This window comes from Nonomuraea montanisoli (genome assembly GCF_013363975.1).
GTDB lineage: Bacteria > Actinomycetota > Actinomycetes > Streptosporangiales > Streptosporangiaceae > Nonomuraea > Nonomuraea montanisoli.
The window spans coordinates 1-56,985 of sequence record NZ_JABWGN010000025.1 but is presented as its reverse complement, the minus strand read 5'-3'; the positions used below and the strand labels follow the sequence as shown (position 1 = coordinate 56,985).

Genomic DNA, 56,985 nt, shown 5'->3' with positions numbered 1-56,985 from the left:
GGGGGTCATGCAGATCGTCGCGGTGACCGACCCGCTGACGCTGGGCTTCCCGCGCCAGGCGATGATCGGCGTGAACATCGAGGGCGACCTGGAGTCGGTCGCCGACGAGCTCGCCGCCATCGACGAGATCGACTATGTCGTGCTCACCGCGGGCTCCTTCGACGTGATCGTCGAAGTGGTCTGCGAGGGCGATGGTCATCTTTTGGACATTCTTAGCAAAATCCGTGCAATTCCGGCAGTACGCGCGACGGAGTCGTTCGTCTATCTGAAACTCCGGAAGCAGACGTATTCCTGGGGCACCCGCTGACCTCAGGTCACACCGGCCCCAGGCGTGCCACCGCTCTCACCGGCGCGCCGTCGGCGCCGGGGAGCCGCAGCGGCAGCAGCCACGCCTCCACCGGGCGGCCCGCCGCCTGAGCGGCCAGCACCCGGTCGAGGCCGGTGAGGTTCTCGGCGATGACGGCGTGCGCGCCGCACAGCACCCGGTGCGCCGGGAAGTCCTCCGCGGGCCCGGCCTGACCGCTCGGGTCCACGCTGAGCGCGTCGATCCCGACCGTCCGCACGCCCCGGTCCACCAGCAGCCGCGCCGCCTCCTCCGTCAGGTACGGGTGCGCCGCGTACGCCCCGGTCCCCCAGTGCGCCGACCAGCCCGTGGCCACCAGCACGATCGGCGGGACCCCGCCGGCCGGGACCGCCGCGAACGCCTCCGCCCCGATCGCGGAGCGCGGCTCCCGGCCCCGGGCGTCCACCACGACGGCCGGGCCGGCGAAGCGCTCCAGCGGCAGCTCGTCCAGCGTGGGCAGCGCGTCGTCGATGTGGAAGGGCGCGTCCACGTGGGTGCCCGACTGGGAGCCCAGGTGCAGCGCCAGCACGTTCACGCCGTCCCGCGCCGCCGTGAGGGCCGGGCCGACCGCCACCTCGGGATCGCCGGGGTAGACCGGCATCCCGGTGGCGATCGGCACCGACAGGTCCACGAGTTCGGTGGTCATGGCGTCATCGTCACACGGGCTGCTCGGCCGTCGCCCCCACGATCGGCGGGACCGGCGTGTCCACGGCCCGCACCAGGCGCGGCCCCTCCGGGCCGTACACCTCGCGCGGCTCGGGGAACAGCGCGAGCAGCGCCAGGTAGAGCACGGCCGCCACAGCCAGGCCGAGCGGCAGCGAGACGTCCACCCCGCCGGCCAGGCCGCCCAGCGGGCCGACGAACTGGCCCGGCAGGTTGACGAACAGCAGCGCCACCGCCGCCGCGGCCAGCCAGGCCGTCATGCCGCGCCAGTTCCAGCCGTGGGTGAACCAGTAGCGGCCGCCGCGCTGGCGCCGGTTGAACACCTGGAGGGCGTCGGGGTCGTACCAGCCGCGCCGGGTGACGTACCCGAGCGTCATGATGACCATCCAGGGCGCAGTGCAGGTGATGATGAGCGTGGCGAACGTCGAGATGCTCTGCGTGAGGTTGGCGGCGAAGCGGCCGAGGAAGATGAACGCGATCGACAGGGTGCCGATGAACACCGTCGCCTGCACCCGGGAGAAGCGCGGGAAGACGCTGGAGAAGTCCAGGCCGGTCCCGTAAAGAGACGTCGTGCCCGTGGACATGCCGCCGATCAGGGCAAGCAGGCAGACCGGCACGAAGTACCAGGTCGGCGCGATGGCCAGCAGGCCGCCCACGTAGTTGGGCGCGGCCGGGTCCACGTACTGCGCGGCCCTGGCCGCGATGATCGAGGCCGTGGTCAGGCCGAACAGGAACGGCAGGATCGTGGCGACCTGCGACAGGAACGCCGCGGCCATGACCCGCGAGCGCGGCGTCGAGGCCGGGATGTAGCGCGACCAGTCGCCGAGGAACGCGCCGAACGACACCGGGTTCGACAGCACGATCAGGGCGGCGCCGATGAACGACGGCCAGAACAGCGGGTCTCCGGCCGCGAGCGTGCCCGGGTAGGACGGGTCGAAGTCGCCCGCGAACGCGATCACGCCGAGGACGAACAGCAGCGACGCCGCCGCCACCGCGATCTTGTTGACCAACAGCATGAACCGGAAGCCGTAGACGCACACGACGAGCACCAGCCCGGCGAACAGCGCGTACGCCACGCCGTAGCTGAGATCGGTGTCCGGCAGGCCGGCCAGGCGGTGCGCGCCGCCGACGAGCGCGTCGCCCGACGACCACACGGAGATGGAGAAGAACGCCACGGCGGTCAGCAGCGACAGGAACGAGCCGACGACCCGCCCGTGCACGCCGAGGTGGGCGGAGGAGGAGACGGCGTTGTTGGTGCCGTTGAGCGGCCCGAACAGCGACAGCGGCGCCAGGATCAGCGCGCCCACCAGCAGGCCGAGCAGGGTCGCGGCCAGGCCCTGCCAGAACGACAGGCCGAACAGGATGGGGAACGCGCCGAGGACGCAGGTGGCGAAGGTGTTCGCGCCGCCGAAGGCCACCCGGAACAGGTCGAGGGGGCGGGCGGTGCGGTCGGCGTCGGGGATGCGCTCGACGCCGTGGGTCTCGATCTCGGTGATGGGGGCGTTGCTGCTCATGGCTTCTCCTGCAGGGCGAGGAGGCTGACGAGGTCGTAGGCGACGTGGGAGGCGGCGACGGAGGTGATCTCGGCGTGGTCGTAGGCGGGGGCGACCTCCACGACGTCCGCGCCGACCAGGTGGCAGCCGGCCAGGCCGCGCAGGATCTCCAGCAGCTCGCGGCTGGTCAGCCCGCCCGCCTCCGGGGTGCCCGTGCCGGGGGCGTGCGCGGGGTCGAGCACGTCGATGTCCACCGAGACGTACAGGGGGCGCTCGCCGATGCGCTGCCGCAGGGCGTCGGTCACCTCGTCGACGCCCCGGCGCAGCACGTCGGCGGCGGTCACCACGCCGAACCCGAGCCGGCGGTCCTCCTCCAGGTCCTTGCGCCCGTACAGCGGGCCGCGGATGCCCACATGGCCGATCGCCTCGGTGTCGAGGATGCCCTCCTCGACGGCCCGCCTGAAGGGGGTGCCGTGCGTGTACTCGGCGCCGAAGTAGGTGTCCCACGTGTCGAGGTGGGCGTCGAAGTGCAGCAACGCCACCGGTCCGTGCCGGCGGGCCACCGCGCGCAGCAGCGGCAGGGCGATCGTGTGGTCGCCGCCGATCGTGACGAGCCGCGCGTCGATGCCGCTCGCGGCGGCCTCGATGTCCTCGATCGCCTCGCGGATGTCGAACGGGTTGGCGGCGATGTCACCGGCGTCGGCGACCTGGACGCGCTCGAACGGCGACACGTCCAGCCCCGGGTGGTACGGCCGGAGCAGCCGCGACGCCTCCCGGACGGCCGACGGGCCGAACCGCGCCCCGGGCCGGTAGGACACGCCGCTGTCGAACGGCACGCCCACCACCGCGACGTCGGCCGTGCCGACCTGGTCGAGGCGGGGCAGCCGGGCGAACGTGGCGGGCCCGGCGAAGCGCGGAACGCGGCTGGAGTCGACGGGGCCGATGGGGGCTTCGTTCATTCCCGCAGTCTTCGGCAAGGCGCTGACCTGCGGCAATTGGTCCCACGACGAAGTACTACGGTGTGTGTTGTGGCGGACCACAAGGTGACGGTGGAGGACCTGCTGCGCTCGCCCGCCCTCCAGCTCCGGCTGCTGGCCGGCGAGGCGGGGCTCGGGCGGTCGGTGTCGTGGGCGCACGTCAGTGAGCTGGAGGACCCGACGCCGTGGCTGCTCGGCGCCGAGGTGATCATGACAACGGGCGTCGGCGTGCCGCGCTCGGCCGCCGGGCAGCGCGCCTACCTGGAGCGGCTGGACGACGCCGGCGTGTCGGCCCTGGCGCTGTCGGCCCAGCTCCACGTGCCGCCGCTGCACCCGTCGCTGTTCGAGGCGGCCGAGGAGCGGGGCATGCCGATCCTGGAGGTGCCGCTGGCCGTGCCGTTCATCGCCATCGCGCAGGAGGTGGCCGCGGCCGTGCAGGAGGACGCCCGGCACCGGCTCGGCGCGCAGCTCCAGGTGTTCGGTGCGCTGCGGTGGCTGGCCGCGGAGGACCTGGACACGGCCACGCTGTTCCGCCGGCTGGAGCGGCTGTCGGGCTACGACGTGTACCTGTGCACCCCGCAGGGACGGCCGCTGCTGCCCGGCGTGCCGGCGCCTCCGGCCGGTGTGCTGCCGGAGCAGCCGGAGGCGCCGCCCACGATCCCGGGCGGTTTCGTGCTGCCGGTGCCCGCGCCGGGCGGCCCGGCGGGGTTCCTCGTGGCCTTCGAGCGGGAGGGCGCCCGGCCGGCGGGCCTGGCCGTCGTCCAGCACGTCGCCACCGTGGCCGCGCTCCAGGTCGCCATGGCCCGCCACGAGCGCGAGACGATCCGCCGCGAGGGCGCCGAGACGCTGGCCGAGCTGCTCCAGGACGTCCTCGACCCGCCCGCGGCGCGCCGCCGCCTGGCCCGGCTCGGGATGCCGATGGAGGAGGAGGCGGTGCTGCTGGTGGTGCGCGACGCGCCGGACGACGCGCTGCGGCGGGCCCTCGACGACCACGCCCACCTGCTGCTGCGGCGCGGCGGCGACCACTACGTGCTCGGGCCGCCCACGCTGGCCGAGGCCGTGGCGGGCGTGCCGGGCGCCGCGTGCGGGATGAGCCGGCCGTTCCCGCCGGGCGAGTCGCTGCGGGTGGCGCTGCGCGAGGCGGGCTGGGCGGCGGCCCGCGCCGCCGAGTCGGGCCGGCCGCTGGTGCGCTACGGCGACGACACGACGGGCCGCTGGCTGCCCGACGACCCGGCCACGCTGCACGCCCTGGTGCGGCACGTGCTGGGCGAGGTGCTGGCCTACGACGAGGCGCACGACTCGCGGCTCGTCACGTCGGTGCGCACGTGGATGGAGCGCAACCGCCGGACGGAGGAGGCGGCCGCGGCGCTGCACGTCCACCCCAACACACTGGCCTACCGGCTGCGCCGCTTCGCCGCGCTGACCGGTCGCGACCTTTCGTCGAGCGCGGCTTTCGCCGAGGTATGGCTCGCCATCCAGGCCGCCCGCCGGCTCGGCCTCCACGACCAGTGACAAAAAGTCCATTCCACAAGTGCCGGAAATATTAGGAATGCCCGCCGCATTATGTGGATTTATTTCCGCCAACAGTGCGACGTATCATCACCGCAGCGGGCGAGGAAGGATTCCTATGGCGGAACCGGCTCACGTGGTTGGCAGCGGACTTTCCGAGCTGACCGGTATGACCCTGCGCCAACTGACCGGGCTGGACGAGCCGACCCTCGACGCCGTGGTGGGGAGGGTGGTCGGGCAGGCGGGCCCGTGGGACCGGCTCTGGCAGGAGGACGCCAACCACGGCGCCGCCCGGCGCGCGCGTTGAGCCTCGCCCCGGCGGACGTCGAGCACCTCGTACGGGACCTGGCCGCGGGCGACCCCACCCCGCGGGACATGCGGATCCTGCGCGCCGTCCAGCTCACGCGCAACCAGGTGCTGATCGAGGCGGTCCGCCGCGGCGTGGCCGGGCGCGGGGACGGCGACGGCGCGTCCGCGCCCTTCCGGACGCTGACCGAGCTGCAGGAGACGGCCCCCGAGGTCATGGCGGAGCTGCTGGTGCTGCCGCAGGTGGGGTGCTGGGCGGTCGAGTCGCTGCGGCTGCTGCGCCGTCGGCAGCCGCCCGACCTGGCGTATCTCGCCGCCTTCACGGCCGGGGCGGCGATCCGCGCGGGGCGGCGGCCGGAGCTGACGCCCGGCACGTACGTCCCCGGCCTCGGCACGTACGTGGGGAACGGGTGGCGGGGCCTGCCCTGGCTGCGGGCCGAGGCGGACGGGCTGGCCCTGGCCGTCAGGCTGGAGGCCGGCGACCCGTACCTGTCCGGCTACGGCCCGCGCGGCGCGGCGGAGCCCGGGCCGTGGCGGCCGGCGATGCGCGTCGCCTGGCGGATGCTGACCGGGCGGCACCGCCTCGTCGCCGAGGCGATCGCCGCCGGTTTCACCACGCTGGTGCCGCTCGCGTCCCGGCCGGGAGGCAAGCCCGCCAGCGCCACGTCGGGATGGGCGTACGGGGCGATCGCGCTCTCCCCGCCGCCCGACGCGGTGACGCTGGCCGAGAGCCTCGTGCACGAGATCCGCCACCTCGTGCTGGGCGCGGTCGAGGACGTGGTGCCGCTCACCGACGCGAACGACCCGCGGCGCTGGTACGCCCCGTGGCGCTCGGACCCGCGCCCGCTCGGCGCGCTGCTGCAGGGCTGCTACGCCAGCATGGCGATCACCGCCTTCTGGCGCACCGAGCACGCCTGCGGGCCGCCGGAGCTGCGCGAGCGCGCCGAGACGGAGTACGCCCACCGGCGCGCGATCACCGCCGAGGCGCTGCGCCGGGCGGCGGAGTCGGGCTCCCTGACGGCCGCGGGCGAGACCCTGGTGGCGGGCCTGCGCGCCCGGCTCGAACCGTGGCTGCGCGAGCGGCTGTCGGCGTCGGCGGAGGAGCTGGCCGGGCGGCGCGGCGCCGAGCACCGCGCCCGCTGGCTGCGCGCCAACCCCGGCTACACCCTCTGAGCGCACCCGCCGTGGGGCGTCAGTCGTTCATCGGCTCGATGCCCAGGTTGACCCGGCCGTACTGGGCCGCAAGGCGCGCGTCGGGGTGGTCGGGCAGCGGCGAGCACCGGTAGCCGTCGAGCATCTCCTCCCGCAGCCGGCGCGCCGCTTCCGGGTCGCCGTCGGCGTTGCGGTCGAGCGACAGGTTGGCCATGGCCGCGAGCGTGTTGGGGTGGCCCGGCCCGTGCAGGGCGAGGCTCTGCTCCAGCACCGCCTCGCCCAGCCGCCGCGCCTCGCGCACCTCGCCCAGCGCCGCGAGGTCGCTGGCCAGGTTGTGCGTCGCGATCAGGGTGTTGATGTGCGTGTCGCCGACGACCGCCCGCAGGCCCTCCACGGCCCGCTCGTCGAGCCGCCGCGCGCCGCCCGGGTTGTTGCGCACCCGCAGCACGATGGCCAGGTTGGCGCAGGCCGCGAGCGTGTTGGGGTGGTCGACGCCGGCCACCTTCTCCAGCCCGAGCACGGTCTCCTCGCCCAGCCGCTGGGCTCCGGCGAGGTCCTCGTGCAGGCGGTGGTCGTTGATGAGGTTGGTGGCCGACTGGAGGGTCTGCCGGTGCTCCACGCCCAGGATCGACTGGTGCAGGCCCAGCGCCTTGCGGCCCTGCGCGAAGGCGTCCTCGTAGAAGCCGGCCCTGCGCAGCGCTACGCCGAAGTCGATGGCGACCAGCAGCCGGAACTGGTTCCACGGGCTGTCCCTGCGGTCGAGCACGTTGTTGATCTTTCGGATGAGGTCGAGGGAGTCCTCGTAGCGGCCCAGCCCGCGCAGGTCGCGCGACAGGCCGAACTCCGAGCTGAGCGTCGGGTGCTCGACGGGGCCGAAGATGCGCAGCCGCTCGGCGAGGCTCTCCTCGTCGTGGCGCAGCGCCTCCTCGAAGCGGCCGAGGCAGCGCAGGCTCACCGCGACGTTGCTGCGGATGCGGATCGTGTGCGGGTGGTCGGCGCGGAACTCCCGCTCGAAGATCGGCAGCAGCTCCAGGTCGTTGCGCAGCGCGTCGGCGTACCGGCCGAGCAGGCGCAGCCCCACGCCGTGCACCCGGGCGCAGCCGAGGTAGACGGGGTCCTCCTCGCCGAAGCGGGCGCGCAGGCGTTCCAGGGTGTCGATCTGCAGCCGCAGGGACTCCTCCCAGCGCCCCGAGAACCGCAGCGCGTTGCTCACCTGCACGGCCAGGGCCAGGGTCTGCTTGTCGTCGACGCCGAACCGGCCGCGCCACAGCTCCAGTGCCGGCTCGCCGAGCCGCAGGCTCTCCTGGTGGCCGCCGCGCCGGTAGAGCTGCTCCACCTGGTTGATGACGAGCCGGCGCACCCTCGGGTCGGCCGACTCGACCGCGCCCGAGGGCACCAGGTGCTGGAGGGAGCGCTGGTAGATCTGGTCGTTGCCCTCGCGCTCGGTGGAGCCGGGGTCGGAGGCGGCCAGCAGCAGGTGGGCGGCCTCCCGGAAGCGCCGCGCCGCCTCGGGGTCCTCGCGCGCCATGCGGTCCTTGGTGACCGCCTGCACGACCCGGTGGAGCTGCACCACGTTGCGCACGCCGTCGAGCTTGAGCAGGGAGTAGCGGCCGAGCTCGCGGGCGGCGCGCCGGAACGTGGTCACCGAGGAGAGCACCCTGTCGAGCGGCTCGGGCAGGCCGTGGGTGACGGCGGGCTGCACGAGCAGTTCCTCGGAGATGGGCTCGGCCGACAGGCCGGCCAGCAGCTTGAACAGCGCGTCGGCCTCGTCGGAGATGCGCGAGCGCGACACGCTCCAGGTGGTGGCGACCGACTGCGGGTACTTGATGTCGACCGCGCTGGCCAGCAGTGTGTGGGCGTTGCGCCGGAACAGGTCGAGGTACTCGGCGACGCCGGTGCCGGTCTCGTTGAGGTAGGCGGCGGCGTGCTCGGCGGCCAGCGGCAGGTTGCCGAGCTCGCGGGCCAGCTCGGCGGCGGCGTCGAGCGTGGACTCGGCCGCCGGGGACGAGTCCGGGCCGGCCAGGGCGTCGACCCGGCGGCGGAGGAAGGCGATGGTCTCCTCCGGGTCGAACTCGGTCACCTCGATGCCGTCGAGGTTCATGGCCCGCCGCCAGTGGCGGTCGCGTGAGGTGATGATGACGTGCCCGCCGCCCGCGGGCAGGTAGTTCTGGACGGCCGCGGCGCTCTCGGCGTTGTCGTAGATCAGCAGCCAGTGCCGGTAGGGCTCGCGGCCGGCCAGGGCTCCGAGCACCAGCCGGGCGGAGTAGTCGCGGTCGTCGGCGCGGAACCCGGGCAGGGCCGTCTTCCTGCCCAGCGCGACGAGCGCGTTGATGATGGTCTCCTCCTGCTCGGCCCGGATCCACCAGACGAGGTCGTACTCGGCGCTGTGCCGGTGGGCGTACTCGGCGGCGATCTCCGTCTTGCCGATGCCGCCCATGCCGTAGACCGGCTGCGGCGGCTGCCCGACCAGGGCGGTGGAGCTCTCGGCCAGGCGGGCGCGCAGCTCGGCCAGCTCCCGCTCGCGCCCGGTGAAGTAGCGGTTGCGGAAGGGGATCTCGCGGCCCCAGAGCGTGACGCGCCGCTCCGGCCGTGCCACGTCCTCCATCACGGTCACCGCCGTTCGTCGTCGTGCGCGTGGTGCGGCGCGGTCGCCGCATTCAGCGCGGGTCCATCGTATGACGGACGTCCCGCCGGGTCTCGCATAAAGCGGGCCGTTATTCTCGGGCGAAAGCGAATGTCAGACCGGTATATATCCGGCATTTTCTCTTCACCGAAGGGGACCGTTATGCCTATTGACGGAAACTCCCCTTTCATGGACCCTCAGAAGGGTTGAGCACCCCAGGCCGCCCATATCGAAAGGCGGTGGCATGTGCACTCTGGGGGCGCCGATCGCGACAACGAGGACGCCTGGAAGCTGCTCGTCGGGGACCTCGTCCACGGAGACTGCGTCCCCTTCCTCGGGGCGGGGGCGAGCGCCGAACGCCTCCCGCTCGGCGGCGAGCTGGCCCGCAAGTGGGCGTCCAAGATCGGCTACCCGTTCCCCGACTCGGGTGACCTGGCGCGCGTGATGCAGTACGCGGCGACGATGACGTACCGGGACGCCACCCGCACCAAGCGCGTGTTCGTCGAGGAGGAGTTCGCCGGGGCCGCGCCGCCCGACGGAACCGACCAATACCAGGTGCACGCCGTGCTGGCGCGTTACCCTCTACCGCTGTACGTGACCACGAACTACGACGACTTCATGTTCCTGGCGCTGCAGCGGGCGCGCAAACGTCCGGCCTGGGATCTGTGCCCCTGGTACGCCGCCTCCGCCGACGACTGGACCGGGAGTCCCTTCCGTGAACCCGACTACGTCCCGTCCCCCGACCGTCCGCTGGTCTTCCACCTGCACGGTCACCACGAGGAGCCGCGCTCGATCGTCCTGCTGGAGGACGACTACCTCGACTTCCTGGTGCGGCTCACCCAGGACGGCCGGCACACCGGAGTGTCGCCCGCGCTGTCGCCGGGCGGGCGGCCGATGACCCTGCTGCCGTCCTCCGTCCGCGCCGCGCTGCGCACCAAGGCGCTGCTGTTCGTCGGGTACGGCCTGCGCGACTGGACGTTCCACGTGCTGTTCAGGACGCTGCTGCACGGCCTCGGCGGCACGCAGTTGCGCGAGCACGTCAGCATCCAGCTCAACCCGGACGACCACCCGGTCGAGGAGCGCCGCTACCTCGAACGCCACTTCGAGAGCCGGCGCATCCGCGTGCTGTGGGAGACCCCGCGCTCGTTCAACGACAAGCTCGCCGCCGGGCTGCGGGACGGGCCGTGAACGGCGGCCCGCTCCCGGTCCAGGAGCCGTACGTGGGCCCGCGGCCCTTCCGCCGCGCCGAGGCGCCCCTGTTCTTCGGCCGGTCGCGGGAGGCGCGCCTGGTCCGGGACGCCTGGCTGTCGGAGCGGGTCGTGGTGCTCCACGGCGCCGCAGCCGTGGGGAAGACGTCGCTGCTGCACGCGGGCGTCCTGCCGCTGCTCTCCGGCGAGGCGCCGGACGCCCCGGCCGGCGGCGGCGCGCCGCGGCACACCGCGGTGCTGCCCGTGGGCCGCCTGGTCCACCAGGCGACCTGGCCGCTGGCCCGCGCGTCCGGGCCGGGAGGACACCGGTTCACGCTGCTCAGCAGCTGGACCCCGGCCGGGCGGAGTCCCGACCCCGGGCGGCCGCTCACCGCGGTGCTCGGCGACGTCGCCGACCACCGGCGGCCGTACCGGATCCTCGGGGCGATCGACCACTTCGAGGAGCTGTTCACCGTGTTCCCCGAGCGGCTGGCCGAGCGGGAGCGGCTGGTCGGCGAGCTGGCGCGGGCGCTGCGCGAACTGCCGCTGAACCTGCTGCTCGTGGTCCGCGACGACCAGCTCGCCGCGCTGAGCGGCTACGAGGGCGTGCTGTCGCCGCAGCCGTTCACGTACCTGCGGCTGGAGGGCCTGACCCCGGACGCCGCGCGGTCCGCCATGACGGGCCCGGCCGGGCGCGCCGGCCGCCGCTACGCCCCGGGCGTGGCCGAGCGGCTGGTCGAGCGGCTGCGCACGACCGTCTACACCGACCGGCTCGGCGAGTCGGTGGAGCTGGTCGGCGACCGGGTGGCGCCGTTCGAGCTGCAGCTCGCGTGCTCGGCCCTGTGGGCGGGCCTGGCCCCCGGCGAGGAGACGGTCACCGCGGAGAGCCTGGCCCGGCTCGGCGACCTCTCGGGCGTGCTGGCCGCCTACTTCGACCGGGCGGTACGGGACGTGAGCGTGGAGACGAACTGGCCGGAGGGCGCCCTCCGGGCGTGGATCCGGGCCACGTTCGTCACCGAGCGCGGCACCCGCGGCACCGCCTACCGGGGGCTCTCGCAGACCGCCGAGCTGCCCAACGCGGTCGTGGACGCGCTGGTGGCCCGGCACGTCCTCACCGAGGAGCAGCGCGCCGGCAGCCTGTGGTACCAGCTCGCCCAGGAGCGGCTGGTGGAGGCCGTGCGCGCGTCAGGCGGTCCGGGCGACGGCGTGCCGCCATCCGGTCAGGAGGCGTCACCGGCCCGCTCCTCCGCCGACTTCCGCACCGCGGCCGAGGCCGCGCTCGGCGAGGGGAACTTCGTCTCGGCCCGCCGCTTCGCCGAGGCCGCGGCCAGGCGGTCGCTGGAGCAGGGCGACGAGTGGCAGTTCGCGAACCTGCTGGCCTTCCAGGGGGAGGTGGCCCGGGTCGAGGGCGACCTGGAGTCGGCGCGCGAGACCCTGACCGCGGCCCGTTCGGAGTTCGAGAGCCAGCAGGACACCCTGGCCACGGTCCGGGTCCTCACGGCGCTCGCGGAGGTGTGCCTGTCGATGGGCAACGCCGACGAGGCCGTCGAGCTGGGACGCCAGGCGGTGTCGCGGCTGCCGGGCGACGTCCCGGCCCGCACCACTCTCGCGTACGCGCTGTGGCGGGCCGGCTCGCCGGCGAACGCCGAGGCCGTCTACAACGACGCGCTGGACCTCGACCGCGACGCCGCCCGCGCCCTGCACGGGCGCGGGCGGGTCCGGATCGCGCTGCGCGACCACGAGGGGGCCGTCGCCGACCTGCGGCGGGCCCTGGCGCTCGGGCTGCCACGGGCGGACGAGGACGACGCGCGCGCCGCCCTCGCCGAGGCCCGGCGGCGCCTCGGCGCCTGACCGTCCTCGACTGCTTCGCTCAGTCGGCGAGCTGGATCGTGGCGATCTCCCAGGGGCCCAGGGGCAGGCGGAGGGCGCCGTCCGTGACCGCGATCGGCTCGCCGGGACGGCCGCGCAGGTCGGCGTGCCGGGCACGGGTGAACGAGCCCCGCACCTCCGCCTCCACCGGCTCCGGCGAGAGCGCCACGACCCGCAGCTCCTTCCAGTCGTCGCGGACCCGGAGGGAGCTCATCACCACGCCGTCGCCCGTGACCGACAGGCCCTCGGCCGCCGGAGGCAGGGGAAGCGACGGGTCACCTGTGCCGGGCACCGGCAGCAGGTCGTGCCGGAAGACCTCCGCCGCCGGCGGCACCGCCGCCCATCCGTCCTCGTACGGCATGAGCGCCAGCGTGAGCGAGCGCGGCCCGCGCGACTGGGCGGCCGGGGTCGGGAGCTGCGGACCGGCCGGCTCGGGGCGCAGGGCGTGGCGGTTGCGCGACAGGTAGCCGATGGAGCGCAGGAGGGTCAGCGCCAGCTCCGTCCCCTCGCCGTCCACGGTTCCGCCCCAGGCGCTCCCGTCGACCAGCTCGTACTCCGTGACGTGCTCCAGCAGCGCCGCCACTCCCCCGGCGGCCACCCACGAGGAGGCCGGGAAGGTGGGCAGCGGCTCCTCGCCGCAGCCGCCCTCGGCGGTCAGGCCGCGGGTGACGACCGCGAACTGCCCCTCGGCGTGCGAGACGGACGCCGATTCCGGGAGCGGCACGTGCAGCCGGACCCGGTGGTCGGCGCAGCGGTTGTCGAACTCCACCCGCAGCCGCACGAACGGCTCGCCGACCCGCAGCTCGACGCGGGTGTCCACGACGATCTCCTCGGTGGCCTCGGTCCGGGCGGGCGCGGGGAGGGCGGGCGTGCCCTCGATGCCCGCGCCGGCGGCCGGCCACCGGTACGCGCGGCGCACGTCCAGGGCGGCGACGAGCGGACCGGAGCAGACCGGGGCGACCTCGACCGACTCGGGGGCGGAGACGACGTGGTCGCGGGCCGGAGGCGCGTGGTTGTAGCTGTCGCCGACGTCGCCGCCGTCCACGACGCGGGCCGCGCCCGTGAGCGTGACGCCGGAGGCGGAGGTCAGGGTGAGGGTCCCGTCCTGGGCCACCTCGACGCGGAGCAGGCCGTTGTCCAGCACCCGCCCGTCGGCGCGCACCCCTTCGGACGACCCCACGAGGGCGGAGCCGTTGGCCGCGGCCCGCATGGCGAACGGTCCCGCCACGGGTCCGGCGGCGGGGGCGTGCTCGGCGGCGCGCGACGCCGGGCGCAGGCTCGTGTGGCCGAGCGGCGGCACCTCCACCAGGGCGGCGACGGTGCGCCGGGGCTCGGCGACGATGCGGACCCGCGTCACTCCCTCGACCGCGCCCCGCACCTCGGCCACGTCGAAGGCGGCGCTCGGCTCCCTGGCCACCTCGAAGGTCAGCACCCCGTCCTCGACCGACCAGCCGCTGATGTGCTGCCCGTACAGCTCGGTCCCGTGGACGAAGGTCAGCGCCGTGGCCGGGTCCATCTCCTCGTCGAGCAGCAGCGTGGGCGCGTACTCCAGCGGCTGGACCGGGACCGGCGCGCCGGTGGCGTCCACCAGCGGGTCGTGCCCGGCCACGTCCAGGCGGACGACGCCGCGCCGGGTGACGGGCGTGGGGTTGACGACGAGCACCCCTCCGGCGGGGACCGCGGCGGCCAGCCGGGCGGTCACCATGTCGCGGACGGCGTGCCCCAGGTGCTCGGCCTCGGCGATGCGCGCGGCGACCTGCTGGGCGGTCTCGTCCACGCCGCAGCCGGTGACGGAGTCGTGGCCGCTGGCGTCGACGAGCCGCCACCAGGCCATGTCGAGGAAGCGGCCGGGCCACTCCTCGCCCCAGAGCGTGGCCAGCGGCTCGGCGTAGCGCTCGACCATGCGCTCGGCGCGGCTCATGGCCTGCTTGACGTGGGCGCGGACCGAGATGACGCCGGGCAGGATGTTGGCGCGGGCGTGGGAGCGCAGCTCGCCCCGCACGCGGGGCAGGCCCTCGACGGACCCGCCGTCCCCGTACGCGGTGATGTAGCCGGACAGGGTGTCCATGCGGGCCCCGATCGCGGCCACCATGGCGGGCAGGCCGCGCACCGGCGCCGAGTGGTCGGTGCCGTACATCGCGAGCAGCGCGCCCTCGGGCCCGTGCCACTCGCGCATGCGGCGGGTGAAGACGGCGGCCCGCTCCTTCGTCTGCGCCGGGTCCTCGAACAGGTGGGCGCCGTTGCCGTAGCCGCCGATGGGCAGGTACTGGGCGCGGACCGCGGTGCCGTCCGGCGCCACCCACGCGAAGGCGTCGGTCACCACGGACGACGGCACCCCGCGGTAGACGCAGGCGTGCAGGAGGCCGGCCTTGCGCAGGATCTGCGGCATCTGGGCCGTGTGGCCGAACATGTCCGGCAGGTAGCCCACCGGCATCGCCCCGCCGAGCTTGTCGGCCCGGTCCATGCCGAGCTCCAGGTTGCGGATGATGTTCTCGCCGGAGCACAGGAACTCGTCGAGCAGGATCTGCCACGGGCCGACCGCGAGCCGTCCCGACTCGACCAGCGCCGCGATGCGGTCGCGCTGCTCGGGCCGGACCTCCAGGTAGTCGTCGACGCAGGCGAGCTGCCCGTCGAGGGTGAAGTGGTAGCCCGGCTCGCGCTCCATCGTGTCGAGCACCTCGTCCAGCAGCGCCACCAGCCGCAGCCGGAAGCGCTGGAACGGCTCGTACCACTCGCGGTCCCAGTGGGTGTGCGGGACCACGACGATCTCGTGCGGGCTCGTCACGCTGCTTCCCCTCCGATCGGCAGGCCGTGCTGCACGGCGTAGCGGGCGGCGATCCGCTGGGCCGTGACGATGTCCTCCAGGGCGCCGGCCGCGCCGGTCAGCGGCGGCTCCCCCTCGGTGACGTAGGCGTGGAAGGCGGCGAGCTGCGTCTCGAACGCCTCGGTCACCTCGCGCCACTCGGTGCGTCCCTCGCCGCCGGGGTCTGCGCCCGGCGTGACGACGGTGAGCACGGTGGGCGCGTTGACCAGGTACGGGGCGGGGAAGGCCAGCTCCAGGGTGCCGGCGTCGTGGTGGATCGCCACGGTCTCCCGGTAGGCGGGGTAGTCCTCCAGGTAGTGCCAGCGGATGGAGAACCGCCCGGCGGCCGGGAGCGTGCCGGCGATCTCGACGGATCCCGGGGCCGGTCCCCAGGTCTCGACGTGGGAGATCTCGGCCGGGGAGCCGGTGAAGCGGCGCAGCAGCGACAGGTCGTGGCAGATGGAGCCGAGGGCCACGCCGTACAGCGCGCGGACGGCCTCGGGGGCGTCCGCGCCGAGGGCACGGGAGACGAGCTCGTCCTCGGCCGCGCGCAGCGAGCCGAGCAGCCCGGGGTCGACGTCGGCGGCCCGGGTCAGGCTCGCGAAGGCGAGCTGCGATCCGGCGCTCGGGTGCAGCACGGTCACCTCGACCGACCGGACGGCCTCGGGGCCGCCCAGCTCGGCCAGCAGTCGCTCGGCCCGGCGCACGGCCGGGTCGTACTGCTTCATGTAGCCGACCATGAGGCGTCCCTCGGGCAGCGCGGCGACCTCGGCCCGGGTCAGCGCCAGCGGCTTCTCGCACAGCACGGCGTGGCCCGCCTCCAGGGCCCGCCGCACCGGCTCGCCGTGGGATCCCGAGGCGAGCATGACCACGGCCTCGAACCCGCCCGCGGCGAGCATGTCGTCCAGCGAGGTGTGGCGGGCGGTGACGCCCAGGCGGTCGCCGACGGCGGCGGCCAGCGCGGGCGACAGGTCGCACACGGCGGTCACCTCGAACAGGTCGCGGCGCCTCGACAGCAGCGGCGCGTACACCGCCTGCGTGACGGCCCCGCACCCGACCAGCGCAATTCTCAAATCCCCAAGTCCTTCAGCTTCTGGCGGTTGGCCGCCTGGTCCGCGATGTTCTGGGCGACGGTGCGGCGTCCCGGCAGGGTGTCCTGCTCGATGACGATCCACCCCGTGTAGTCGATCTCGTCGAGGGTGCGCACGACGGCGGGCAGGTCCAGCTCGCCCTCGCCGAGCGGGGCGAACCCGCCGCGTCCCATGAGCTCGCGCAGGTCGGCGCCGTCGGCCAGGGCCCGGGCCTGGATCTTGGTGTCGCCGTCCTTGATGTGCACGTGCCCGACCCGGCTCGCCCAGTCGCGCAGCGCCGTCACCGGGTCTCCCCCCGCCAGCAGCAGGTGGCCGGTGTCGAGGCAGAGCTGCACGTCGGTCAGCTCCAGCAGCCGCTCCACGTCCTCGGGGGTCTCGACGTAGGTGCCGAGGTGGTGGTGGAACGCGGGCTCCAGCCCGCGCTCGCGGCACCGGTCGGCCGCCTCCTGCACGCGGGCGGCGTATCCCGCCCACTCGGACGCCGCCATCCCTGGAACGCTCCCACCCGGGCGCGCGAACCGCTCGGGCGATCCCGAGCACGCCAGTGTGGGGCGCGGCGCGAATCCCTCGGGCGCGTAGGGCGCGGCGGCGAAGACGTCGAGCGCGGCCTCCAGCGCGGGCAGTCCCGCCTCGTACGCCGCCGCGTCGCCGTACCTCAGGTCCACCCAACCGCCCGCGAGCAGCAATCCGTTGCCGGCCAGCCGATCGCTCAGCCCGGACCCGGTGCCGAGGTAACCGATCGGCCCGGAGTCGATGCCCTCGTAACCGGCGTCGGCCAGCGCGCGGACCATCTCGTCGGCACTCAACGGCGGCGCCTCGGTGGCCAGCTCGAACACGCCGAAGCTGACCGGCGCATTAGCAACCTTCACTCGCACAGTGCCATCACCTCGTTCTCGTAGGTTTCCAGCCGGTGCCGCCCCCCGGCGGCGGGCAGGAGCGCGCGGGCGCCGCGGACGACCAGCCGGGCGCCGTCCGGGCGGACCAGGACGAGGCCGTCGGCGTCCAGGGCGAGCAGCTCGTCGCCGAGCCGGAGCAGCAGCGGCCCGTCGGGGCCCGTGGACACGGCGGTGCGCCCGGCGCGCACGCCCTCCAGCACCGTGCTCGTGTCCTCGGCCAGCACCCACGTCGTCGGCGCGCCCGGCAGGCCGTCGTTGCCGGGCCGGTGGAAGTCGCTGCCGCCGATCGCGACCACGTCGTCGCGCCAGGCGTCCGCCCAGGCCAGCGGCGCGCCCCAGCGGCGGTCCCACCAGCCGGAGCTCCAGACCTCGGCGATCCGCGGCCGGCGGGTGATCGGCAGGAGCCAGGCGCAGTCGCCGCCGAGCGGATGGTTGATCGACATCAGGCCGCCCTCGCGCTCGGCGTGCTCGGCCCAGGAGTCGGCGGGCTCGCGGAAGTCGACCCAGCCGACGTCGCCGAAGACGTTGGCGTGGCCGCGGTCGGTGGTGACCTCCTGGCCGGGCAGCAGCGTGATGCCCCGGTCGCGGGCGGCCAGCTCGGGGTGGTGGCTGACCGTGTTGTGGTCGGTCACGGTGAGGAAGTCGAGGCCGCGGCCGCGGGCGAGCGCGGCCAGCTCGCCGATCGTCAGGGCGCCGTCGCTGTGGACGGTGTGGCTGTGGAAGTCGCCGGCGTACCAGCGCAGGCCGTCCACGGCGGGGATGTCGCGGCGCGGCGGGCGCTCGGCGGCGGGCGGCTCCTCGGCGAGCGGGGCCGACGGCGCCGCGTCGGCCGTGGTGATCTCCAGCGTGTAGTCGATGCCCTGGGGCGGGACGCGGTGCAGCCGCAGCCACACGTGCCACGTGCCCGGCTCGACCGGGCCGGGCAGGTAGCCGGGCGTCGCCCAGCCCTCGGTGATCGTGTACGTGTCGCGGGCGCCGCCCGACCAGCCGCGGAACCCGGCCGGGCTGCCGCAGCCGAGGTCGAGCACGCCCTGGGACCGGTCGTAGGACAGCCGCACGGTCACCGCCGCCGTCTCGGAGGGCACCTCGAACGGCACCTCCCGCAGGATGCTCTCCAACCGGTCGTCGAGGGTCCAGCGGCCCTGGAACACCGTCATCGGGTCACCAGCTCCCCGTCGCGGTAGACCAGCGCCCGGTCGCGGCGCGGCGCGGCGAAGCCGTCGTCGCCGACGGCCGGCTCGCTGCCCTCGGGCACGACGGCCTGCACGGTGACGTCGTTGACGTCGAGCGTCACCAGGTGGGACGCGCCGAGGTTCTCCACGATCACCACCTTCCCGGCCAGCGCGCCCTCCGACGAGCCCTCGGCCGGCTTGGGCGCGTAGGCGTTGTACTCGGGGCGCACGCCGTAGACGACCTTCTCCCCGTCGGCGAGCAGTCCGGCCGCCGAGTCGGGGACCGGGACCGCGCTGCCGGCCACCTCCAGCGTGTCACCGCGCACGACGGCGTCGAGCAGGTTCATGGGGGTGGAGCCGATGAATCCGGCGACGAACGTGTTGGCCGGCCGCTGGAACACCTCGGCCGGGGTGCCGATCTGCCGGATCACACCCGCCTCCATGACCGCCATCCGGTCGGCCATGGCCAGCGCCTCGGCCTGGTCGTGGGTGACGAAGACGGTGGTGACGCCCAGCTCGCGCTGGAGCTTCTTGAGGAACGTGCGGGCCTCCAGGCGCAGCCGGGCGTCGAGGTTCGACAGCGGCTCGTCGAAGAGGAACGCCTGCGCCTGCGTCGCCATGACGCGGGCCAGCGCGACGCGCTGCTGCTGGCCGCCGGAGAGCTGGCCGGGCCGCCGGTCCATCAGGTGCTCCAGGCCGAGCCGGGCCGCGACCTCGCCGGCCCTGCGGTGGCGCTCGGCCTTGGCGACCTTCTTGATGCGCAGCGGGTAGGCGACGTTGTCGGTGACGTCCATGTGCGGGAACAGCGCGTAGTCCTGGAAGACCATGGCGATGTCGCGCCCGCCGGGCTGCACGGAGGTCACGTCGCGATCGCCGATGACGACCGCGCCGCCGGTGGCGGTCTCCAGCCCGGCGATGGTGCGCAGCAGCGTGGTCTTGCCGCAGCCGGAGGGACCGAGCAGCGCGAAGAACTCGCCGTCGGGGATGACCAGGTCGAGCGCGTCGAGCGCCTTCACGCCGCCCGGGTAGACCTTGGTCAGCCTTCGCAGTTCGATTGCCGCCATTACCGCTTGATCCCTCCGTGGAACCGGAAGCCGTACTTCTTGCTGACGAACAGGTACATGAGCACCACGGGCACCGAGTAGAGCAGGCCGAAGGTGGACAGCAGCCGCAGGTTGGCCTGGCCGCCCTCGGTGTAGAGGGTGTACATGATCACCGCGGCGGGCTGCTTCTCGACGTCGCTGAGCAGCAGGTACGGCATGAGGAAGTTGCCCCACACGTTGGCCACGGCCCACACCGCGATCGTCGCCAGGCCGGGCCGTACCAGGGGGACGACCACGTGCGCCACGATCTGCAGCGGGGAGGCGCCGAAGACCCGGGCCGACTCCTCGTAGGACTTCGGCGTGGAGTCCATGAAGTCCTTGAGCATGAAGATCGCCGCGGGCAGCAGGCCGCCGCTGAGGATGAGGATCAGCCCGAGCTGCGAGTCGATGAGGCCGAGCTCGACGGCGAGCTGGAACAGCGGCACCATCGCGGCCGTGCCCGTGATGATCGACGACAGCAGCAGCAGCGCGTAGAGCAGCGCGTCGCGGCCGGGCAGGCGCACGCGGCTGAGCGCGTAGGCGGCCAGCGCCGCCAGGGCCACCACGAGCAGCGCCGTGCCGATCGACAGCAGCAGCGAGTTGTACAGCGACGGCAGCGCGTACGGGTGCTCCAGGATGGCCTGGAAGTTGTCGAAGGTGAAGTCCGGCATGCGGACCTCGTAGCTGGGGTCGCTGGTCAGCGGGGCCGACGCGAGCCACAGCAGCGGGATCGTGAAGAAGGCCAGCAGGACCGCGATCAGGGTGGAGAAGCCGATCCGGCCCAGCACGAACCGGGTCATTTCTTGCTCCTGAGCAGGCGCAGGTAGAACACCGCCACGACCAGGTTGATCAGCAGGATGACCGTGGAGACCGCGGCGCCGTAACCGAGCTGGCCGCTCTGCAGGGCGACCTTGTACACGTGGACGGCCAGCACCTCGCTCTTCCCGTCGGGCCCGCCCGCGGTGATCATGAACGGGGTGAAGTCGTTGAACGTCCAGAGGCTGATCAGCAGCAGGTTGGTGAGGATGTGCCCCTTGATGTGGGGGAAGACCACGTCGCGGAGCTGCTGCCAGCCGGAGGCCCCGGCCAGGCGGGCGCTCTCCAGGTGCGAGGGCGGCACGTTCCCGAGGGCGGCGCCGTACAGCATCATCGAGAACGCGGTGCCGCGCCAGGTGTTGAACACGATGATCGACAGCATGGGGTGTTCGAGCAGCCAGGCGTAGTCGCCGGTGCCGAGCAGCGCGTTGAGCGTGCCGCCGTCGGCGTCGAGCAGCGCGACCCACAGGAACGACACGACCGCGCTCGGCAGGATCCAGGCCAGGATGACCAGGCCCTCGACGATCCGCTTGAGCGGCCCGCGCCTGTCGCGCAGCAGCCAGGCGATCGTGAACCCGAGCCCGACCTGCCCGATGACCGCCGATCCGAGCACGAACTGGACGGTCAGCCAGGTGGAGTTCCAGAAGGTGGGCTCGCCCAGCGCCGACAGGAAGTTGTCGAATCCGACGACCTTGGGGTCGGCGGCGGCGGCTCCGGTCAGCCGGTAGTCGGTCAGGCCGAGGTAGAGCACCCACAGCGCGGGGAAGACCAGGAAGATCGCGATGAGGAGCAGCGCGGGGGCCGCGAAGGCTCCCGCGCGCCACCGGCCCAGGCCCGCCGCGTCGACGCTGTAGCGGCGGGCCGTGGGGTCCGCGGTCTCCCGCGTGAGGTCAGGAGGCGATGTTGCCTGCGCCACCGACGAGTCCTTCGAGCTTCTGCTGGTAGGCCGTGGCCGCCTCGTCCGGCGTCTTGCCGCCGACCACGGCCGCGGTCGCCTCCTGGAGCGCCACCGACACCTGCGGGTAGACCGCGACCGGCGGCCGGTAGGCCGTCAGCGGCAGCACCTTCTCCGAGATGAACGTCAGCAGCGGCTCGCCGGCCAGGATCTCCTTGTTGACGTCCGTGCGCGGGGTGATGCGCACGTTGCCGTTCTTGGTCTCCTCCTTCAGCGCCTCGGGCGAGAGCGTGAAGGCCAGCAGCTCGAAGGCCTCCTTCGGGTGCTTGCTGTTGGGGTTGACCGTGCGCAGGGCGCCGCCGGACATGCTGACGAAGTCCTGGCCGCGGATGCCCTTGCCGGGCTCGATGGCGGGGATCATGGCGTAGCCGACGCTCTGGTCACGGTCGGCCATCTTGGCCACGCCGTCCTTGGGGTTGACGACGCCGCGCCAGAAGTAGTCGCCCTCCAGCAGGATGCCGATCTTGCCCTCGGCGAACTGCTGGAACGACTTGTCGCGGCCCTTGGCCTCCTGCTGGAGCCGCGGGTCGCCGAGGCCGCTGCCGCCGTAGATCTTCTGGTAGAGGCCCAGGACGTCCTTGACCGGCTGGGAGGCGCCGGCCCACTTGCCGTCCTTCTGGATCTCGGCGCCCGCTCCGGCCAGCAGCGGCAGCACGCCCTGCATGGTGGTGGCCTCGCCCATCGCGGTGCCGGCGTTGATCTGGATCGGCACGGGCACGCCGGCCGCCTTGAGCTTGGCGCCGGTGTCGAGGATCTCCTGCCAGCTCTTCGGCTGCCAGTCGGCGGGCAGTCCCGCCTTCTGGAAGAGCGGCTTGCTGAAGTAGAGCACGCGGCCGTCGGTGCCGATGGGCAGCGCGTACTTCTTGCCGTTGTAGGTGGCCAGGCCCTGGACGGACTCGGGGATCTGGGCCCAGCCCTCCCAGGAGTCGGCCTCGGGGCCGGCCAGCTCGGACAGCGGCTTGATGTAGCCGGCCTCGGCGAACTCGCCGGCCCAGATGCCGTCGATGTCGATCACGTCGGCGCCCTTGCCGGACTTCAGGTCGAGGGAGAGCTTGGTCTTGTACTGCTCGTCGTCGACACCGCTGGGGACGAACTTGACCTTGACATCCTTGCCCTTGGCCTTCTGCGCGGCCTCGAACTTGGGGATCACCCAGTCGGCCACGAACTCGGCCGCTCGCGCGTTCTTGCCGCCCGCGATGGCGTTCTGGGCGATCGTCAGCTCGATCGTCCCGCCGCCGCCTCCGTCACCGGACGACCCGCCGCACGCGGTGAGCGTCAGCCCGGACGCGGCCAGGACCGCGACGACACTCACGGATCTTCTCCGCAATCCCATGGAAACCCTCCGAACCCTCAGACCCATCCGTAACGGGGCCCACGCCAATATGTCATGACATCTAGATGACGTAAAGGTTTGGCTATATTTCAGGGATGTGCCCACAGTACTCCGGGGAGGGCCTTGCCGATCGGTGACGACAGCGGTCACTCCGGGCCGAACGGCCGTGGCCACCTACCCAGCGGGGATTCGGACTGGCAGAATGCAGGACGAAACAGACATCTGCATGTCAGGACAATAGGCCATGATGGGGAGCTGGACCCTCTGGAGGTGCGTTGTTCGACCTGATCACGATCGGCCGCTGCGGCGTCGACGTCTATCCCCTGCAGACAGGCGTGGGCCTGGACCGCGTCGAGAGCTTCGGCAAGTTCCTGGGCGGCAGCCCGACGAACGTCGCCGTGGCGGCGGCCCGGCACGGCCTGCGCTCCGCGGTGATCACCGCCACGGGGGCCGATCCCTTCGGCGCCTACGTCCGGCGGGCGATCCGCGGCTTCGGCGTGGACGACGCGTACGTGGCCACGGTCGAGGGGGCGCCGACACCCGTCACGTTCTGCGAGATCTTCCCGCCCGATGACTTCCCGATCTACTTCTACCGGGGCGAGCATCCACCCGACCTCCGGCTGACGCCCGAGTCGCTGGACCTGGACGCGATCCGCGACGCCACGGTGTTCTGGTTCACCGCCACCGGCCTGAGCCAGGAGCCGAGCCGCTCGGCCCACGCCGCCGCGCTGGCCGCCCGCCGTTCCGGATGGACCGTGTTCGACCTCGACTACCGGCCCGTGCTCTGGGAGTCGCCCGAGGCGGCCCGGCGGGGCGTGCGCGAGATGCTGCCCCACGCCAATGTGGCCGTCGGCAACCTCGACGAGGTCGAGAACGCCGTCGGCACCCGCGACCCGGAGGCCGCCGCGCAGGCGCTGCTCGACGCCGGGATGCGGGTCGCCGTGGTGAAGATGGGCCCCGAGGGCGTGCTCGCCCGCTCCGCCGACGAGCGGGCCGTGGTGGAGCCGGTCAAGGTCGAGGTGGTCAACGGCATCGGCGCCGGCGACGCCTTCGGCGGGGCGCTGTGCCTGGGACTGATCCGGGGCTGGCCGCTGGAACGCGCGGTCCGCTTCGCCAACGCCGCCGGCGCGTACGTGGCCGCCCGCCTGGCCTGCGCCGACGCCATGCCGACCACGGACGAGGTGCTGGCCCTGCTATGAGCGACGTGACCCTGCCCCCCCGCTCCGCCTACGAGCACCTGACCCGCGTCCGGGCCACCCGGCCGGGAGAGATCGCGCGGGCCGCGGCCCGGCGACGCCGGCGCGGGCTGCCCGCCGAGGGCGAGCGGCTGCTCGTCATCGCCGCCGACCACCCCGCCCGCGGCGCGCTGGCCGTCCGCGACCGGCCGCTGGCGATGGCCAGCCGGACCGACCTGCTCGACCGGCTGTGCACCGCCCTGTCCCGGCCCGGCGTGGACGGCATCCTCGCCTCCCCCGACATCCTGGAGGACCTGCTCCTGCTCGGCGCGCTCGAAGGCAAGCTGGCCTTCGGCTCCATGAACCGGGGCGGGATCCAGGGGGCGGTGTTCGAGGCCGACGACCGGTTCACCGGGTACGACGCGGCCTCCATCGACGCCATGCGGCTCGACGGCGGCAAGATGCTGTGCCGCATCGACCCCGACGACCCCGCGACCGTCACCACCCTGGAGTCGTGCGCCGCCGCCATCAGCGACCTGGCCCGCCGCCAGCTCGTCGCCATGGTCGAGCCGTTCTGGTCGGGACGCCCCGGCGGCGGGCCACTGCGCAACGACCTGTCGCCCGAGGCGGTGATCCGGGCCGTCAGCGTCGCCCAGGCCCTCGGCGTCACCTCCGCCTACACCTGGCTGAAGATCCCCGCGGTCGCGGACATGGAGCGGGTCATGGACGCCACCACGCTGCCCGCGCTGCTGCTCGGCGGCGACCCGCCGGACATCGACGCCGCCTACGCCGACTGGGGGCGCGCGCTGCGCCTGCCCGGCGTGCGGGGCCTCGTGATCGGCCGCGCCCTGCTCTACCCTCCGGACGACGACGTCGCCACGGCCGTGGACGGTGCGGCCGCGCTGATTCGAGAGGTTGGCCCATGACATACCTTCCGTACGGCAAGGCCGCCGGCGGGCCCTGGTCGGTGGAGATCACCCCGGAGCTGGCCGGGTGGACCTACTCGGGGCTGCGGGTGGTCGAGCTGGGAGACGGACCGGTGTCGTTCGCCACGGGCGGCGAGGAGATGATCGTCCTGCCTCTGGCGGGCTCCTGCACCGTGCGGTGCGCCCCCTCCGGCTCGCCCGAGGCCGTGTGGCGGCTCGACGGGCGCGAGTCGGTCTTCGACGGCCCGACCGACTTCGCCTACCTCCCGATCGGGTCGGAGGTGACGCTGGAGGGCCGGGGCCGGATCGCGCTGCCGTCCGCCCGCGCCACCCGCGCGCTGGAGCCCCGGTACGTGCCCGCCGCCGAGGTGCCGGTCGAGCTGCGCGGCGCGGGCCAGGCCAGCCGCCAGGTCAACAACTTCTGCGCGCCCGGCGTCTTCGCCTGCGACAAGCTCGTGGCCGTCGAGGTGCTCACCCCCGGCGGCAACTGGTCGTCCTATCCCCCGCACAAGCACGACACGCCCGGCGCGGAGGAGGCCGTGCTGGAGGAGGTCTACTACTTCGAGGTGGCCGGCGACGGGCAGGGCTACCAGCGGGTCTACTCCTCCGAGCGGGGCCGCGTCGACACCCTCGCCGAGGTGTCGTCCGGTGACGTGGTGCTCGTGCCCTACGGCTACCACGGCCCGTCGATGGCGGCCCCCGGCTACGACCTGTACTACCTCAACGTGCTGGCCGGACCGGCCGAGGAGCGGAGCATGGCCTTCTGCGACGACCCACGCCACGCCTGGATCCGCGCCACCTGGCAGGACCAGGCGATCGACCCGCGCCTGCCGTTCGGGGGCGGGCGATGACGCGCCTCACCGTCGCCCAGGCGGTCGTGCGCTTCCTGGCCGCCCAGTGGAGCGAGCGTGACGGCGCCGAGCACCGGCTGTTCGGCGGCTGCCTCGGCATCTTCGGCCACGGCAACGTCGCCGGGCTCGGCCAGGCGCTGGCCACCTCCGCCGAGGACCTGCCCTACCGGCTCAGCCGCAACGAGCAGGCGATGGTCCACACGGCCGCCGCCTACGCCCGCGCCGCCAACCGGATGTCCACGCTGGCCTGCACCACCTCGATCGGGCCCGGCGCCACCAACATGATCACGGGTGCGGCCGGGGCGACCATCAACCGGCTGCCCGTGCTGCTCCTGCCCGGCGACGTGTTCTCCACCCGCGTCGCCAACCCGGTGCTCCAGGAGCTGGAGGACCCGCGCTCGTACGACGTGTCGGTCAACGACTGCTTCAAGCCCGTCTCCCGCTTCTGGGATCGCGTCAACCGTCCCGAGCAGCTCCCCTCGGCGCTGCTGGCGGCCATGCGCGTGCTCACCGACCCGGCCGAGACCGGCGCGGTGACCCTCGCGCTGCCCCAGGACGTCCAGGCCGAGGCGTGGGACTGGCCGGACGAGCTGTTCGAGCGCCGGGTCTGGCACGTCCCCCGGCACCGGCCCGAGCGCGCCGCCGTGGCCAGGGCCGCCGAGCTGATCAGGTCGGCCACCCGTCCGGTGATCATCGCGGGCGGCGGCGTCCTCTACAGCGAGGCCGCCGACCGGCTGCGGGAGTTCGCCGAGACGCACGGCGTCCCGGTCGCCGAGACGCAGGCCGGCAAGGGCGCCCTCCCCCACGGCCACCCGCTGGCGCTGGGCGCGGTCGGCGCGACCGGCACCACGGCCGCCAACGCCGTCGTCCGCGAGGCCGACCTGGTCATCGGCGTCGGCACCCGCTACAGCGACTTCACCACCGCCTCCCACTCCCTGTTCGCGGCCGGCACGCGCTTCGTCAACCTCAACGTCACCGGCTTCGACGCGGCCAAGCTGTCCGGGCTGCAGCTCGTGGGCGACGCCCGCGAGGGCCTGGCCGACCTGGGCGAGGCGCTGGCCGGCTGGGACACGGGCGCCGCGCACCGCGAGCGGGCCGCCGCCCTGATCCGCGCCTGGGACGCCACGGTGGACGCCGCCTACGACCCGTCCGCGTCGCTCGAGGACGGCTCCCCGCTGCCGCAGACCGCCGTGATCGGCGCGGTCAACGCCGCCGCCGGCGACGACGGGGTCGTGGTGTGCGCGGCCGGCTCCATGCCGGGCGACCTGCACAAGCTGTGGCGGCCCAGCGGCCCCGGCGCCTACCACGTCGAGTACGGCTACTCCTGCATGGGCTACGAGATCGCGGGCGGCCTCGGGGTCAAGCTCGCGACGCCCGAGCGGGAGGTGTTCGTCCTGGTGGGCGACGGCTCCTACCTGATGATGGCCCAGGAGCTGGTCACGGCCGTGGCCGAGGGGGTCAAGCTGGTCGTGGTCCTGGTGGACAACTCCGGCTTCGCCTCGATCGGGGCCCTGTCGGAGAGCGTCGGGGCCGAACGGCTCGGCACGTCGTACGCCTACCGGGGCTCGGGCCGCTACGACGGCGGGCCGCTGCCCGTGGACCTCGCGGCCAACGCCGCGAGCCTGGGCGCCACGGTGCTGCGCGCCGACACGGTCGCCGGGCTGCGCGAGGCGCTGAAGGAGGCGCGGGCCGCCACGACCACCACGGTCGTGTACGTCCGCACCGACCCGGCGAGCCGGGCGCCCTCGTCGGAGGCGTGGTGGGACGTGCCGGTGGCGGAGGTCTCGACCACGGCCGCGGGCGAGCAGGCGCGGCAGGCGTACGAGTCGGCCAGGAAGGAGCAGCGCCGGCACCTCTGACGGCCGGCCCGCGGGTGCGCCGCCCCTGTCGCCGTGGTTGCCCGGGTGGTTGCCCGGAGAGATCCGGGGGAACGCCTCTGACCAGGCATGACGTCGGGGGGCGGAATGAGGGTGTGGCGTGCGCTGGGCTGGGTCGCGCTCATCGCGGTGGGGCTCTACCTGTTCTCCGTCCTGCGCACCGTCGCCATCTCCGTCATCGTCGGCCTGCTCGTGACCGCGCTGCTGCTGCCCCCGGCCCGCTGGCTGCGGCGGCGCGGTCTCAACCGGGCGCTGTCCACCGCGGCGGTGTTCGCGGGCGGCGTCCTGCTGGCCGCGGCGCTGGTGGCGATCCTCGTGCCGCCCACCGCGAACAGCCTCGCGCAGCTGCGCACCAGCGTCGGCACGGCCTTCGGCGATCTCAACGGCCTGGTCTCCCGGTTCGGCCTCAACGGCGAGACGCTGGCCGTCCACGCCAGGGACTACCTGTCCGCCCAGGGACAGAAGATCGCCACCGGGGCGCTCACCGGCGTGCGGACGGTCGGGGAGATCATCGTGGGCGCGGCGCTGTCCGTCATCCTGGCCGTCTACTTCGTCCACGGCGGGGACCGGCTGTGGCGGTGGCTGACCGAGCTGCTGCCCGCCCCGGCCCGGCCGCGCACCGAGCGCGCCGGCGAGCTGGTCTTCGACGTCCTCGGCCGCTACATCCGCGGTGTCGCCCTGGTGGGCGCGGTGGACGGGTTCTTCATCGGGATGGCGCTGTGGATCCTGCACGTGCCGCTGGCGCTGCCGCTGGCGGTGCTGACGTTCGTGGGCGCGTTCCTGCCGGTGGTGGGGGCGTTCGTGGCGGGGCTGCTGGCGGCGGTGGTCGCGTTCGTGGCCAAGGGCTGGGTGGTGGCGCTGGCCGTCGTGGTCGTGACCGTGCTCGTGCAGCAGCTCGAAGGGCACGTGCTGGCGCCCCAGATCTACGGGCGGACGCTCGACCTGCCCGGCGCGGTCATCCTGGTCGCCATCGCCGTGGGCAGCCTGGTCGCCGGGATCACGGGGGCGTTCCTGGCCGCCCCGGTGACGGCGGTGATCGTGGCGCTGCTTCGCGACCGCGGCGCCCCGCCACCGGCCCGCGCGCTCCCGGCCCACCCGCCTCCGCCCCTGCCCGCGGACGCCACCTGAGGTCCCACCCGATCCTGAGGTCTCACCCGATCCGGGCGCGGAGATCGCCGTGCGTCATGATGGTCCTCATGCGATGGGTGACGTTCGACTGCTTCGGCACGCTGGTGGACTGGCGGCACGGCATCGCGACCAGCGCCGAACTGGTCGCGCCCGGACATGGCGAGCGGCTGCTCGACGCGTACATTCCGCACGAGCAGGCGGTCCAGGAGGAGTCGCCGGGCATGCGCTACCACGAGGTGATGGCCGAGTCCCTGCGCCGCGCGTGCGCGCAGGAGGGGGTGGAGCTGCGCCCCGACGACGCCGGCATCCTGGCCGCCACGCTCCCGTACTGGCCGGTCTTCCCCGAGGTCGGCGCCGAGCTCGGACGGCTGCGCGCGGCCGGCTGGCGGCTCGCGCTGCTGACCAACTGCGACCGCGACCTCATCGCCGGGACGCGGCGGCGGCTTCCCGTGACGTTCGACGCGGTGATCACCTCCGAGGACGTCGGCGCCTACAAGCCCGACCACGCGCACTTCACGACGTTCCGGGACACGTTCGAGCCGGAGCGGTGGGTGCACGTGGCGCAGAGCTATGTCCACGACCTCGTCCCGGCGCACCGGCTGGGGCTGCGCCGCGTGTGGATCAACCGGATGGGCCTGCGGCCCGCCGACCCGTCGGTGCCCCAGGACGTCCTGCCCGACCTGCGCGACCTCGCCGACCTCCTCTGACACCGCGCGAGGGCTACGGCGAGGTGACGCGCTGCTCCAGGACGTCCGAGATGCCGGCGAGGAACGCGTCCACGTCCGAGATCAGGTAGCCCGACCTGAGCAGCACGGTCGAGAACCTCGCCTCCCGCACCTCCTTGGCCGTCACCGCGTACTCGGTGGTGCCGCGCAGCGTCGCCACGATCCGGTCGAGGAAGGCGTCCACCTCGTCCTCGTTGTAGCCGGTGCCCATCCGGCCCGGCCGGAACGCCACCCGCTCCACCCGCGCCGCCTGGGCCTCGAACCACTCCTCACGCAGCATCTCCCCGGTCGGCTCGGTCATGGCCAGCCTGATGGGACTCCTGGCCTGCGTCTCCAGCGCCACCACGAACGCCTCCAGGGCGAAGTCCACGGCCGTCTCGTGGTAGCCGCCACGCTTGGGACGGAACGTCGCCCGGCGAACGTCGTCGGCGGTCACGGGATCCACGTCACGCGCTCCCCGGCCCAACGTCGACTCGATCCGCCCGATGAGGGCGTCGACCTCCGCCGGGTCATATCCGGAACGCATGCCCATGACGCGCGGAAAGCGGTTCAAGCCCACTCCTCCCGGAATCTACTGAGGGGTTCGATCTCGGATGGGTTCGATCTCTATTGTGCGGTTCTTTATCACGACGATGCGAGCCGCCCTATACCGTTACAGCACCATGTGGCTCACTCAGGTCTCTTTCCGCTACCGAAGGCGTGACCGTTACGTCATCGAGGCCGCCGAGGCCCGCCTCGCCCCTGGTGACGTGGTGGAGCTGACCGGAGCCAACGGCGCGGGCAAGTCCACGCTGCTGCGTCTGCTGGCCGGTCTCACGCGCCCCACCTCCGGCGCCGTCACCGACCGCCCCGCCGTCGTCGGGTACGTCCCCGACCGCTTCCCCACCGGGCAGCCGTTCACGGTGGCCGGCTATCTGCGCCACATGGCGCGGGTCCGCGGCGGTGCCCGCTGGGAGCCGTGGGCCGAGCGCGTCGGCCTCGACGCCTTCTCGGAGGTACGGCTGCGCGAGCTGTCGAAGGGGACCGCGCACAAGGTCGGTCTGGTGCAGGCCCTCATGGCGGAGCCCGGGCTGCTGGTGCTGGACGAGCCGTTCGCGGGCCTGGACCAGGACACGCGGGACGCGCTGCCGCAGATCGTCACCGAGGTGACGGAGCGGGGCGGCATCGTGGTGGCCAGCGACCACCAGGGCGGACTGGGCACACTGGACGGGGTGCGGCTCTGGTCGTTACGGTCGGCCCGCCTGATCGAGCACCCGCCATCGTCGTCGCCCGCGGATTCCTCGGCCCTGGACGATTCGCTGGACGGTTCTCCGGGCGTGTTCGCGGCGTCGGGGGACGCGGTCGCCGTGGAGGTGCGCGTGCCGGCCCGCGATCTGGACGGCTTCCTCCGGCGGATGCGCGACGACGGCTACCCGGCTCGGGCCCTCACCGAGGAGGAGGCCAGATGATCGCCCTGGTGGTCTTCCGCATCGCGGCCTACGTGCGCTCCCACCGCGTCTTCCAGGCCCTGCTGCCCATCCTCGTCATGATCTCCATCGTGTACGCCAGCCGCGCGCCCCGGGGGGCCGAGGCGGCGGCGCTGACCGACTCGGCCGTGCTGGTCATCCCGTTCCTGGCGTGGGCGGCTCGGGGTCTGCTCGACACCGAGCCGGACGAGCAGCGCGCCATCTCGGCGACCGGTGCCGGCGGGCGCCTGCGCGAGGTGGCCGCCGGGCTGCTGGCGGCGCTGGTCACGTGCACGGCGTTCGCGGCGCTGACCCTCGGGTGCGGGCTGATGCTCGGCCTGTCCGCCACGCCGTCGCGCGGGGTCGTGTCCGCGGGGGTGGTGCTCCACGGCCTCGCCGTCCTGGCCGGGGTCGCGCTCGGCGCTCTGACCAGCCGGCCCGTCATGCCGTCGCCGGCGTACTCGGTCACGGCGCTCGTCGCGGGGTTCCTGATGATGCTGCTGGTCGGCGCCTCACCGGCCTACTGGCTCACGGTGCCGGTCACGGCCTGGATGAAGGCCGCCGGAGCGGGGCGGCTCGTGACCGAGCTGCCGGGGCTGACCGCCATCTCCCTCGCCTGGTGCCTGGCGGCCCTGACCGTGTACGGCTACCTACGCCGCAGCAGACCGTGACGACTGAGGGATGTCGTGGTGGGCACGGGGCCGTCCTGTGAGGAGGCTCGGGCTCACCCTGTGAGGCGCATGGGCCCACCCTGGGGGGCGACACCGGCCCAGCCTGTGAACCGTGCCCGGCCGGCGTTGCGTGCGTAACGGCCGCCGGCCCCGTGCGGGTTCAGCGGCCGTCTCCCTGGAGGCCCTCAGCCCCGTGCGGCGGGTGGCGCCGGCCGGGCTTGGCCGTAACAGAAGAAACGGGCTTGGCCGTAACAGAAAAAAGAGGTGTCAGACATCAGCGGCGGCAAGCTGCCCGCAGGCGCCGTCGATCTCCCGCCCCCGGGTGTCGCGGACCGTCACCGGCACCCCGTGGAACTCCAGCCGCCGCACGAACGCCCGCTCGTCCTCCGGCCGCGAGGCCGTCCACTTCGAGCCCGGCGTCGGGTTGAGCGGGATGAGGTTGACGTGCACCAGCTTGTTGCGCACCAGCTTGCCGAGCAGGTCGGCCCGCCACTCCTGGTCGTTGATGTCCTTGATCAGCGCGTACTCGATCGACACCCGCCGCTTCGTCTTCGCCGCGTACGCCCACGCCGCGTCGAGCACCTCGGAGACCTTCCAGCGCGTGTTGATCGGCACCAGCGTGTCACGCAGCTCGTCGTCCGGCGCGTGCAGCGACAGCGCGAGCGTCACCGGCAGCCCCTCCTCGGCGAGCTTGCCGATCGCCGGCACCAGGCCCACCGTGGACACCGTCACGCCGCGCGCCGAGATGCCGAGCCCGTGCGGCGCCGGATCCACCAGGCGGCGCACCGCCCCGATCACCTGCTTGTAGTTGGCCAGCGGCTCGCCCATGCCCATGAACACGACGTTGCTGACCCGGCCGGGCCCGCCCGGCACCTCACCGGCGGCCAGCGCCCGCGCGCCCGCCACGACCTGCTCGACGATCTCGGCGGTCGACATGTTGCGGGTCAGCCCGGCCTGGCCCGTCGCACAGAACGGGCAGTTCATGCCGCACCCCGCCTGCGACGAGACGCACATCGTGACCCGGTCGGGGTAGCGCATGAGGACCGACTCCACCAGCGCCCCGTCGAACAGCTTCCACAGCGTCTTGCGGGTCGTGCCGCCGTCGGTGGTCAGCTCCTTGACCGGCGTGAGCAGCGACGGCAGCAGCTGCGCGAGCTTGTCCCGCGAGGCCGCGGGCAGGTCGGTCATCGCGGCCACGTCGGTGGTGAGGCGCTCGAAGTAGTGCCGCGAGAGCTGGTCGGCGCGGAACGCCTTCTCCCCCAGCTCGGTGACCGCGGCCCGGCGGTCCGCCATGGACAGGTCGGCCAGGTGCCGGGCGGGCTTGGCCCTGCGCGGCGCGACGAACGTGAGCTGACCTGGCTGCTGGGACACGGGACTGCCTTCTGCTAGAGGGGTTACCGACCAGGGTAGTGAACGCTCGGCGCGCGGGCGTCATTCCGGACGCCTTCCCGCGCGGAACTTCGGCCACCCGAGTGCCTTCAGGCCACAAGGGGCTCCAGGGAACGGCGTCATCGCGATACCGCTCGCCCCCGGGTCCTCCGCCGATCTACAGTCATCTCGTATGGCGATTTTCCGGTCGGCGTCTGGCGAGGGGCGGGCCGAGGTCGTCCTCACCGCCGGCAACCCGTACGGCAGTCGCACGCTCGTGGTCGAGCGCGACGAGGACGCCTCGGTGGCCTACCTGTGCTCGCCCGACGGCGCCGTGCACGGCGCGGTGTGGCTGGCCAACCACCGTCCCGCCCCGCCCGTGGTCGATCTGGCCCGTCTCAACTCCGGCCGGCCGCCGCTGATGCCGCGGCCCGGCACCACTCATCCCGCCGGGCGCGGGCCGCTCGGCCGGCTGTCCGTGCTGTGGTTCGAGGAGGGCGACGGCGTCGCGATCTACGAGGACGACGAACTGCTGGCCGTCATCCCCGGCTGGGCCGACATGAGCAGGGGCATGCCCGGCTACGCCCGCGACGCGGTGGGCGAGTCGCCGTTCGCCTGGGCGCTGGCCGAGGCGCTGGAGGGGCTGGCGCCGCGGATCTCCAACGCCCGCTCGTACTGGCTGTGGCGGCACGCGGAGGGGTCCTGGACGTCGTTCCAGCAGTTCGCGATGAGCCATCTCGACCGGGTGCTCGGCCGCGCCGGCCGCTACTGGGACGCGAGCGGCGAGCGGCTGCCCACGGTCGGCATCACCGAGCGGCCGCCGGACGAGGAGCGGGAGTTCACCGTGCTGTCCACGGTTGGCATGAGCTGCCAGCGCATGCCGACGGTCGAGCAGTGGATCGACAAGCCCGGCGCGTACGCGCGGATCGAGCTGGCCGTGGCGACCCGGGACGACCCGCGGGAGGCGGCGCTGCTGCTCGTCTGGCTGGCGCAGTATCCATGGCACTCGGTCACCTGGCTCGGCCACGGGCACACCGCCAAGTGGTATCACGAGCCGTCCACGTTCCCCCTGGGACCGGGGTACGCGGGGGTGCTCATGCTGGCCGACCCACCCGACATGCCCGATATGTCGGGTTTCACCTTCGGGGGTGAGGCGGTGCGCTGGCTGTGGCTCACGCCCATCACGACCGAGGAACTGGAAGAACACCGCCACTGACGCGGCCGGACGAACCCGCGGGCGCTGGAAGACGCTTGCTGGCGCTGGAGGACGCCGGCTAGAAGAACAGCGCCATGAGCAGCCACACCGGCACGAGCGTGGTCACCAGCGAGTCGAGCCGGTCCATCAGCCCGCCGTGGCCCGGCAGGATCGTGCCGAGGTCCTTGATGCCGAGATCCCGCTTGATCATCGACTCGATGAGATCGCCCACGGTCGCCAGCACGGCGCCCAGCGCGCCGATGAGCGCGCCCTGCCAGATCTGCCCGTCGAGCAGCCAGGTCACCAGCCATCCCCCGACCAGGGTGCAGGCCACGACCGACCCGGCGAGCCCCTCCCAGGTCTTCTTCGGGCTGATCACGGTGAGCTGGTGCCGGCCGAACAGCACTCCGGCGACGTACCCGCCGATGTCGCTGGCCACGGTCACCGCGATGAACACGATCACCCGGTCGCGGCCGTCGCCCGGCGCCAGCAGCAGCGCCACGAACCCGGCCAGCAGCGGCGGGTAGACCAGCAGGAAGACCGAGCCCGTCGCGTCGCGGACGTACCCGGCGGTGCGCCCGGCCGCGCCCTGGCCCTGCTCTCCCTCGCCGTCCCCGCCCGTGAACATCCGCCAGATCAGCACGACGAACACCGACACGACGAACACGCCGAGCAGCCACGCCGGACCGCCCCAGTACGCGCCGGCCTGCATCGCGGCCATCGAGACCAGCACCGGCACGACGGGCACGCGGATGCCGCGGGAGGCGAACGCGCGCGTCATCTCGACCACGCCGATGCCCACCGCCGCCACGACCACGACCAGGAAGAGCTCCTTGATCGTGTAGAGGGTGGCGATGACCAGCGCGCCCAGCCCCACGCCCACCGCGATCGCGGCGGGCAGGTTGCGTCCCGTACGGCTGCCGCCGCTCGGACTGCTGCCAGCCGTACGTTCTTCCACAGAGACTCTCCATAAGCCACGGCCCCCGCCATCGGGCGAGGGCCGTGCGGCGGTCGCCGCTCAGACCTCGAGCAGCTCGGCTTCCTTGTGCTTGAGCAGCTCGTCGATCTTCGCGACGTGCTTCTGCGTCAAGTCGTCCAGCTCCTTCTCGGCGCGCCGGACCTCGTCCTCGCCCGCCTCGCCATCCTTGATCATCTTGTCGAGGATCTCCTTGGCGGAGCGGCGGATGTTGCGCACCGACACCTTGGCGTGCTCGCCCTTGTTGCGGGCCACCTTGATGTACTCCTTGCGGCGCTCCTCCGACAGCTCGGGGAACGTCACACGGATCACCTGGCCGTCGTTACCGGGGTTGACGCCGAGGTCGGAGTCGCGGATCGCCTTCTCGATCGCGGCCATCGAGCCCTTGTCGTAGGGCTGGATGATGACCATGCGGGCCTCGGGCACGTGGAACGAGGCCAGCTGCTGGATCGGGGTGGGCGAACCGTAGTAGTCAGCACTGATCTTGTTGAACATCGAGGGGGTGACACGTCCCGTGCGGATGCCCGCGAAGTCCTCCTTCGCGACCGACACGGCCTTGTCCATCTTCTCCTCGGCTTCGAGGAGGGTTTCGTCGATCACAGCGGCTCCCTGTCTTCTAGCTGGCGGATCGGGCTCGCTCGCTCACTTGCCTGCGGGACTCACCAGCGTGCCGATTTTCTCACCGCGGACCGCTCGCAGGATGTTGCCCTCACCCATGAGATCGAAGACCACGATCGGCAGGTCGTTGTCCTTGCACAGGCTGATGGCGGTCGCGTCCATGACCTGCAGGTCGCGGATCAGCACCTCGCCGTAGTCGAGGTGGTCGAACCGCACCGCGTCCGGGTTCTTGCGCGGGTCGGAGTCGTAGACGCCGTCGACCTGGGTGCCCTTGAGCAGCGCCTCGGCGCCGATCTCCAGGGCTCGCTGGGACGCGGCGGTGTCGGTGGAGAAGAACGGCGAGCCCAGCCCGGCCCCGAAGATCACCACACGGCCCTTCTCCAGGTGCCTGATCGCCCGGCGGGGCAGGAACGGCTCGGCCACCTGCTGCATGGTGATGGCCGTCTGGACACGCGTCTCGACGCCGCGGCGCTCCAGGAAGTCCTGCAGCGCCAGGCAGTTGATGACCGTGCCCAGCATGCCCATGTAGTCGGCGCGGGCCCGGTCGATGCCCTGCTCCGACAGGGCGGCCCCGCGGAACATGTTGCCACCGCCGACCACCACCGCGACCTGCACGCCCTCGCGCACGGCCTCGGCGATGGAGTCGGCCAGGTGGTCGACCACGAGCGGGTCGATCCCCAGCGGGTCGCCGCCGGCGAACGCCTCACCGGACAGCTTCAGCATCACCCGCTTCCAGCGCAGCGGGCTCTGGATCGGGTCGGGATGCGAGGAAGCCGCCGGCGTGGCTGGCTCCTGATTGTCCTGCACGGCGGCGGCCTCCTTCTTAGGCGGTTCGGTGGGCTGAGGGTTCGCTCAAGCCTAAGCCTGACCGACCTTGAAGCGAACGAACGAGAGCACCTCGACGCCGTTCTCGTCGGCGTACTTGCCCACGCTCTTCTTGTTGTCCTTGACGAACGCCTGCTGGAGCAGCGTGAAGTCCTTGTACCAGCCGTTCACGCGGCCCTCGACGATCTTGCCGATGGCGGCCTCGGGCTTGCCCTCCTCGCGGGTCATCTCCTCGAAGAGCTTGCGCTCCTTCTCGACGACCTCGGCCGGGACGGCGGCGGCGTTCAGGTACTGCGGGGCCATCGCGGCGGCGTGCTGCGCGATGTCCTTGGCGACGTCGGCGTTCGGCTTGTCGAGCTGCACGAGCACGCCGACGGCCGGCGGCAGCGCCGGGTCGGTGCGGTGCATGTAGGCGCCGATGTAGCCGCCCTCCAGCACCGCGAAGCGGCGGATCTCGATCTTCTCGCCGAGCGCGGCGTTGGCGATGTCGAGGTGCTCCTTGACGCTCTTGCCGTCGAAGGAGGACTCCAGCAGCGTCGCGACGTCGGCCGGCTTGGTGGCCAGCACGTGGTCGACGACCTGGGCGGCCAGCTCCTGGAAGCGCTCGCCCTTGGCGACGAAGTCGGTCTCGCAGTTGAGCTCGAGCAGCGCGGCGGCGGAGTCGCCGTCCTGCTTGAGGGCGACGAGGCCGTTGGAGGCGGTGCGCGTCTCGCGCTTGCCGACGTCCTTGGCGCCCTTCAGGCGCAGCAGCTCGATGGCGCGGTCGAAGTCGCCCTCGGACTCCTCGAGCGCCTTCTTGCAGTCCATCATGCCGGCAGCGGTGATCTCGCGAAGCCGCTTGACGTCGGCCATGTTCACGGAAGCCATTGCTTTTTCCTCGTGGGATTTCGTCGTGGATCGGATGGGCGCCGGGTCCGGCTCCCACCCTGGGGTGGTACGGCCGGCGCGTGCCGTACGGAAGCTTGGCCTTGCTCGGTGTCTAACCCGAGCCGGTGGCCGCTAACCCGGGCGGCGGGCCCGGTTCCGCGACCTTGTGCGGAGCGATCTGGTGCCGAGCGGTCTCGTGCGGGCCTGGGACCGGTCCGGCCGTGCCCCGGGCGCCGCCCGCGACCGGTGCCGGCCGGGGCCTCCTCGGCGGGTGACCGCCCGAGGCGCCCTCGGCGACGGCCAGTCCGGTGGCGGCGTCCTGGTCGGCGACCTGCCCGGTGACAGCGCCGCCGGTGACGGTCTGCCCGTTGACGGCGTCCCGGTCACCCGCGGCGCTCGATCCCGGACGCCTCGATCCCGAACGTCCCGGTCCTGGACGCCCCGATCTCGGCGCCTCAGTCCCGCTCGCCCCGATCTCGGCGCCTCGTCTCGGTCGCCGCGATTCGGTCGTCCCGGGCCTGGTGCCGCAGGAGGCGTGGATCCTCCCGCGATGCCGCTCCGGACAGGCGCTCACCGGTGGACCACCGATCGGCGCCGCCCCGCCCCGCACCCCGTCCGCCCCGTACAGACGGGCGAGGTGCGGGTCAGGCGGAACCGGTCGGTCAGGCCTGCGGCTGCTCGGTGCCGGCCTCGGCCTCGGCCTCGGCGGCGGCCGGAGCGGCCTCGGTCTCGGCGGCGGCCGGAGCGGCCTCGGTCTCGGTCTCGGCGGCCGGAGCAGCCTCAGCCTCGGCGGCCGGAGCGGCCTCAGCCTCAGCGGCCGGAGCAGCGTCGGCGGGAGCGGCCTCAGCGGCGGCCTCGCCGGAGCCCTGCTCGATGAGCTCGCGCTCCCACTCGGCCAGCGGCTCGGCGGCGGCGGGCTTCTCGTCACCGCGGGCGGCGCCGGAGCGGGCCATCAGACCGGCGGCGACACCGTCGGCGACGACCCGGGTCAGCAGGCCGACGGCGCGGATCGCGTCGTCGTTGCCGGGGATCGGGTAGTCGACCTCGTCGGGGTCGCAGTTGGTGTCGAGGATCGCGACGACAGGGATGCCAAGCTTCTTGGCCTCGCTGATCGCGATGTGCTCCTTCTTGGTGTCGACGACCCACACGGCGCTGGGCACGCGGCCCATGTCGCGGATGCCGCCGAGCGTGCGCTCCAGCTTGTCCTTCTCACGGCGGCGCATGAGGAGCTCCTTCTTGGTGAGCCCCGAGCCCGCGACGTTGTCGAAGTCGAGCTCCTCCAGCTCCTTCAGGCGCTGGAGCCTCTTGTGCACGGTGGAGAAGTTGGTGAGCATGCCACCCAGCCAGCGCTGGTTGACGTACGGCATGCCGACGCGGGCGGCCTGCTCGGAGATGGCCTCCTGAGCCTGCTTCTTCGTGCCGATGAAGAGGATCGTGCCGCCGTGGGCGACGGTCTCCTTGACGAAGTCGTACGCGCGGTCGATGTAGGACAGCGACTTCTGCAGGTCGATGATGTAGATGCCGTTGCGCTCGGTGAAGATGAAGCGCTTCATCTTCGGGTTCCAGCGGCGGGTCTGGTGACCGAAGTGAACGCCGCTCTCGAGCAGCTGTCGCATGGTGACGACGGGGGCCATCTGCTGGTCCTCCAGGTCAGGGCGCCCGGCAGGCAGGCGCGATTCTCGGTTGTGACGCGGCGGCCGAACGGCCACCGCCCTGATGCCCCGGACCGCGCCAGCCGGGCCTGAGCCCGGACCGATGGTGCGATCCGTGACGGGGCATGCGAAGTCGGCCTGTGGTGACAGGCCACCGGAAAGTCTACCTTGGACGCCACCCCGGCCTGACCGCTCCCGGTCAACCGCGGCGCCTCGGGTCAGGTCGTGTCGTGGTCCTCCGTGGGCAGGCCCGGCACCGGCCTGCGCGCGTGGGCGAAGAGGTTGACCTGCGCCTCCGCGACCCGGGCCCCGGGCGGGGCGGCGTCGGGCGGGCGGTGGCGGGCCATGTACGGCTGCAGGAGCCTGTCGATCTCCTGGGCGAGCCGGGCCAGCTCCGCGGCGTCGACCCGGAGGATGGTCCGCCCGAAATGGGTGGCCTCACGCCATTCGTCGGACTCCTGGTCGAGGCCGGCCAGCGCCCGCCGCGCCTCCTCGTCCGCCTCCTTGCGGAACGCCTGGATGAGCAGGTCCTTGGCCTCCCGCACCTCGGGCCGGTCGTCGGGAAGCCGGCCGACGGCGAAGCTCTTGTCCGCCGCCTTCCACAGGCGCTCCCTGCCGTCCCCGCGGGGCGGGGCGTCCTCCACGAACCCGTACTTCGCCAGCATGCGCAGGTGGTAGCTCGCCGCGCTCGGCGTGATGCCCGCCTCCTCGGCGACGTCGGTGGCCGTGACGCTGCCGCCGGCGCCGAGCCGGCTGAGGATCGCCAGCCGCGCGGGATGGGCCAGAGCCCGCATCGCCTTGGGGTCGCTGAGGCTCTCCTTCTCCCGCGTCATGCGCCCAAGGTACCCGGATCCCGACGTGAAGCATTGCCTTCACAACTCTGAAGCATTACTTTCATACTTTATGAAGCGTTCCCTTCACACCTCCGCTGCCGTGATACCGCTCCGCAGGCAGCGCGACTACCGCTTACTGTGGGGCGCCCGCACCGTGTCGATCACCGGCTCGGAAGTGTCGAAGCTGGCCATCCCCCTCACCGCGGTCACGCTCCTCACGGCCTCCCCAGCCGAGATGGGGCTCCTCACGGCCGCCGCCTCGGTGCCCGCCCTGGTGTTCGGCCTCCAGGCCGGCGCGATCGCCGACCGGCTCACCCGGCACCGGCCCGCCATGATCGCCTGCGAGGTGGTGTCCGGTCTGGCTGCGGCGACCATCCCGCTGGCCTGGCTGCTGGGAATCCTGAACACGCCATGGCTGATCGCCGTCGCGCTCGTCGTGGGAACGGCGGCGGTGATGTTCAAGGCCGCGAACTTCCCCCACCTGGCCGTCGTCGTCTCCCCCGCCCAGCGCACCGAGGCGATGGCCGGGCTGCAGGCGTCCTACTCCGTCGCCACGGTCGCGGGCCCGGGCCTGGCGGGCCTGCTCGTGCAGGTCCTCACGGCCCCGCTCGCCGTACTGGCCGAGGCCCTGTCGTTCCTGGCGTCGGCGCTGCTGCTGCGCTCCATCCGCACCCCGGACCGCCACGAACCGGCCCGGTCACAGGGCATGTGGCGCGACGTGGTCGAAGGACTCCGCGTCAGCGGGACCAACCCGGTGCTGCGCGCGCTCCTCGGCGCCGGCGTCACGATCAACTTCTTCGCGATGACGTACGTCGCGGTGCACATGCTGTACATGGTCAACACCCTGGGCATCCCCAAGGGGCTCATCGGGGCCCTGATCGCCTGCAGCGGCCTCGGCGGCCTGCTCGGCACCTGGATCACCACCCGCGTCGCCGGCCGCTTCGGCGAGAACCGCGTGCTGCTGGTGTCCGTGCTGTTCTTCCCGCTGGAGATCCTGGTCGTCGGCCTGCTGGGCGGCCCGCTCTGGTGGAAGGTCGGGGTGCTCGCCGTGACGGGGACGCTCACCGGCGCCATCGTGGTCGCGTTCTCCACCTGCATGGGCGCCATCACGCTCCGGGAGGCCACACCGGAGCTGCGTGGCCGCGTCAACGCCACGATGACCTTCGCGGTGCAGGGAGTCATGGCGCTCGGCGGCCTGGCGGGCGGCCTCCTGGCGGAGTGGCTGGGCCTCCGCGCGGTGATCCTCGTCTCGGCTGCGGGCATAGCACTCAGCAGCCTGTGGATCTGGGTCTCCCCCTTGCGCCCGGGCCGCGTCGCGCGCCATGACACGCCCTCACCCGAACGAGTTCCCTGAACGAGACCCACGTGCTCGACCGTGGCCGTGCCGTCGGCGCACGGCCTGAACCGCGACCATGGGCTTGGTCGCGATCCCCACTCCCTGGCCCTGGCCCCCACTTCCCGGCCCCCACCACCGCGCCTTGACCTCGACCCTCACTCCCCGGCCCCCACCACCGCGCCTTGACCTCGACCCTCACTCCCCGGCCCCCACCACCGCGCCCTAGCCTCGCACTCCCCGGCTCCCACCACCGCGACCTCGTCTCGATCACCGCGCCTGGCCTCGTCCTCCACTCCCTCGCCTCGAGGACCACTCCCTGGTCTCGACCTCCGCTCCCCCTGTGGACAACGCCTCCCCATCCACAGAACCGCGTTCGCCTTCCCACACCCGCTCAGGCTCCGGCGAGACTGCCCGGCATGCCGACCACCCCCCACGCTCCCGCCCGCATCTCTCCTCCGCACAGGTTCCCCTCGCCCCTACGCACGTTCCACGACAGGCGCTGCCCACCTCTACCCAGCGCCCACCTCAACGGATCCCGCCCACCTCAACCCGCAACCCACCTGAACAGTTCGCGCCCACCGCTACCCAAGGCTCACCCGAACAGCTCCCGCCCAGCGCTACCCAAGGCCCACCCGAACAGCTCCCGCCCAGCGCTACCCAAGGCCCACCCGAACAGCTCCCGCTCCCTCTCCGGTGGGGCGGCTGCGATGCTGCTCCTGCTCGTCGTCGTGGCATTCATCCCGTTGCTGCCTGCATCGCCCGCGGCAGCAGCTCCTGCGGTGTGGCGCTGGCCCGTGGAGGGCCGCCCGAGGATCGTGCGCCCGTTCGCCCCGCCCCGCGAACGCTGGCTGGCCGGCCATCGCGGCATCGACCTCGCCGCCCCGCCCGCGACACCTGTGCTGGCGGCCGGCGCCGGCACCGTGCGTTACGCCGGCCGACTCGCAGGCCGAGGCGTGGTGTCCGTCGAGCATCCCGGCGGCCTGCGCACCACGTACCTCCCGGTCGCCCCCTCGGTGCGCCGCGGCCAGCGCGTCTCGCCAGGAGACCGGCTCGGAACGCTGGAGGAATCGGCAGGCCACTGCGCAGAGTCATGTTTGCACTGGGGCCTCATCAGACCGCCGCGCTACCTGGATCCCCTTCTCCTGTTGGGACAGGCCCGCATCCGCCTACTCCCGTTCTGGACCCCGGAGCCGAGGATCGACGAAGCAGGGCCGCTGGACGACCTGCTTCCCGGGCCCAGCGGAGCGTCGCTCGCGTCGCCGGGCGTGGAGGCAGGAGGCAGGCCCACAGACTCGCTCATCACCGCGCCCTCCACCGCCCCGCCGCCGACGTCGTCACCATGGGCCACGCCCAAGGTCCCGGCGACACCCCCTGAGCCCCCAGCGGCACATGAGACGCACGACATCGTCCCCGCAGGGTATGTCGCCAATTCGGCCGAGCGCCCCACCCCACGGACAACGGAACCTCATCAACCGATGGTTCCTGCCCCGAGAATGATCGCGAGCGCGAGAACCACACGCCACACCTGGACGGACGACCATGCTCAGGCCCAAGGCCACGATGTGGCCCGAGTCGGCCGCCGCGACGCCCGCGCCGAAGAAGAACGGCAAAGCGACGACACCGCTGCCGTCGCTGCCGTCGCTGTCAGACCTGACATCCCGACGAGCAGCACGTCACCGCTACCGATGCAGCACCCAGACCTTCTCCTCACCGCCCTGACAAGCCCTCTGCCATGCGCGTCACCAGAAGCCTCCCCCAGGACGCCAAGCTCCGCATACACCGTGTGGTCACTACGGTTCCCTCACGGCCCAGCCGCAGCCCCCGCAGCCGGCGCCTTGGGCACGGCCACAATCCTGGCCGGCCTGCTCCTGGTCATACTCCTGCGCCACCGCAAACCGCGGAGCCGCCGGATCAAACCCAAACCGAGGTGCCAGCCGGTACGAGGTGTCCACCGAAAGCGCCCACGCTCACCAAGAAACGCGGCGGACAGCAGACGCACCTCCAAGGAACGGGACAGACAGCAGACACAGCTCTAGCGAACGGGACGGGCATCAGACGCAGCGCTGAGGAACGGGACGGACACCAGACGCAACTCAACTGACCCTCGACACAATGCCCCGGACCAACACCAAACCCCGACCCCAAGGTGGTCGCCCAGGAGCACACCCGCGCCGCCTTCCCGCTCACCAGCCAGGCCAGCCAACGGCCCAGCACAGGCAGGAAGCTCAGGCCGTCCGGCGGCCCGACACAGACAGGAAGCTCAGACCAGCCAACCGCCCAGCACAGGCAGAAAGCTCAGACCAGCCAACCGCCCAGCACAGGCAGAAAGCTCAGACCAGCCAGTGCGGAATAACCGCCGAGCGCGCAACCACCACCTGGCGCCACCTGAACCAGCACTTCAAGAGAGTCAAGCGCGGGGATGAGCCTGCCGATATGCGGCGCGCAGCCGGTCGATCGAGACGTGGGTGTAGATCTGTGTGGTGTTGAGTGACGCGTGCCCGAGCAGCTCCTGGACGCTGCGCAGGTCGGCGCCTCCCTCCAGAAGGTGGGTGGCCGCGCTGTGTCTCAGCCCGTGCGGGCTGAGGTCGGGCGAGCCCTCCACTGTCCTCAGCCGTCCGTGTACGGCTCGGCGCACGGTGCCGGCATCGATCCTGCCGCCTCGGATTCCCAGGAACAGCGCGGGGCCCGAGTGCGGGTGAATCCAGAGGGGGCGGCCATGGATGCACCATCGGTCCAGCGCCCGCAGGGCCGGCACCCCGAAAGGCACCGAACGCTCCTTCCGCCCCTTTCCGAGCACGCGGATGACGTTGCGGTCGCGGTCCACGTCATCCACGTCCAACGCGCACAGCTCGCTCACCCGAACGCCGGTCGCGTACAGCAGCTCCAGCATCGCCTGATCTCGGAGCTCCTTGGGGTCGCCGGTGGTGGGCAGATCCAGGGCGGCTCTCGCCTGCTCCTGGTCAAGCACGGCGGGCAAGGTACGAGGCGCCTTGGCGCTGCCCAGCAAAAGGCCGGGGTCGTCCGGCAACCACCCGCGGCGATGGCAGTAGGCCGTGAACGTGCGGGCGCATGCGGTCCGCCGCGCCAGCGTCGCACGCGCCTTTCCCTCCGCGTGCTGCTCGGCCAGCCACTCCCGCAGCGTGGCGATGTCAAGCCGGTCCAGCCGCCCGTCCAGGTGTGCCATCAGTGAAGCGAGGTCGGACAGATAGGCCCTGACCGTATGCGGCGAGAGATCTCGCTCAAGGCGCAGGTACCTGTCGAACTCATGGACCACCTGCTCCAGGTCCGCTGCCTGACTCACTTCACCCCTTCCTTGTCACATCCGTCGCATCGACCGCTTTGATACCCATCATCGCCCGCCGCTGCCCGCTATGAGCCATTACTCACCTGCCAGGCAGCCGAAGACCTTCGTCTTCAAGCAACTTCGCCAGTATCGGAGCGCGAGGCAGTGCGGCCTCACGTCACCGACGTGAATCTCATGGAGGACGCGCGGTCTCATTGCGGTGCCTGCGGTCGTGTGTCACTTGAGCGGTCCCAGCTCGCCGCATCCGGGCATGGGCGGCAGCTTGCGCGAAACGACGTCGACATGGCCCGGTCCGGGTCCGCCTCCCCAGACGTGAGCCGCTCGATATTCCTGTCGCGGTCGCAGTCGCAGTCGCGACATCCCGCTTTCAGGAAGGAGTGATCAGCAGTTCTTCTCGTTACGAGGTGCGGCGAGGACTCCAGTAACGCATATGTCGTGAGCCATCGACCAGACGGGCCAATGAGCGCTTCTGCCATCGACAACTCGATGAAGGCGTCCGTGCCCAAGGAATCCGCTCACCCACACACCCCCGGAAGGGCGGCATCCACCAGGCCCCCAGACCACCCATCACGGCCCCACGGAGAGCAAGTCAGCGACCAGAGACCCAGCAAGCCCCCCCGCCTCCGGCGACTCGATGAAGGCGACCGCGTCCAAGGAATCCGCTCACCCACACACCCCGCGGAAGAGCGGCATCCACCAGGCCCCGAAAGCACTCCAAACCACCTAGCACGACCCCACAAACAGCAAGTCAACGACCAGACGACCCAGCAAACGACCAGACGTTCCAGCAAACACCTCAGCCACCGACAGCTCAACAAAGGCACGCACACCCAAAGAATCCCCCCACCCACACCGGGAAGAGCGGCATCCCCCCAGGCCCCGACACCACTCCAAACCACCTAACACGACCCCACAAACAGCAAGTCAACGACCAGACGACCCAGCAAACGCCTCCGCCTCCGCCTCCGGCGGATCGATGAAGGCGTCTGCGCCTGAGGAATCAATCGGGTCAGGGAGCATGGCGTCCGACTTGCGGTATGAGGCTGATGCCGGGCGGCGGAGGCGCCAGCCTTTCTCCACGCGTTCCACGTAGCCTGCGGCTGCGAGGCCGCCCAGGGCGCTCAGTGTCGCGTCCAGGGATACGCTGGCGGACAGCGCGATGGAAGCCGGTCCGGTCCCGCCTCTGGACGGGACGGCGTCCAGCACCTTGCGGGTCACCTCGTTCAGGGCGTCGCGCGGAACGGCCGGGCCCCGGGCGCAGGGGGCGAGGTCACCGCCGATCGTGCCCACCAGATCGATCACCTCCTCGGGTGTGGTGACGCAGGTCGCCTTGCGTTCGCGGAGGAGCCGGTGGCATCCGGCGGACATCATGGATGTCACCGGTCCTGGCACGGCGGCGAGGTGGCGGTTCAGGGTGAGGGCATGGGCGGCGGTGTTGAGGGCCCCGCTGCGCAGCGCCGCCTCGACGACGACGGTGCCCCGGGACAGCGCGGCGATCAGGCGGTTGCGGATCAGGAACCGGGCACGTGTGGGGTGCACGCCGGGCGGGCACTCGCTGACGATCACACCCTGCTCTCGGGCAGCGGCGAACAGCTCGTGATGCCCGCGCGGGTACGCGACGTCGACCCCGCAGGCCAGGACCACGACCGTCGGCGAGTCCGATGCCAGGACCCCTCGGTGCGCCGCGCCGTCCACGCCGTAAGCGCCGCCGGAGACCACGGTCCAGCCTTCCTCCCCGAGGCCGAGGCCGAACTCCGCGGCCACGTGCAGCCCGTACGGAGTAGCCGAGCGGGCGCCGACGATGGCCACGGACCGCAGGCACGAGAATCTGAGGTCCACCGAGCCGTGCAGCCACAGACCGAGCGGCCGGGCGGCGCCGAGTTGGTCGAGCTGCGTGGGCCATTCCGGACTCCCGGGCACGATCAGCCGGGCTCCGAGCCGCTCGCCGGTCGCCAGGTCGGCCGCCGGATCCGCCGCCGCCAGCCGGGCATGCCAGATACTCAAGCGCTGATCGAGCTTGGCGGGAAGCCGGCTGGGGCCCTGTCGCTGAGCCTGGGCCAGAGCTTGGGCTTGGGCTTGGGCCAGAGCTTGGGCTTGGGCTTGGGCCAGAGCTTGGGCTTGGGTCTGGGCTTGGGCTTGGGTCTGGGCTTGGGCTTGGGCCAGAGCTTGGGCTTGGGTCTGGGCTTGGGCTTGGGCCTCCTGTGCGACGAAGTCGGGGGGAAGCTTTCGTTCGCGGATCAATTGGACGGCCTTGAGGGCGCCGCAGTGGGCCACGAGGCGGCCCATTGTCGCGTCGCCCGCATCGGCGGCGCGCATGAGCGCGGCCCTGGCCACGAGTTCAGCACTGTTCATGGTCGTGGGTGTGTCTTTCGGTCGCGTTCTGGTTCTGCTCTGTCCGGTGGCGTCCGCCTTGCCTCTGTGGTCTTTCTCGTCTGTGGCGCCCCTCCTGTTCGCGGCTTCTTCTGGCTGTTCACTCTCTGCCTTCTCTCTTCTGCGTTGTCCGTCGTCGATGCACCTTTGGGGTCCTGTGTCGAGGCGTCGGTCATGAGTTCAGTCCCATCCAGAGGGCCAGGGCCGTGCCGGTCTCGTCTGGGCCCGGTTTGGGTTTCCCGGCGAGGTCGGCGAGGGTCCAGGCGACCCGGACGACGCGGTCGAGGCCCCGGGCGCTGAGCGTGCCCGAGTCGAGGCAGGACGAGACCTGCTTCATCGCCTCGTCGCTGGGGCGGTAGTCGGCGTGCAGCGCCGAGGACGGGATATCGGCATTCGTACGCCATGGGGTGCCGGACAGGCGTTCGGCCGCTCGCTCGCGGGCGGTGAGGACGCGGGCCGCCACCGTCTTGCTCGACTCGACGAACTGGCGGTCGGCCATCAGCTCGCGCCGCGACGAACGCGACACGGTGACCTTCATGTCGATGCGGTCGATGAGCGGGCCGGAGAGGCGGCCGAGGTAGCGGCGTCTGACCGTGGGCGTGCACGTGCAGCTGTCGCCCTTGTCCTGGGGCTGGGCGCAGGGACAAGGGTTGGCGGCCATGACCATGATGAACCGCGCCGGGAACGTGACCGCCCCGGCCGCCCGGGACACCGTCACCTGGCCGGATTCCAGGGGCTGGCGCAACGCGTCGAGCACATGCCGCGGGAACTCCGGGGCCTCGTCCATGAACAGCACTCCCCGGTGAGCCAGGGAGACGGCTCCCGGGCGCACGACGGCGCTGCCGCCGCCCACGATCGCCGCGGACGTGGCCGTGTGGTGCGGGCTCACGAACGGCGGCCTGTTGATCATGGGACTGTTGGGCGGCAGGACACCGGCGACGGAATGGATGGCCGTCACCTCCAGCGCGTGGTCGAGCTCCAGATCCGGCAGAAGGGTCGGCAGGCGCTCGGCCAGCAGGGTCTTGCCTGTGCCCGGCGGGCCGAGCATCCAGAGGTTGTGACCTCCGGCCGCGCAGACCTCCAGGGCCCGGCGGGCGACAGGCTGGCCGACCACGTCCGACAGGTCCACGGCCGGGGCGATCGTGGGCGGCATCTGTTCCGTCAGGTCGAACGGCAGAGACTCGGGCGGGTCGTCGCCCTTGCGCAGCCACTCCACGAGCTGTCGCAGGTCGGACACCGGCATGATCCTCACGTCGGGCACCAGGGCGGCCTCCGCCGCGTTGGCCGCGGGGATCACGACGGTGACCTCGCCGTGCTTGGCGGCGCCGAGAACGGAGGGCAGCACGCCGCGCACGGGCCTGAGCCGTCCGTCGAGGCCGAGCTCGCCCAGGAAGAACGGCTCGGCGATGCGCTCGGCCGGGATCACACCCGCGGCACCGAGGATCGCGACGGCGATGGCCAGGTCGAACTGGCTCCCTCGCTTCGGAAGGCTGGCCGGGAAGAGGCTCACCGTGATGCGAGCGTCCGGCCACGGATAATGACTGTTGACCATGGCGGAACGGACCCGTTCCCGGGCCTCGCTCAGCGCCGTGTCGGGCAGGCCGATGAGGTGGATCCCGGCCAGGCCGTTGCCCACGTCGGCCTCGACCTCCACGCTGCGGCCGGTCACGCCGACCAATGCCACGCTGCGGGTACGTGCCACCGCCATCTAGATCGCCCCCCGGACGTGGCGAAGGGAGTAGTCGCCGGCGAAGCGCTCCAGCGCGATCACGTCGACCCGTACCGTCTGGAACGTGCGTGGCTGGGTGGTCAGCCACTGGGCGGCCAGCATGCGCAGCCGGCTCAGCTTGGCCGGGCGTACGGACTCCAGGGCGGTGCCGTGGGAGCGGCTCGATCGGGTCTTGACCTCGACCACCACCAGGGCGGGGCCGTCCTCGGCGATGATGTCGATCTCGCCGTGGCGGCAGCGCCAGTTGCGGTCGAGGATCTCCATGCCCGCGGATGTGAGGTAGTCGACGGCGAGTTGTTCGCCGCGCCGGGCGAGCTGTTGTCTTGCGTGGCCGAGCCCCTGTCCCTGAGTGGCCGCATCGCGGCCTACGTGTGCATCGCGGCTTGCGGGGGCATGCGTCGCGGGAGCGTGGGTCGCGGAAGCGTGTGGCGCGGGAGCACGCGTCGCGGTTGCGAGTCTCGCGTGGTCGCCTGTCGTGCGGGCTTGTCGCGTCGGCTTCTGCGTCGCAGGCTCGGGACTTGCGGGTACGGGTTGTGTGGGCCTCCTGGGCTCGCGCTCGTCCAGCCCCTGCCTTGCGGGGGCTCGGGGCGCGAGGTTACGTCTTCCGGGCTCGTTGATCGTGGCCATGTGGCAGCACCTCCGGGCACCGACTTTCGTGGATGCGGAGGGTCGTTCTGAGGGCCGAACGGGGTTCTGGGGATGGGGGGTGGGGGGGGGCGAGCGGCTGTGGATAACGAGGGTTGCCCTGTGGTGCGCATGGTCACGGTCTTGTACGGGCGCCGCCGCCCTCGTACGGGCATAGGGCATAGGACATGTGGGCCGCGGACGGACGCGACCGACAACGCGCGCAGACGCCCCACGCGAAAGGCCGCGAACGAACGCCCCACACGCGCCCCGGACGCGCCCCCGAACGCGCTCCCAAAGGCGCTCCGCAAACACCCCCAGCAATGCGAAAGGGGCGCCCCGACAGGACGCCCCTGAAGTCACCGGCCGCCGCCCCCACCCCCGTCCCACAGGGGCTGCGTGCCGTTCCTCCGGTCGGTCAGCCGGAGAAGCCCTCCTTCGGCATCTCCAGGTCGGCCTTGGCGAGTTCCTCGACGTTGACGTCCTTGAACGTGACCACGCGGACGTTCTTCACGAACCGCGCGGGCCGGTACATGTCCCACACCCACGCGTCCTGCATCTTCACATCGAAGAAGACGTCCCCGTTCTCCGCCGTGCGGACGTCGAGATCGACCGAGTTGGTCAGGTAGAAGCGTCGCTCCGTCTCCACGACGTAGGTGAACAACCCGACGACATCGCGGTATTCGCGGTAAAGCTGCAGCTCCATCTCGGTTTCGTACTTCTCGAGATCTTCTGCGCTCATCGCGGTCCTCCTGTCGTACCGGTCCCCCGGCGTGCCCTGTCAGGCAACCCCGGCCCCCATTTCATTCTCGCCCATCTCCCTGGCCACCGTGACGAACGAGTATCGGTGGTGCGAGCACGGGCCGTGCGTCTCCAGCGCCCTGCGATGGCCGGGCGTGACATAGCCCTTGTGTTCGGCGAACCCGTACATCGGGAACTCGCCGTCCAGATCCACCATCATCCGGTCCCTGGTCACCTTGGCCACGATCGACGCGGCCGCCACGCAGGCGGCCACCTGGTCCCCCTTCCACACGGCCAGCGACGGCGCCGGCAGTCCCGGAACCGGGAAGCCGTCGGTCAGGATGTACTCCGGGTCACAGCTCAACCGCGCGACGGCGCGCCGCATTCCGGAGACGTTGCTCTTGTGCAGGCCGCGCGCGTCGATCTCGGCGGGCGGGATGACGACCACACCCACGTCGGCGACCTTGACGATCTGCTCGTAGAGCCGTTCGCGTACGGCCGGCGACAGCAGCTTCGAGTCGCCGAGCCCGTCGACCTGTTTGCGCAGGACGACCGCGGCGACGACCAGCGGTCCGGCGCAGGCTCCCCGGCCTGCCTCGTCGACTCCCGCGATCGGGGTCAGGCCGCGGCGCGCGAGCGCCCTCTCGTAGGCGTACAGTCCGGAGTCGCGCCGGACGACGCTGGGCCGGGGGCGGAACGCAACTGTCATGACAAGAGGCAGCGTACGCCCCAATGGCCGCGAACCGCGACTGGAACCCCAGCCCTACTTGACCTTGTCGAAGGTCTCGGGCTTGGTGAAGATCAGCCCGCGGGACAGCGGCCAGTAGCGGACCACCGCCTTGCCGATCACCGCGTCCTCCGAGATGAAGCCGCCTCCGGGCTCGCCCACATGGGCGCGCGAGTCACGCGAGTTGCTGCGGTGGTCGCCCATCAGCCAGAGCTTGCCCGGCGGCACCGTGTACTTGAACGACTCGTCGGAGGGGTAGTCGCCCGGATACAGGTAGGACGACTCGTCGAGGGGGGTGCCGTTGACCGTGATACGCCTCTTGGAGTCGCAGCAGACCACCTTGTCGCCGCCGACGCCGATGACCCGCTTGATGGTGTCCTCGTTGCCGTCGGCGTCCCAGCCCTTGAAGACGACGATGTCGCCCCGCTCGGGCTTTCCGGCGAGCTTGTTGACGAAGACCCGGTCGTCGATGTGCAGGGTGTTCTCCATCGACCCGGACGGGATGTAGAACGACCCGACCACGAACTGCTGGAGCAGCAGGGCGATGCCCACGCCGAGGATCAGCAGGAGGACGGTCTCGCGGAAGGTGCCCTTCTTCTTGGGCTTGTCGCGCTCGGCGTCCGGCTTCTTGATGCCGACCATCAAGGTCTCCAGGGGTGTTCGGCGCCGTCCGCGCGGCGCGGTCGACGAAGCCGGGGGCCGCCGGGCAGCCATCGCCGACGGATCAGGAGCAGGGGGCCGGCCAGCGCGAAGCCCGCGGCCAGCGGGACGGAGTCGCCCAGCGGAACGGGCGCGCCCATCGCGTGCAGGGCCGGCTGGGAGAAGGTGGCGGGGATGTCGAGCGTCCCGGCGCGGGAGAACGGCCACACGATGACGAACGCCCGTCCGATGACCTGGCCCACGGGAATGGAGCCGCCGCCCGGGTCGCCCGTGTGGGACCGGGAGTCCAGCGAGACGGACCGGTGATCGCCCATCACCCACAGGCGCCCTTCGGGCACCGTGATGTCGAAGCCGTTGTCCGAGGGCTGGTTGCCTGGGTACAGGTAGCTCTCTTCGTCGATCGGGACGCCGTTGACCGTGATGCGGTGCTTGTCGTCGCAGCACTTGACGTGGTCGCCGCCGACGCCGATGACCCGCTTGATGTAGTCCTTCTCGCCGGGGACCACGCCGAACGCGGTGCCGACCCAGCGGAAGAAGGCGGCGACCGGGTTGGACGGCTCCTCCATCTGGAACTCGCCGTCCCAGGAGTCGACGCCGGAGAAGACCACCACGTCGCCGCGCTCGATGTCGCGCGTGTGGTAGACGATCTTGTTGACCAGGACCCGGTCGTTCTTGAGGAGGGTGTTCTCCATCGACTCGGACGGGATGTAGAAAGCCTGGACCACGAACGTCTTGATGATCAGGGCCAAGACCAGCGCCACGACGACAAGGACGGGGAGCTCCTTCCAAAAGGAACCCTTCTTGTCCTTTTTGCCGTCTTTTGCCGGCTTCTGCGTCTCTTCCGCGACCACGTCCACCTCGTCCTCGACAGGGCGGCGCGACGCGCCGTGCTCCTGGCTCTCGCTAGTCATCGCTGACGAGCCTAGATGATGCACCGGCTCGACAAGCCCCGACCGAGGCTACACCCGCGCCCGAGTCGCTCCGCATAAAGGGAACGCCCCGGTAAAGCCAAATGGCCCGCGCAGAACGCGGGCCACGGGCTCAACCAAGGGTCACTTGGCGGGGGTCGCCTCGCGCTTCTCGCGGATGCGGGCGGCCTTGCCGCGAAGGTCACGCATGTAGTAAAGCTTCGCCCGGCGGACGTCACCGCGGGTCACGAGAACGATCTTCTCGATGACCGGGCTGTGCACCGGGAAGGTGCGCTCGACGCCGACGCCGTAGCTGACCTTGCGGACCGTGAAGGTCTCGCGGGCGCCGCTGCCCTGGCGGCGCAGCACGAAGCCCTTGAAGACCTGGATACGGGAGCGGTTGCCTTCGACGACGCGCACGTGCACCTCGAGCGTGTCACCGGGACGGAAGTCCGGTACGTCGCTGCGCAGGGTCGTCTTCTCGAGCTCCTGGATCTTCGTGTGCATGAGAACTGTCCTCAAGTCTCGTGAGCACGCGGAGGTCCACCCGGCCGGGGCTCGCGGCGGACGCGCTTGCTGATGTGATGAACCCGGGAGCCTCTCCCGGGCATGGCAGACCAACCACATGGTGGTCGGCGACGCTTCAGTTTGCCATATCTTCCGGTCCGACGCGAAACGCCAGCTCGTCGAGCAGCTTCCGATCGTGCTTGTCGAGCGTCTCGGGGTCGATCGCCGCCGCCAGTTCGGGCCGGTTGGCGACGGTACGGCGCAGCGCCTCGTCGCGGCGCCACCGGGCGATCCTCCCGTGGTGGCCGGACAGGAGCACCTCCGGGACCTCGTGACCGCGCCACACCGGCGGCTTGGTGTAGACGGGGCCTTCGAGCAGGTTGCGCATGGCGCCAGGGGCGAAGGAGTCGTCGACGGCCGAGTGGACGTTGCCGAGCACGCCGGGCAGCAGCCTGCCGACCGCCTCGACCATGACGAGCACGGCCACCTCGCCGCCGGCCAGCACGTAGTCGCCGATGCTCAGCTCGTCCACGCGCATCCGGGCGCCGTACTCGCGCATGACCCGCGAGTCGATGCCCTCGTAGCGGCCGCACGCGAACAGCAGCCACGGCTCGGCCGCGAGCTCCTGGGCGATCTCCTGGGTGAACGGCCGCCCGCTGGGCGTCGGCACGATGATCCGCGGGGTCGCCGGGGCCGCGGGGCCGCCGGTGGCCGGAGCCGTGGGGCCCGGAGCCGCGGAGCCGCCGGTGGCCGGAGCCCCAGGGCTGCCGGTGGGCGGGGCGTCGGTCGGCGACGCGTCGGCGGCCGGACCGTTGGCGGCCGCGCCGTCGGCGATGATCGCGTCGATGGCCTCGCCCCACACCTCGGGCTTCATGACCATGCCCGGGCCGCCGCCGTACGGGGTGTCGTCGACGGTCTTGTGGACGTCGTGCGTCCAGTCGCGTAGCTGGTGGACCCGTACGTCGAGGGTGCCGCGCTCGCGCGCCTTGCCGATGAGCGAGACGTCGAGGGGCGAGAAGTACTCGGGGAAGATCGAGACGATGTCGAGCCGCATGCCCGGGGACGTGCGCTCGCCGCGCGGTCCGGCCGTCATGCCAGCAGCCCCTCGGGCGGGTCGATCACCAGCCGGCCGCCGCGCACGTCCACCTCGGGCACGAGCTCCCGGACGAACGGGACGAGCGCGTCGTCCTGCCCGGCACGGCGGATGACGAGGAGGTCCTGGCCGTGGTGGAGGACGTCGGTGACCTCGCCGACCGGCTCCCCGGAGGTCGTGACCACCGCGAGCCCGATCAGCTCGTGGTCGTGGAACTCGTCGGGGTCGTCACTCGGCTCCACGTCGGCGGAGTCGATGACGAGCATGATGCCGCGCAGGCTCTCGGCCGTGTCGCGGTCGTCGACGCCGGCGAAGCGGACCAGCAGGACGTCCTTGTGCCAGCGGCGGCCCTCGATGACGAGCGGCCCCCTGCCGGCGGGGTCGGTCGCGACCGACGCGCCGACGGCGAAGCGCAGCTCGGGATCGTCGGTGCGCACCTCCACGGTCACGTCACCACGGATGCCGTGCGGGCGGCCTATCCGGCCGACGACGAGCTGCACGTGTACCTGCCTTCTCTCACGCGAGCGCCCTCATCGGAACGAGACCGATGAGGGCGCGAAGTCCTGACGCTAACGGACTGCTTCGTCCAGGTCGAGCAGATCGACCCGCACGTACTTCCCGTCGGCCAGGGCGTTCACCACGGTGCGCAACGCCTTGGCGGTGCGCCCGCCGCGACCGATGACCTTGCCCAGGTCCTCGGGGTGCACCCGGACCTCCAGGACGCGCCCGCTGCGGATGCGGCGTGCGCGGACCCGGACATCGTCGGGATGTTCGACGATGCCCTTCACGAGGTGCTCGAGAGCCTCCTCGAGCACGTCAGCCCTCGCCCTCGGTCGGGGTCTCGGCGGCGGCCTCGGCGTCGTCCTTCTTCTTGGACTTCTTCGGCGTGGTGGCGGTCGTGCCGGTGTCGCCACCGGACAGGGCCTCCTTGGCCGCGGCCTCGTAGAGCGCGTGGCGGTCGGCCGCCGGCTCGGCGACCTTCAGCGGCGCCGGGGCGGGCTCGCCCTTGAACTTCTGCCAGTCACCGGTGAGCTTGAGCAGCTTCATCACCGGCTCGGTCGGCTGCGCGCCGACACCGAGCCAGTAGGCCGCGCGCTCGGCGTCGACCTCGATGCGCGAAGGGTTCTCCTTCGGGTGGTACAGGCCGATCTCCTCGATCGCCCGGCCGTCACGCTTGGTGCGGCTGTCGGCGACGACGATACGGTACTGAGCGTTGCGGATCATGCCGAGCCGCTTGAGCTTGATCTTGACTGCCACGGGTGTGGTCTCTCCTGCTTCAGAGCGTGGGTGAACGACGCCTCGCCGAGTGGGGCACGGCTGGACGATCGCTCCAGGGACAGGCGTGGCCGCCAGGAGGTGAGAGGGCACCCGACTGGTCACGGTGTTCCAACATGTCATTCTGCCAGATCCCAGACACTGCCAGCGACGCGACGCGCGCATCCGGCCTCATCCGGCCGCAGTTCGCGCGCCTGTCCGGCGCCTGCTGGGACTCTCTTGGGAGAGCCTTTGCGGGCGGCTGGCGTCCTTCCCGGAGTCGCCGCCGGGCTGACGCTCAGCCTCCTTCCCGGCGTGACGGTCGAAGTCGCCGCCGCGCTGCCCCTCAGCGTCCTCTCCGGGTGAGGGTCAAGTCTTCTCAGGGTGACGGGCGGGTCCTTCGCGCGTTGACGGTTGCGGTCACCTTGGGAGGGCGGTTGCGGTCGTCCCCCAGTGACACCGCGTGACGGCTCGGGACGTGGTGCGCGCCGGCCCGAAGGGACGCGCCCCGGAGACCCGCCGGGAGAAGACGCCCCGACACAGCGACGCCGCCCCCGGTACGGTCACGGGGGCGGCGTCGGCGGGTCACTTCTGGCGCGGCGGCAGGTTGAGCTTGCTCGGGTCGAAGCCCGGCGGGAGCTCCATGCCCGGCGGCAGCTTGCCGGCGCCCAGGTTGCCCAGCAGGCCGCCGGGCGTGGGAGCGGCGGGCGGCGCGTCGTCGGCCTGGGCCTTGCCGAGTGCGGCCTTGCGCGGGTCGCCGCTGACCCGGCGCCCCTTCTTGGCCTTCTTCTGCGCCTTGGCGGCCTTGCCCCTGCCCCCCGGCATGCCGGGCAGGCCCATGCCTCCGGCCACGCGCTTCATCATCTTCTGGGCCTCGAAGAAGCGGGTGACGAGGTTGCTGACGGCCGTGACGGTCACGCCGGAGCCCGCGGCGATGCGGGCGCGCCGCGAGCCGTTGATGATCTTCGGGTCCTGGCGCTCGGCCGGGGTCATCGAGCGGATGATGGCGGCGATGCGGTCGAGGTCGCGGTCGTCGATGGAGTTGAGCTGGTCGCGCATCTGCCCCATGCCGGGCATCATGCCGAGCAGGTTCTTGATGGGGCCCATCTTCTGGACCATCATCATCTGCTCGAGGAAGTCCTCGAGGGTGAAGTTCTCGCCCGAGGTGAGCTTGCCCGCCATCTTGGCGGCCTGCTCCTCGTCGTAGGTCTTCTGGACCTGCTCGATGAGGGTGAGGATGTCACCCATGTCGAGGATGCGGGACGCCATCCGGTCGGGGTGGAAGGCGTCGAAGTCCTCGAGCTTCTCGCCGGTGGAGGCGAACATGATCGGCCGGCCGGTGATGTGCCGGACCGAGAGGGCGGCGCCACCCCGGGCGTCGCCGTCGAGCTTGGTGAGGACGACCCCGTCGAAGCCGACGCCCTCCATGAACGCCTGGGCGGTGGTGACCGCGTCCTGACCGATCATGGCGTCGACCACGAACAGGACCTCGTCGGGCGTGACCGCGGCCCGGATGTCGGCGGCCTGCTTCATCATCTCCTGGTCGATGCCGAGGCGGCCGGCCGTGTCGATGATGACGATGTCGTGCTGCAGGCGCCGCGCCTCGTCGATGGAGCGGCGGGCCACCTCGACGGGGTCGCCGACGCCGCTGCCGGGCTCGGGGGCGTAGACGGCGACCTGCGCCCGCTCGCCGACGACCTGGAGCTGCTGGACGGCGTTGGGCCGCTGGAGGTCGGCGGCGACCAGCATGGGCGCGTGGCCCTGCTCGCGCAGCCAGCGGGCGAGCTTGCCCGCCAGGGTGGTCTTTCCGGCGCCCTGGAGGCCGGCGAGCATGATCACGGTCGGCGGCGTCTTCGCGAAGCGGAGCCTGCGGGTCTCACCGCCGAGGATCTCGATCAGCTCGTCATTGACGATCTTGACGACCTGCTGCGCCGGGTTGAGCGCCTGGGAGACCTCGGCGCTGCGGGCGCGCTCCTTGACCTGGGCGACGAATGCCTTCACCACAGGCAGCGCGACGTCCGCCTCGAGCAGCGCGATGCGGATCTCGCGGGTGGTGGCGTCGATGTCGGCGTCGGACAGCCGACCCTTGGATCGGAGGGAGGAGAAGACCGATGTCAGCCGGTCGGAAAGCGTCTCGAACACGTGGTTGGCCAGTCCTCGAAGCGAATGTAGGTCTGAACTCAGCCTAGCCGCTCCGTCAGCCGCTCCAGCCTGGGACGGCCATCCGCACCGTCAACGCGTGCTCCACCAGATTGATCAACGCGCTCTTGACCGAGTCCTTCGACCGCGCGTCCAACCGCACCAACGGAATATGCGCCGACAACGTCAAC

51 protein-coding genes (1 of these 51 only partly in view) are annotated in these 56,985 nt (G+C 72.0%); 17 read left to right on the top strand and 34 right to left on the bottom strand.

Translation table 11 applies throughout. The features are described from left to right. Positions 1-307, top strand: partial view of an Lrp/AsnC family transcriptional regulator gene (locus tag HTZ77_RS42330; RefSeq protein WP_175595434.1) — the 3' portion only. Its footprint begins 188 nt before the window's first position; only the last 307 of its 495 coding nucleotides appear in the window; its start codon lies beyond the left edge, outside the window; the stop codon is at positions 305-307. 7 nt (positions 308-314) lie between these two features. On the opposite strand, the gene HTZ77_RS42325 is transcribed toward HTZ77_RS42330, so the two are convergent. From HTZ77_RS42325 to speB, 3 genes are read right to left on the bottom strand one after another with little or no spacing between them, the layout of a single operon-like run. After that, entirely contained in the window at positions 315-989 is a 675-nt protein-coding gene (locus HTZ77_RS42325) for a cyclase family protein (RefSeq protein ID WP_175595433.1), read from the bottom strand. A 10-nt stretch (positions 990-999) separates the two neighbouring features. Further along, positions 1,000-2,520, bottom strand: coding sequence for a purine-cytosine permease family protein (locus HTZ77_RS42320; RefSeq protein WP_175595432.1), 1,521 nt, complete (start codon positions 2,518-2,520; stop codon positions 1,000-1,002). Beyond that, the gene (gene speB / locus HTZ77_RS42315) at positions 2,517-3,458 is read right to left on the bottom strand and encodes an agmatinase (protein ID WP_175595431.1); all 942 of its coding nucleotides are present in this window, start codon (positions 3,456-3,458) and stop codon (positions 2,517-2,519) included. Before speB ends, HTZ77_RS42320 begins: the two co-directional genes overlap by 4 nt. Positions 3,459-3,527: 69 nt before the next feature. Here speB and HTZ77_RS42310 point away from each other — a divergent pair, with 69 nt between their 5' ends. From HTZ77_RS42310 to HTZ77_RS42300, 3 genes are all read left to right on the top strand, one after another. Further along, entirely contained in the window at positions 3,528-4,988 is a 1,461-nt protein-coding gene (locus HTZ77_RS42310) for a PucR family transcriptional regulator (protein ID WP_175595430.1), read from the top strand. A 166-nt stretch (positions 4,989-5,154) separates the two neighbouring features. Further along, positions 5,155-5,292, top strand: a complete 138-nt coding sequence (locus tag HTZ77_RS42305; protein ID WP_175595429.1) for a hypothetical protein — start codon at positions 5,155-5,157, stop codon at positions 5,290-5,292. Continuing rightward, positions 5,289-6,464, top strand: a complete 1,176-nt coding sequence (locus HTZ77_RS42300) for an aKG-HExxH-type peptide beta-hydroxylase (RefSeq protein WP_175595428.1) — start codon at positions 5,289-5,291, stop codon at positions 6,462-6,464. The genes HTZ77_RS42305 and HTZ77_RS42300 overlap by 4 nt, the downstream gene beginning before the upstream one ends. Positions 6,465-6,483: 19 nt before the next feature. On the opposite strand, the gene fxsT is transcribed toward HTZ77_RS42300, so the two are convergent. Continuing rightward, complete coding sequence (gene fxsT / locus HTZ77_RS42295) at positions 6,484-9,048, bottom strand: FxSxx-COOH system tetratricopeptide repeat protein (RefSeq protein WP_175595427.1); 2,565 nt, start codon at positions 9,046-9,048, stop codon at positions 6,484-6,486. A gap of 264 nt (positions 9,049-9,312) precedes the next feature. Here fxsT and HTZ77_RS47115 point away from each other — a divergent pair, with 264 nt between their 5' ends. Then, positions 9,313-10,254, top strand: a complete 942-nt coding sequence (locus tag HTZ77_RS47115; protein WP_175595426.1) for an SIR2 family NAD-dependent protein deacylase — start codon at positions 9,313-9,315, stop codon at positions 10,252-10,254. A gap of 32 nt (positions 10,255-10,286) precedes the next feature. After that, the gene (locus tag HTZ77_RS48580) at positions 10,287-12,104 is read left to right on the top strand and encodes an nSTAND1 domain-containing NTPase (RefSeq protein WP_175595425.1); all 1,818 of its coding nucleotides are present in this window, start codon (positions 10,287-10,289) and stop codon (positions 12,102-12,104) included. Between the two features lie 19 nt (positions 12,105-12,123). Here the strand turns inward: HTZ77_RS48580 and HTZ77_RS48575 are convergent, their stop codons facing one another. The 8 genes from HTZ77_RS48575 to HTZ77_RS42245 are packed head-to-tail and all read right to left on the bottom strand — an operon-like array spanning position 12,124 to position 22,249. Further along, positions 12,124-14,907, bottom strand: coding sequence for a glycoside hydrolase family 38 N-terminal domain-containing protein (locus HTZ77_RS48575; RefSeq protein WP_175595424.1), 2,784 nt, complete (start codon positions 14,905-14,907; stop codon positions 12,124-12,126). Next, on the bottom strand, positions 14,904-15,998 hold the full coding sequence (locus tag HTZ77_RS42275; RefSeq protein ID WP_175595423.1) for a Gfo/Idh/MocA family protein: 1,095 nt from the start codon (positions 15,996-15,998) through the stop codon (positions 14,904-14,906). Before HTZ77_RS42275 ends, HTZ77_RS48575 begins: the two co-directional genes overlap by 4 nt. Next, the gene (locus tag HTZ77_RS42270; protein ID WP_175595422.1) at positions 15,995-16,885 is read right to left on the bottom strand and encodes a TIM barrel protein; all 891 of its coding nucleotides are present in this window, start codon (positions 16,883-16,885) and stop codon (positions 15,995-15,997) included. The genes HTZ77_RS42275 and HTZ77_RS42270 overlap by 4 nt, the downstream gene beginning before the upstream one ends. Further along, positions 16,882-18,069, bottom strand: coding sequence for a CehA/McbA family metallohydrolase (locus HTZ77_RS42265; RefSeq protein WP_175595421.1), 1,188 nt, complete (start codon positions 18,067-18,069; stop codon positions 16,882-16,884). Before HTZ77_RS42265 ends, HTZ77_RS42270 begins: the two co-directional genes overlap by 4 nt. After that, positions 18,066-19,148: an ABC transporter ATP-binding protein gene (locus HTZ77_RS42260; protein WP_175595420.1), complete on the bottom strand. Its 1,083-nt coding sequence runs from the start codon at positions 19,146-19,148 to the stop codon at positions 18,066-18,068. Before HTZ77_RS42260 ends, HTZ77_RS42265 begins: the two co-directional genes overlap by 4 nt. Further along, positions 19,148-19,966, bottom strand: coding sequence for a carbohydrate ABC transporter permease (locus HTZ77_RS42255; protein ID WP_175595419.1), 819 nt, complete (start codon positions 19,964-19,966; stop codon positions 19,148-19,150). Before HTZ77_RS42255 ends, HTZ77_RS42260 begins: the two co-directional genes overlap by 1 nt. After that, positions 19,963-20,898, bottom strand: coding sequence for a carbohydrate ABC transporter permease (locus HTZ77_RS42250; protein WP_175595418.1), 936 nt, complete (start codon positions 20,896-20,898; stop codon positions 19,963-19,965). Before HTZ77_RS42250 ends, HTZ77_RS42255 begins: the two co-directional genes overlap by 4 nt. Next, entirely contained in the window at positions 20,873-22,249 is a 1,377-nt protein-coding gene (locus HTZ77_RS42245; RefSeq protein WP_328809090.1) for an extracellular solute-binding protein, read from the bottom strand. Before HTZ77_RS42245 ends, HTZ77_RS42250 begins: the two co-directional genes overlap by 26 nt. A gap of 296 nt (positions 22,250-22,545) precedes the next feature. Between HTZ77_RS42245 and iolC the strand changes: the two genes are divergently transcribed. From iolC to HTZ77_RS42215, 6 genes are all read left to right on the top strand, one after another. Continuing rightward, on the top strand, positions 22,546-23,469 hold the full coding sequence (iolC, locus tag HTZ77_RS42240; protein WP_175595416.1) for a 5-dehydro-2-deoxygluconokinase: 924 nt from the start codon (positions 22,546-22,548) through the stop codon (positions 23,467-23,469). Then, positions 23,466-24,371 (top strand): Cgl0159 family (beta/alpha)8-fold protein, encoded by a 906-nt coding sequence (locus HTZ77_RS42235; protein ID WP_175595415.1) that lies wholly within the window; start codon positions 23,466-23,468, stop codon positions 24,369-24,371. Before iolC ends, HTZ77_RS42235 begins: the two co-directional genes overlap by 4 nt. Then, positions 24,368-25,222: a 5-deoxy-glucuronate isomerase gene (gene iolB, locus HTZ77_RS42230; RefSeq protein WP_175595414.1), complete on the top strand. Its 855-nt coding sequence runs from the start codon at positions 24,368-24,370 to the stop codon at positions 25,220-25,222. The genes HTZ77_RS42235 and iolB overlap by 4 nt, the downstream gene beginning before the upstream one ends. Beyond that, positions 25,219-27,081 (top strand): 3D-(3,5/4)-trihydroxycyclohexane-1,2-dione acylhydrolase (decyclizing), encoded by a 1,863-nt coding sequence (gene iolD, locus HTZ77_RS42225; protein ID WP_175595413.1) that lies wholly within the window; start codon positions 25,219-25,221, stop codon positions 27,079-27,081. The genes iolB and iolD overlap by 4 nt, the downstream gene beginning before the upstream one ends. A 105-nt stretch (positions 27,082-27,186) precedes the next feature. Continuing rightward, positions 27,187-28,227, top strand: coding sequence for an AI-2E family transporter (locus tag HTZ77_RS42220; RefSeq protein ID WP_175595412.1), 1,041 nt, complete (start codon positions 27,187-27,189; stop codon positions 28,225-28,227). Positions 28,228-28,295: 68 nt separating this feature from the next. Further along, positions 28,296-28,934 carry an HAD family hydrolase gene (locus HTZ77_RS42215; RefSeq protein WP_205304646.1) on the top strand — a complete coding sequence of 213 codons (639 nt, stop codon included), beginning with the start codon at positions 28,296-28,298 and terminating at the stop codon, positions 28,932-28,934. A 13-nt stretch (positions 28,935-28,947) separates the two neighbouring features. On the opposite strand, the gene HTZ77_RS42210 is transcribed toward HTZ77_RS42215, so the two are convergent. Beyond that, a complete protein-coding gene (locus HTZ77_RS42210; RefSeq protein WP_175595411.1) occupies positions 28,948-29,505 on the bottom strand; it encodes a DivIVA domain-containing protein in 558 nt (185 codons plus the stop codon). Between the two features lie 109 nt (positions 29,506-29,614). Here HTZ77_RS42210 and HTZ77_RS42205 point away from each other — a divergent pair, with 109 nt between their 5' ends. Together HTZ77_RS42205 and HTZ77_RS42200 are read left to right on the top strand one after the other, a co-directional pair. Beyond that, positions 29,615-30,400: an ABC transporter ATP-binding protein gene (locus HTZ77_RS42205; RefSeq protein ID WP_175595410.1), complete on the top strand. Its 786-nt coding sequence runs from the start codon at positions 29,615-29,617 to the stop codon at positions 30,398-30,400. Continuing rightward, positions 30,397-31,068, top strand: coding sequence for a hypothetical protein (locus HTZ77_RS42200; RefSeq protein WP_175595409.1), 672 nt, complete (start codon positions 30,397-30,399; stop codon positions 31,066-31,068). Before HTZ77_RS42205 ends, HTZ77_RS42200 begins: the two co-directional genes overlap by 4 nt. Before the next feature lie 267 nt (positions 31,069-31,335). Here HTZ77_RS42200 and rlmN read toward each other — a convergent pair whose 3' ends face one another. Continuing rightward, complete coding sequence (rlmN, locus tag HTZ77_RS42195) at positions 31,336-32,439, bottom strand: 23S rRNA (adenine(2503)-C(2))-methyltransferase RlmN (protein ID WP_175595408.1); 1,104 nt, start codon at positions 32,437-32,439, stop codon at positions 31,336-31,338. Positions 32,440-32,629: 190 nt separating this feature from the next. Between rlmN and HTZ77_RS42190 the strand changes: the two genes are divergently transcribed. After that, positions 32,630-33,652, top strand: coding sequence for a suppressor of fused domain protein (locus HTZ77_RS42190; RefSeq protein ID WP_175595407.1), 1,023 nt, complete (start codon positions 32,630-32,632; stop codon positions 33,650-33,652). A gap of 58 nt (positions 33,653-33,710) precedes the next feature. Here the strand turns inward: HTZ77_RS42190 and HTZ77_RS42185 are convergent, their stop codons facing one another. The 6 genes from HTZ77_RS42185 to HTZ77_RS42160 all read right to left on the bottom strand — a co-directional run bounded on the left by HTZ77_RS42185 (position 33,711) and on the right by HTZ77_RS42160 (position 39,402). Continuing rightward, positions 33,711-34,589 (bottom strand): phosphatidate cytidylyltransferase, encoded by an 879-nt coding sequence (locus HTZ77_RS42185; RefSeq protein ID WP_328809089.1) that lies wholly within the window; start codon positions 34,587-34,589, stop codon positions 33,711-33,713. Positions 34,590-34,649: 60 nt separating this feature from the next. Beyond that, positions 34,650-35,207, bottom strand: coding sequence for a ribosome recycling factor (frr, locus tag HTZ77_RS42180; protein ID WP_175595406.1), 558 nt, complete (start codon positions 35,205-35,207; stop codon positions 34,650-34,652). Positions 35,208-35,249: 42 nt separating this feature from the next. Continuing rightward, positions 35,250-35,948, bottom strand: a complete 699-nt coding sequence (gene pyrH / locus HTZ77_RS42175) for a UMP kinase (protein WP_217709034.1) — start codon at positions 35,946-35,948, stop codon at positions 35,250-35,252. Between the two features lie 135 nt (positions 35,949-36,083). Beyond that, positions 36,084-36,917 carry a translation elongation factor Ts gene (gene tsf, locus HTZ77_RS42170; RefSeq protein ID WP_175595405.1) on the bottom strand — a complete coding sequence of 278 codons (834 nt, stop codon included), beginning with the start codon at positions 36,915-36,917 and terminating at the stop codon, positions 36,084-36,086. A gap of 662 nt (positions 36,918-37,579) precedes the next feature. Beyond that, positions 37,580-38,551 (bottom strand): 30S ribosomal protein S2, encoded by a 972-nt coding sequence (gene rpsB / locus HTZ77_RS42165; protein WP_175595404.1) that lies wholly within the window; start codon positions 38,549-38,551, stop codon positions 37,580-37,582. A 236-nt stretch (positions 38,552-38,787) separates the two neighbouring features. After that, a complete protein-coding gene (locus HTZ77_RS42160) occupies positions 38,788-39,402 on the bottom strand; it encodes an ArsR/SmtB family transcription factor (RefSeq protein WP_175595403.1) in 615 nt (204 codons plus the stop codon). A gap of 70 nt (positions 39,403-39,472) precedes the next feature. On the opposite strand from HTZ77_RS42160, the gene HTZ77_RS42155 reads away from it, so the two are divergent. Both HTZ77_RS42155 and HTZ77_RS48895 read left to right on the top strand, forming a co-directional pair. Further along, a complete protein-coding gene (locus HTZ77_RS42155) occupies positions 39,473-40,756 on the top strand; it encodes an MFS transporter (protein WP_175595402.1) in 1,284 nt (427 codons plus the stop codon). A gap of 398 nt (positions 40,757-41,154) precedes the next feature. Beyond that, on the top strand, positions 41,155-42,774 hold the full coding sequence (locus HTZ77_RS48895; protein WP_407940646.1) for a M23 family metallopeptidase: 1,620 nt from the start codon (positions 41,155-41,157) through the stop codon (positions 42,772-42,774). A 371-nt stretch (positions 42,775-43,145) separates the two neighbouring features. On the opposite strand, the gene HTZ77_RS42145 is transcribed toward HTZ77_RS48895, so the two are convergent. The 14 genes from HTZ77_RS42145 to ffh form a co-directional block, all read right to left on the bottom strand. Beyond that, entirely contained in the window at positions 43,146-44,039 is an 894-nt protein-coding gene (locus HTZ77_RS42145; protein WP_328809088.1) for a tyrosine recombinase XerC, read from the bottom strand. A gap of 927 nt (positions 44,040-44,966) precedes the next feature. Next, entirely contained in the window at positions 44,967-46,394 is a 1,428-nt protein-coding gene (dprA, locus tag HTZ77_RS42140) for a DNA-processing protein DprA (protein WP_235995999.1), read from the bottom strand. A gap of 190 nt (positions 46,395-46,584) precedes the next feature. Beyond that, entirely contained in the window at positions 46,585-48,120 is a 1,536-nt protein-coding gene (locus HTZ77_RS42135) for a YifB family Mg chelatase-like AAA ATPase (RefSeq protein WP_175595400.1), read from the bottom strand. After that, positions 48,121-48,768 carry a YraN family protein gene (locus HTZ77_RS42130; RefSeq protein WP_175595399.1) on the bottom strand — a complete coding sequence of 216 codons (648 nt, stop codon included), beginning with the start codon at positions 48,766-48,768 and terminating at the stop codon, positions 48,121-48,123. Between the two features lie 415 nt (positions 48,769-49,183). Further along, positions 49,184-49,507, bottom strand: a complete 324-nt coding sequence (locus HTZ77_RS42125) for a DUF2469 domain-containing protein (protein ID WP_026215037.1) — start codon at positions 49,505-49,507, stop codon at positions 49,184-49,186. Between the two features lie 39 nt (positions 49,508-49,546). Further along, positions 49,547-50,215: a ribonuclease HII gene (locus tag HTZ77_RS42120; RefSeq protein WP_175595398.1), complete on the bottom strand. Its 669-nt coding sequence runs from the start codon at positions 50,213-50,215 to the stop codon at positions 49,547-49,549. 54 nt (positions 50,216-50,269) lie between these two features. After that, positions 50,270-50,875 carry a signal peptidase I gene (gene lepB / locus HTZ77_RS42115; protein ID WP_175595397.1) on the bottom strand — a complete coding sequence of 202 codons (606 nt, stop codon included), beginning with the start codon at positions 50,873-50,875 and terminating at the stop codon, positions 50,270-50,272. After that, positions 50,875-51,804: a signal peptidase I gene (gene lepB / locus HTZ77_RS42110; protein ID WP_175595396.1), complete on the bottom strand. Its 930-nt coding sequence runs from the start codon at positions 51,802-51,804 to the stop codon at positions 50,875-50,877. The genes lepB (HTZ77_RS42115) and lepB (HTZ77_RS42110) overlap by 1 nt, the downstream gene beginning before the upstream one ends. Positions 51,805-51,945: 141 nt before the next feature. After that, entirely contained in the window at positions 51,946-52,308 is a 363-nt protein-coding gene (rplS, locus tag HTZ77_RS42105; protein WP_175595395.1) for a 50S ribosomal protein L19, read from the bottom strand. Positions 52,309-52,444: 136 nt separating this feature from the next. Continuing rightward, positions 52,445-53,362: a tRNA (guanosine(37)-N1)-methyltransferase TrmD gene (gene trmD / locus HTZ77_RS42100; protein ID WP_175595458.1), complete on the bottom strand. Its 918-nt coding sequence runs from the start codon at positions 53,360-53,362 to the stop codon at positions 52,445-52,447. A 35-nt stretch (positions 53,363-53,397) separates the two neighbouring features. Then, positions 53,398-53,901 carry a ribosome maturation factor RimM gene (gene rimM, locus HTZ77_RS42095; protein ID WP_175595394.1) on the bottom strand — a complete coding sequence of 168 codons (504 nt, stop codon included), beginning with the start codon at positions 53,899-53,901 and terminating at the stop codon, positions 53,398-53,400. Positions 53,902-53,970: 69 nt separating this feature from the next. After that, a complete protein-coding gene (locus HTZ77_RS42090; RefSeq protein ID WP_020546537.1) occupies positions 53,971-54,216 on the bottom strand; it encodes an RNA-binding protein in 246 nt (81 codons plus the stop codon). 1 nt (position 54,217) lies between these two features. Next, complete coding sequence (gene rpsP / locus HTZ77_RS42085) at positions 54,218-54,658, bottom strand: 30S ribosomal protein S16 (protein WP_175595393.1); 441 nt, start codon at positions 54,656-54,658, stop codon at positions 54,218-54,220. 582 nt (positions 54,659-55,240) lie between these two features. After that, entirely contained in the window at positions 55,241-56,797 is a 1,557-nt protein-coding gene (gene ffh, locus HTZ77_RS42080) for a signal recognition particle protein (protein ID WP_175595392.1), read from the bottom strand. Between the last annotated feature and the right edge of the window lie 188 nt (positions 56,798-56,985).

Excerpts from the sequence above, each read along its gene's own strand:
- HTZ77_RS42190 (WP_175595407.1), top strand. The coding sequence starts at position 32,630 with ATGGCGATTTTCCGGTCGGCGTCTGGCGAGGGGCGGGCCGAGGTCGTC.
- HTZ77_RS42265 (WP_175595421.1), bottom strand. The coding sequence starts at position 18,069 with ATGACGGTGTTCCAGGGCCGCTGGACCCTCGACGACCGGTTGGAGAGC.
- HTZ77_RS42160 (WP_175595403.1), bottom strand. The coding sequence starts at position 39,402 with ATGACGCGGGAGAAGGAGAGCCTCAGCGACCCCAAGGCGATGCGGGCT.
- HTZ77_RS42135 (WP_175595400.1), bottom strand. The coding sequence starts at position 48,120 with ATGGCGGTGGCACGTACCCGCAGCGTGGCATTGGTCGGCGTGACCGGC.
- rplS (WP_175595395.1), bottom strand. The coding sequence starts at position 52,308 with ATGCACACGAAGATCCAGGAGCTCGAGAAGACGACCCTGCGCAGCGAC.
- HTZ77_RS42205 (WP_175595410.1), top strand. The coding sequence starts at position 29,615 with ATGTGGCTCACTCAGGTCTCTTTCCGCTACCGAAGGCGTGACCGTTAC.
- iolB (WP_175595414.1), top strand. The coding sequence starts at position 24,368 with ATGACATACCTTCCGTACGGCAAGGCCGCCGGCGGGCCCTGGTCGGTG.
- HTZ77_RS42220 (WP_175595412.1), top strand. The coding sequence starts at position 27,187 with ATGAGGGTGTGGCGTGCGCTGGGCTGGGTCGCGCTCATCGCGGTGGGG.
- HTZ77_RS42215 (WP_205304646.1), top strand. The coding sequence starts at position 28,296 with ATGCGATGGGTGACGTTCGACTGCTTCGGCACGCTGGTGGACTGGCGG.
- dprA (WP_235995999.1), bottom strand. The coding sequence starts at position 46,394 with ATGAACAGTGCTGAACTCGTGGCCAGGGCCGCGCTCATGCGCGCCGCC.
- lepB (WP_175595396.1), bottom strand. The coding sequence starts at position 51,804 with ATGACTAGCGAGAGCCAGGAGCACGGCGCGTCGCGCCGCCCTGTCGAG.
- HTZ77_RS42320 (WP_175595432.1), bottom strand. The coding sequence starts at position 2,520 with ATGAGCAGCAACGCCCCCATCACCGAGATCGAGACCCACGGCGTCGAG.
- HTZ77_RS42235 (WP_175595415.1), top strand. The coding sequence starts at position 23,466 with ATGAGCGACGTGACCCTGCCCCCCCGCTCCGCCTACGAGCACCTGACC.
- HTZ77_RS42130 (WP_175595399.1), bottom strand. The coding sequence starts at position 48,768 with ATGGCCACGATCAACGAGCCCGGAAGACGTAACCTCGCGCCCCGAGCC.
- speB (WP_175595431.1), bottom strand. The coding sequence starts at position 3,458 with ATGAACGAAGCCCCCATCGGCCCCGTCGACTCCAGCCGCGTTCCGCGC.
- fxsT (WP_175595427.1), bottom strand. The coding sequence starts at position 9,048 with ATGGAGGACGTGGCACGGCCGGAGCGGCGCGTCACGCTCTGGGGCCGC.
- trmD (WP_175595458.1), bottom strand. The coding sequence starts at position 53,362 with ATGCGGCTCGACATCGTCTCGATCTTCCCCGAGTACTTCTCGCCCCTC.
- HTZ77_RS42125 (WP_026215037.1), bottom strand. The coding sequence starts at position 49,507 with ATGAGCGCAGAAGATCTCGAGAAGTACGAAACCGAGATGGAGCTGCAG.
- iolD (WP_175595413.1), top strand. The coding sequence starts at position 25,219 with ATGACGCGCCTCACCGTCGCCCAGGCGGTCGTGCGCTTCCTGGCCGCC.
- HTZ77_RS42200 (WP_175595409.1), top strand. The coding sequence starts at position 30,397 with ATGATCGCCCTGGTGGTCTTCCGCATCGCGGCCTACGTGCGCTCCCAC.
- lepB (WP_175595397.1), bottom strand. The coding sequence starts at position 50,875 with ATGGTCGGCATCAAGAAGCCGGACGCCGAGCGCGACAAGCCCAAGAAG.
- pyrH (WP_217709034.1), bottom strand. The coding sequence starts at position 35,948 with ATGCTGAAGCTGTCCGGTGAGGCGTTCGCCGGCGGCGACCCGCTGGGG.
- HTZ77_RS42120 (WP_175595398.1), bottom strand. The coding sequence starts at position 50,215 with ATGACAGTTGCGTTCCGCCCCCGGCCCAGCGTCGTCCGGCGCGACTCC.
- rpsB (WP_175595404.1), bottom strand. The coding sequence starts at position 38,551 with ATGGCCCCCGTCGTCACCATGCGACAGCTGCTCGAGAGCGGCGTTCAC.
- HTZ77_RS48895 (WP_407940646.1), top strand. The coding sequence starts at position 41,155 with ATGCCGACCACCCCCCACGCTCCCGCCCGCATCTCTCCTCCGCACAGG.
- tsf (WP_175595405.1), bottom strand. The coding sequence starts at position 36,917 with ATGGCTTCCGTGAACATGGCCGACGTCAAGCGGCTTCGCGAGATCACC.
- HTZ77_RS42255 (WP_175595419.1), bottom strand. The coding sequence starts at position 19,966 with ATGACCCGGTTCGTGCTGGGCCGGATCGGCTTCTCCACCCTGATCGCG.
- HTZ77_RS42305 (WP_175595429.1), top strand. The coding sequence starts at position 5,155 with ATGACCCTGCGCCAACTGACCGGGCTGGACGAGCCGACCCTCGACGCC.
- HTZ77_RS42260 (WP_175595420.1), bottom strand. The coding sequence starts at position 19,148 with ATGGCGGCAATCGAACTGCGAAGGCTGACCAAGGTCTACCCGGGCGGC.
- HTZ77_RS42325 (WP_175595433.1), bottom strand. The coding sequence starts at position 989 with ATGACCACCGAACTCGTGGACCTGTCGGTGCCGATCGCCACCGGGATG.
- HTZ77_RS42155 (WP_175595402.1), top strand. The coding sequence starts at position 39,473 with ATGAAGCGTTCCCTTCACACCTCCGCTGCCGTGATACCGCTCCGCAGG.